The sequence below is a fragment of the Streptomyces sp. NPDC018610 genome (assembly GCF_044391765.1).
Lineage (GTDB): Bacteria > Actinomycetota > Actinomycetes > Streptomycetales > Streptomycetaceae > Streptomyces.
In genome coordinates this window covers 341,468-397,605 of sequence record NZ_JBISAL010000008.1, presented here as the reverse complement: position 1 = coordinate 397,605, position 56,138 = coordinate 341,468, and the positions used below count along the sequence as shown (strand labels likewise).

Here is a 56,138-nt window from a genome sequence, read left to right as displayed (position 1 = left end):
CGGCGACGGGCAGGTTGTCCAGGCTGAGGCCGGGGCCGGGCCTGAAGGAGTACCAGGCCTCGGCGAACTTGCGGGGGTCGTTGGAGACCTGGCGCCCGCGCCACTCGCTGACCTTGCCCACGACCACGCACTCGCCGGTCCGCACGTGTTGCCACTCCAGCGCCACGTGCCCGCAGTCGTCGGCGAGCAGGAACTTGCGCAGCACGCCGGAGCTGGCGCCGCCGAGGGTGTTGCGGTGGCCGGGCAGCATCACGGAGAAGATCAGCTTGAGCAGCACCGACTTGCCGCCGCCGTTCTCCAGGAAGAGCACTCCGGCGGGCGCGGGACGGCGCGGCGGGCCGACCGGCTCCTCCTCGAAGAACTCCGCCTGGGCGGGCGCGGGGTCGGGCACCGGTTCGCCCACGCCCCGCAGGTCAAGCACGGTGTCGGCGTAGCGTGCGCCGGCGGGCCCGATGGAGTAGAGGCGGACCCGGGACAGCTCGTACATGGCGGACTCTCGTCAGTCTTCGTGCAGTTCGGCAGGGTTCAGGACTGGGTGGGCGCGTGGAACGGCAGCCCGGCGTCGGCGACCAGTTCCAGGTCGTCGGTGTGGTCGGCGGGCAGCAGGCTCGGCGTGCCGTCGGTGACGGGGACGACGCCCAGTTCGAGGAGTTCGGCCAAGGCGGCGGAGCCCGCCATGTCGCGCACCTGGAGCTGGTAGCGGGCGGTGGTGCGGTAGGTGCCGCCGCTCTCGTCGCCGGTGCGCTGCAGGAATCCGGAGTCGGTGAGGAAGGCCAGGGCCTTGGCGACGATGCCGGTGGTGGAGGCGGCGGGCCGGCGCGCGTCCTTGGTGGCGCCGGTGGCGCTGCGTCTGGCCCAGATCCGCCAGGCGGCCTCCAGGCCGGGCGCGTCGGTGGCCGGGTCGGTGTTCTCGCCCTGTTCTTCGGCGCGTTCCTCCAGGCGGCGGCAGGCCTGGCGGACGAAGGCGTCGACGCCGTTGACGGTGACGCGGCCGATGTAGCCGTCGTCGGCGAGGTCCTCGGGGCGCGGGAAGGCCAGTGCCGCCACGGCGAGGTGGGCGAGGCCGTGCAGGAACCGGTCCCCGGAGTCGGTGGCGGCCCGGCGCGCGTAGTCGCCCATGCGGACGGCGAACACCGAGTCCTCGGCGGCGGTCACCGCCATGCCCGCGCGCGGGGACACCTCCAGGACGACCAGTCCGAGGCCGGCGGCCACGGCGTCGGCGAGCCGGGCGAACGCCGGGTCCTCGCGGTGGCGGCGCAGCAGTTCGGCGTACTCCTGGTCGCGGGCGGGCTGCAGTTTGGGCTGCAGGCCGAAGGCGACGAGCCGGGCCGCGTCGGCGGCGTCGGCGGGCGTGACGGCGGCCGACGTGGGCGCGCCGTCGGTGTCCGGCTCACTCCGGTCGACGTGCTCGGTCACGGACACACAACTCCTCGGTCTTCGGTACGGGGCTGGGGGCGGGTCTCGCGCAGGGGGCCGGGGACGGACGTCCCGGCGGGGGCATGGTGGCGGGGGCGGCCGGCCGCGGCGCGCCGTCCCGGGCCGGGCCGGGCGGCGCGCCGTGGCCGCCGGGTGGGGGCGGCGGTGCGTTCACGCGGCCTCCGTCCGGTCCGCGGCCATCCCGGCGGCGTCCAGCAGCGCAGTGCCGACGACGAGGTCGGCGCCGCCGAACTCGGGGTCGTCCAGCTCGGTGCCGTCGTCCACCGCGAACAGCAGCTTCTCCTCACCCTGCCGGTAGGCGGTGCCGACCGGCGGGCTGGCCGCGTGCACGGCGAGCAGGGCGACGAGGTAGGGAAGGTCTGCGTCCTTGCGGCGCGCCTCGGCGAGCAGGCCCGACAGCCGTCGCGGTGCGTCGGCGGGCAGGTCCAGCAGCTCCATGGCGGCGGCCAGCTGCTCCTCGCTGAACCGGCTGTCGTCCGGCGTGGCGATCAGGTCCGGCTCGGGCATCTCCGCGCCGAGGTGCTCGCGCTCCACGGGCGGGCTCAGCAGGATGTCCACGAGGTCGGCGACCCGGACGGACACCGGTGTGCGCAGGCCGGTCCCGTGGGCGAAGAAGGCGTCCGTGACGCGGGTCGCCCGTTCCAGCGGCAGCGGGAGGGTGGGGGCGAGCAGGTGGCCGTAGAGGTCGGTGCCCGATGTGGTCAGGGGCGTGGCGAAGGCCTGGCGGTCCTGTTCGGCGCGGAAGAGGGGGCCGGCCTCCAGCAGCCGGGACTGCAGCTGCGTGTGGCGGCGGATGCAGTCCTTGACGATGTCGACGAGTTCGGCGGCGCGCCGCTTGTGCTCGGGCTCCTCGGTCTCGTCGCGCGCCTTGCGGATGTTCGTCAGGATCGCGTTCTCGTGCCGGTAGCGGTCGGCGACGTGGTCCAGGGCCTCGGCGATCATGTCGGGCACGGCGCTCAGCCAGTCCACCGCGCGCACGTTGCGCCGGGTCGCCTCCAGGGCTCTGCGCAGGGTCTCGGAGTACTGCACGGTGCGGTAGCGGGCCTGCTCGGCGGCGAGCTGGGCGTCGGCGAGGCGGCCTCGGTTGATGAGCACCTCGAGCTTGACCTCGGCGGCGATCTGCGCGCTGGTGACATCGGTGTCGAGGGCGCCCACGAGGACGTTGACCGCCTCGTCGGTGGTGCGCAGGTAGACGCTGCCGCCGGGGCCGGGCACCTCCTCGATGAGCTTGAAGTCGTAGTCGCGGCGCACATAGGTGCCGTCCGGGGCGAACGTGCCGTACACGGCGCGGAAGCCGCGGTCCACGCTGCCGACGTTGATCAGGTTCTCCAGGACCCAGCGGGCCACCCGCTCGTGCTCGGCGGCCGGCCGGCCCGGGGCCTGGGCGGCGACGCGCGGGATCAGCCGGGCCACGATCTGGTCGTGGTCGGCGCCGGTGTCGAAGTCCATGTTGAGTGTGACGAGGTCGATACCGGCGAGCGCGATCTCGGCCATGCCGTACACCGAGTATTCGCCCGCGAGGTTCGCCTTGCGCGCGTCGAGGTCGTGCAGCGGCGCCGTGCAGGCGAGCGCGCGCAGCCGCCGCGCCAGCCCCTCGTCGGCGGCCGGGCCCGGGGCAGGGCGCGGCCCCGCGCTGAGCTGGGGCGGAGCGCTGTCCGTCGATGCAGGCGAAGTCACGGTGCACAGACTAGGTCCTCGGTCTGACAACGACCCAAACGGCGCAGACCCGCACCCGACGCCGCGGCGTCCCGCCCCGGATTTCGCGCCGCCCGCCTCGGCGGGCCCGGCCCGGATCACTTCGGCCGCCCCGCCCCGGCAGGCCTGACGCCGGGGCGCAGCGCACGGCGGCCGTCGATCGGCGCGGCAGTCGCCCCGCTCCCGTCCCGATCCGCGCGACGGCGGCCGCCGCGGATCCTAGGCCACCGCCGAGGGCCCGCGGAAGCACGACCGGCGCGGCGGGATCCACGGCAGCCGCCGCGCGCGGGCAAGGGGCGCCCCCTCCGGTACGGCAGGCAGGCGGGCGGGCCGACCGTCCGTCATGTGTCCTCGCTCACCCTGCGCCGGTACACCTCGACGATTCCCTCCAGGGAGTCGTCGAGGTAGACGGCGAGCAGTCGCTCCGCCTCGCGCGGCTTCCCCTCCGAGAGCGCCCTGAGGATCCGCTCGTTGCGCACGAGGTAGGGCTCGTGCAGCCGGCGCGGGTCGTCCACGACGTGGAAGGCAAGCCGGAGTTCGGCGAAGACGCTGCGCATCAGCTCGTCGGTGCGGTCGCTGCCCGCGAGCGCGACCAGTTCGCGGTGGAAGTGGATGTTGGCGGTGCCCAGCCCCTTCCAGTCGCCCTCGCGCACGGCCCGCCTGCCCTCGTCGACGGCCGCGGACAGCCCGTCCAGCGCGTACGGCGGCTCGCCCAGCCCCCGTACGACGGCGCACTCGACGAGGCGGCGGGTGCGGTAGATGTCCTCGACGTCCTCGACGGCCAGCACCCGCACGAAGACGCCGCGGTTCAACTCGTGGACGAGCAGCCGCTCGTGCGTGAGCAGCCGGAACGCCTCGCGCAGGGTGTTGCGGGAGACGCCGAGCGCGCCGCCGATGTTGTCCTCCGACAGCCGGACGCCGGGCGCGAAGTAGCCCTCGGCGATACGGCTCCTGAGGATGTCGGAGACACGCTCGGCGGTACTGGTGCGGCCCAGCAGGGCCCGGTCGTCGGCCAGTGGCGTCAGCTGCTCAGCCATGCCCGGAATTGAACCGCAGACAGAAGGATGGGACAACAGGGGTATTGAAGAATCGTTCAACGATCCTCTACGTTGCTGCCCATCGCACGGCTCGGTTCCAGCACTCTCCCTCCTCTCAGTCGCGAGGTGCCCATGAGCACGACGTCCCCTCAGAACGCGTTGCCGCCCGAGACCCGACCCACGCCCGCCGCCCGGGACGAACGCGTGTCCCCCGCGCGGGACGGCGTGTCCCCCGTCCATGACGGACCCGGCGTCCCCTCCCACGGGAGCCCCGGCACGCCCGTCCCCGAAACCCTGTTCCCCCTCCAGGACAGAGCCGTCTCCCCCGTCCGGGACCGTCCCGTGGTGCTCGTCGACGAGCACGCGGGCGCGTGGAGTCCGCGTGCGGCCCGCAGGCGCTTCCGGGACGGGCTGGCGGGTCCGACGGCCGGCGTGGCCGCGGGCCACACCCAGGTGAACATGATCTCGGTCCCGGCCGACTGGGCCTACGACATGCTGCTGTTCTGCCAGCGCAATCCGAAGCCCTGCCCGGTCCTGGACGTCACCGACGCCGGTTCCGCCACGACCGTCCTCGCCGAGGGCGCCGACCTGCGCACCGATCTGCCGCGCTACCGGGTGTGGCGGCACGGCGAACTGGTGGCGGAGCCGACCGACGTGCGCGGCCACTGGCGCGCCGACCTGGTCACGTTCCTGATCGGCTGCAGCTTCACCTTCGAGTGGGCGCTGGCGTCGGCGGGCGTCCCGATCCGCCACGTGGAGCAGGGCCGCAACGTGCCGATGTACGTGACGAGCCGTCAGTGCCGTCCGGCCGGGCGGCTGCACGGTCCCCTGGTGGTGTCCATGCGCCCGGTGCCGCCCGAACACCTGTCGGCGGCGATCCGGGAGAGCAGTCTGCTCCCGGCGGTGCACGGCGCCCCCGTGCACTGCGGCGTCCCGTCCGGGCTCGGCATCGAGGACCTCGGCCGGCCCGACTTCGGCGACCCGGTGGACGCCGGACCCGGCGACATACCGGTGTTCTGGGCCTGCGGTGTGACCCCGCAGGCGGCGGTGATGGCGTCCCGGCCGCCGTTCGCCATCACCCACGCGCCGGGGCAGATGTTCCTGACCGACGCCCGCGACGAGCAGTACCGCGTGGCCTGAGAGAAACGCGAGCGACACATGACCCCGATCGATCTGAACGCCGACCTCGGCGAGGGCTTCGGCCGCTGGCGGCTGACCGACGACGAGCAGCTGCTGTCCGTCGTCACCAGCGCCAACGTGGCCTGCGGCTTCCACGCCGGGGACGCGGTCACCATGCGCAGGGTGTGCGAGCTGGCGGCCGAACGCGGGGTGCGGATCGGCGCGCAGGTCTCCTACCGGGACCTCGCCGGGTTCGGGCGGCGCGCGATGGACGTGCCGCCCGCCGAGCTGGCGGCCGAGGTCGCCTACCAGATCGGCGCCCTGGAGGTCTTCGCGCGGGCGGCGGGCACGCGCGTGTCGTACGTCAAGCCGCACGGCGCCCTCTACAACCGGGTCGTGGCGGACGAGGAGCAGGCGGGCGCGGTCGTCGAGGGCGTGCGGCTGGCCGACGCCGCGCTGCCGGTGCTGGGGCTGCCGGGTTCGCGGCTGCTGGAGCTGGCGGACAAGGCCGGACTGCCCGCCGTCACCGAGGCGTTCGCGGACCGCGCCTACACCGAGGAGGGCACGCTGGTGCCGCGCGGCCTGGAGGGCGCGGTGATCACCGATCCCGTCGCGGTGCTGGAGCGTTCGGTGGGCCTGGCCCGCTCCGGGACGGTCGTCTCCCACCGGGGCGCGGTCATCGGCGTACGGGCGCGTTCGCTGTGCCTGCACGGCGACACGCCGGGCGCGGTGGAACTGGCCCGGCGGGTGCGCGGGCGGCTGGAGGCGGCGGGGCTGCGGGTGGAGGCCTTCGCATGAGGGTGCTGCCGGTCGGCTCGGACGCGCTGCTCGTCGAGGTCTCCTGCGGGCAGGAGGCCCAGGCCCTGCACTCCGAGCTGCTGCGCCGCCGCGCGGCGGGCCTGCTGCCGGTGGAGGAGATCGTCCCGGCGGCCCGTACGGTCCTGCTCGACGGCCTCGCCGATCCGGACCGGGTGGCCCGCGAACTGGTCGCCGCCGAGGTGCCCGTGACGTCCGGGGGCGAGAAGCGGATCGTGGAGCTGCCCGTGCGTTACGACGGCCCGGACCTGGCCGCCGTGGCCGCCCACTGGGGCGTCGCCGAGCGGGAGGTCGCCCGCGTCCACGCGGCCACCGAGTTCCGTGTCGCCTTCTGCGGGTTCGCGCCCGGCTTCGGCTACCTCACCGGCCTGCCCGAGCGCTTCGACGTGCCGCGCCGGGCCACCCCGCGTACGGCGGTCCCGGCCGGCGCGGTGGCCCTGGCGGGGCCGTACACGGGGGTCTATCCGCGCTCGTCGCCGGGTGGCTGGCAGCTGATCGGCACCACCGACGCGGTGCTGTGGGACCACGCGCGCGTGCCGGCCGCCCTGTTGTCCCCGGGCACCCGCGTGCGCTTCGTCCCCGAACAGGCGGGGCCGGGACAGCAGGCGGGGCCGGGGCCGGGGCCGGGCGGAACGGCGGGGGCGTCATGAGCGACCCCGCGCTCGCCGTCGTACGCGCCGGCGCCCTGACCACCGTCCAGGACGAGGGACGTCCCGGGCACGCGCACCTCGGGGTGCCCCGCTCCGGGGCGCTGGACGCGCCGGCCGCCGCGCTGGTCAACCGGCTGGTCGGTAATCCGCGCGGTGCGGCCGTCCTGGAGACCACGCTCGACGGCTGCGCCCTGCGGCCGCGTTCGGAGGTCACCGTCGCGGTCGCGGGCGCCCACTGCTCCGTCCGGCTGGACGGCCGTCCCGCCGCCTGGGGAGCGCCGGTACGGGTCCCCGCGGGGTCGCTGCTGGAGGTCGGGGCGGCCGTCCGCGGGGTACGCGGCTACGTCGGCGTCGCCGGGGGCGTGGCCGTCGAGCCGGTGCTGGGCAGCCGCTCGACCGACCTGCTGTCCGGGCTCGGTCCCTCGCCGCTCAGGGACGGCACGGTGCTCCCCCTGGGCCGGCCGGCCGCCGCCCCCGGGCGCGTGGACGTCGCCCCGCAGCCGCGGCCTCCGGCCGAGCTGGTCCTGCGGATCGCCCTCGGGCCGCGCGACGACTGGTTCACGGCGACGGCCCTGCGGGTGCTCGCCTCACGCCCGTACCGCGTGTCGTCGGCGAGCAACCGCATCGGCCTGCGTACCGAGGGGCCCGCCCTGGAGCGGGCCCGGCCCGGCGAGCTGCCCAGCGAGGGCATGGTCCTGGGCGCGGTCCAGGTCCCGCCCGACGGCCGGCCGGTGGTCTTCCTCGCCGACCACCCGACCACCGGGGGCTATCCGGTGATCGGAGTCGTCCACGTCGCCGACCTGGCCGCCGCCGCCCAGGCGGCACCCGGCGTCCCCGTCCGGTTCGTGCCCGTACGGCGGCGTCGCTGAGGGGGCCCGCCCCGCGCCCGCCGGCTCCTCCGCCACCGCGCGCCGGCTGTCGGCGGGCGGCCGCGGGAGGGGCGGGCGTCCTTCGCGTCTCACACGGCCGGCATGTCCGGTTCCGGTCCGATCCGGCTGCGTACGGCGGTCTGGACCTCGGCCTCCTCGGCCGGATCGGCGGCGAGCCGGCGCAGTTGCTCGACGACCCTGGTGTCGCCGGTCTCGGCGTACCGGGCGGCGAGTTCGCGGGTGGTCTCCTCGCAGTCCCACAGGCACTCGACGGCGAATCCCGCCGGGAAGGAGGGGTCGGTGGCCGCCAGCGCGCGGGCGGCGCGGCCGCGCAGATGGGAGGAGGCGGTCTCGCGGTAGACGTGGCGCAGCACGGGCGCGGCGCAGGCGATGCCGAGCCGTCCGGCGCCGTCGACCAGCGTCCACAGGGTGGCCGCGTCGGGACCCTCGCCCCGGACGGCCTCCCGGAGGGCGGCGAGCACGAGCTCGCGGTCCCGGGTCTCGCCGCGGCAGGCCAGCACGCGTCCAGCGGCCGCGCCCAGCGGGTCGGGGCGGTGGGCCCAGCCGCGTGCGCGATCCACGGCCGCCTCGCCGCGCATGCGTTCGAAGGCGTCGACGGCGGCCTCCACCACGACGGTCGAGCCGTCCGACACCGCGGCCTCGATCAGGTCGAGGATGTCGGGGTCGTCGCCGTCGGCGAGGTAGCGCAGGGCGGTGCAGCGGGCGCCGTCGCCGCCCTGCCGGGCGGCCCGGAGGATCTCCGGGCGGTCCTCGGGGCCCGCGACGGCGCTCAGGCAGCGCGCGGCCGGTACATGGAGGGCGGCGCCGCGCTCCAGGCCCTGCTGGGCCCAGTCGAACACGGCCTGCACGCTCCAGCCCGGGCGGGGCCCGGTGGGGCGCATCTGCCGCTGCCAGCGGTCGAAGGAGCCGGCCTCGTGGGCGGCGCGCACGCGCGTGGCGATCGATTCGCGCGGATCCTCGGCCCACAGCCGCCAGGGCCGTGGCTCGAAGGCGTCGCGCACGGCGGCGGCGAGTTCCGCCTCGCCCTCGGCGTCGGTGGCGAAGCGCGCGAGGACGGGGGCGGCCAGCGAGCGCAGTCCGGCGTCGTCGTCGCGCAGCGCCAGCTCGTCCAGCGCCCACGCCCAGTTGGCTCCGCCGGCGGCGTACCGGCGCAGCAGTGCGAGGGCGTCGAGCCTGCCGTAGGAGGCCAGGTGTCCGAGGACGGCGAGGGCGAGTCCGGTGCGGGCCTCGTCGGTGTCGAGGGCGTCCTCGGGGTCGAAGAGGTGCGCCTCGATCGCGTCCAGCTCGCCGTTCAGGTCGAGGTAGAGACGGGCGTAGTACAGGGAGCGGTTCTCCACCTGCCAGTCGTGCCGGGGGTCGTCCAGCACGCAGTGGTCGAGTGCCGCGAGCGCCTCGGCGCGGGGGGCGGTGAGCGCGTGCAGTGTGCCGTCGCCGCGGCCCCGCTGGAGCAGGCCGAGCAGCGTGCCGCTGGGCGCTATGACCGGATCGAACATGGGAAACAGCCTCACATCAAGCGTCGACGCAACCGGGGAACAGCACTACCTGGCCACGTGACAACACGTCGGGGCGCCCGCCGTCTCTTGCTTGCTGTAGACCATCTTCCTCTGCCTCTCGTCGGTGGCCCATGCGGACCGCGTCACGGTCCGCGCGGTGCGGCAACCTCTGCCCAGCCGTCGCGTCCGTGAATCACGACGTCATGATGGCCCGGTGTCCGCGCCGCCGCGACCGAAATTTCCGGCGGCCTGGTACCGCCTCCCCCGTTTTGTGTGTCATGCCTGGTCGGCGGGCCGTTTCAGCAGCTCACGGCATGCCGGCCACGGCCCTTGGGCTCACTGCTCGCCGAACAGCCGCAGCAGCTCCGTCCGGCCGAACATCCGGGCCGTGTCGAGGGCCGACGGGGTGCCCGCGGACGGGTCCGCGCCGGCCTCCAGCAGGGCCTCGATGACCTCTCGTTCACCCTTGAAGACCGCTCCGGCGAGGGGCGTCTGGCCCCGGTCGTTGACGCGGTCGGCGTCGGCGCCGCGGGCCAGCAGCGCGCGGACGGCGTCGGCGTGGCCGTGGTAGGCGGCCAGCATCACGAGGGAGTCGCCGCGGTCGTTGGTGAGGTCGGCCGGGACGCCGGCGTCGACGTAGGCGACGAGCGCGTCGGCCGGTCCCTGCCGGGCCAGATCGAAGATCTTGGTCGCCAGCTCCACGACCTCGGGGTCGGGGGCTTCACTCATCGGCCGGACCGCCTCTCACTGCGAGCGTTGGGGACTGCTTCGGGACTGCTGGGGACTGCGGGGAGCAAGCGTACGGCCGCGCGAGCGGTGCTCGGCCGTACGGGTGAATCGCCAGAGTACTGGCTCGTGCGGCACATCACCCGACGTGCCGGAGGCAAAGATCGGTACCGATCCGGCCGCGCGCGGCGGGGCCGCCCGGCCGCCACGCCCGGCAGCTGCGCCGCGCGGGGCAAATTCAGCGATTTTCACCCGCTTGCACCTTTTGTCATATGGATACATGCTGTGATCCTGGAAGGACTCAGGGTGACTGTCCCCCTTCGACACCAGGAGATTCACATGATCCTCTCCATCTCAGGCGTCGTCCTGTTCGGCGTCATCGGCTTCATCTTCTTCCGCAAGGACGGGCTCAAGCCCTCCCACGCGTGCGTGTCGACCCTGTTCGGCTTCTACCTCGCCAGCACGGCCATCGCGCCCAGCATCAGAGCCGGCGGCGAGAGCCTCGCGAGCCTGCTGGGCGGCATGAGGTTCTGACGCCGCCCTCCCCCGAGGACTTCGGCAGTCGCCGTCCGGGGGACACCCTCACCGACCGTCCGACCCCGCAGGAGGCAACAGTGGCCCGGCGCCCCCTCCCCCGCATTCTGAGCACAGGCGGCGCGCAGCTGACCCGTGGCCGGGAGCTGGCCCGGACGGCGGCCGACAGCGCCACGGACGTCCTCCACCCGCTGATCACGATCGCCCGGGGTCTGCGCCGGCTCGCCGCCGCCGGCCGGCGCAGATGGGCGGACACCCCCAAGGACCGGCGCGGGCCCCTGCTGTTCGTGGTGGCCTCACTGTTCCTGGTCGTGGCACTGGTGCCGTACGGTCCGCTGCTCGCCGCCGTCGTGGTGACGACGGCGGCGGCCTGGCAGGGCCGCGACCGCGCCCCGGCCGAACCGGCGGACCCCGCCGAACCGCGCACCGTGCGCCTGGCGTCGCTGTACGAGGCACTGGTCCCGTACTTCTCGGCCGCCGACGACCCGGATCCGCTGTACGCGCACGGCGGCGGGTGGGAGAAGGCCTTCCCCGCCTACGAGTTCGACGACTCGGGCCGCGTCTGCCATCTGCTGATCCGCTACCCGGCCTACTTCACCGACGGGGAGCCCGAGGCCCGCGCGCGGATCGAGCACCTGCTGACCGCCAAGGCCGGCCGCGGCCGCGAGTACCTCTTCACCTGGGACGAGGAGAGCAACGAGCTCACGGTCACCGCGCTGGCCCCGCTGCCGACCGGGGTCCCCGCCCAGCGCTTCGTCACCGCGCCGGGCGAGACCGTGCTCGGCTTCACCGACCCCAGCGAGGTCCAGCGCACCCTCCCCCTCACCTACGGCGCCGAGCAGCGCGACGTGCCGCCGGTCGTCTGGCGCACCGGCCCGCGCTCCACCGAGCCGCACCTGCTGGTCATCGGCCAGCCGGGCAGCGGCACCTCCACGCTGCTGCGCTCCGTCGCGCTGCAGGCGCTCCAGCACGGCGACGTGGTGATCGTCGACGGGGGCGGCACCGGGGAGTACGCCTGCCTGGTCGGACGCGACGGTGTCCTCGCGGTCGAGTGCGGGCCCGCCGGGGCGGCGGCGAGCCTGGAGTGGGCGGCCACCGAGACCGAGCGGCGGCTGATCGCGGTCAACCGCGCCCGGCAGGCCGGCCAGGCGCCGCCGGACGACACCAGGCGACCGCTGTGGCTGCTGCTGGACCGGCCCGCCTCCTTCACCCATCTGGCCGCCGCGGACGGCCGCAAGGATCCGCAGGCCCTGCTCCAGGTGCCCCTGCGGCACGGTCGCGCGGTCAACGTGACGGTCGTGGTGGCCGAGCAGTTCGACAGCGCGGACGTGCTCGGCGACGCGTTGCGCCAGCACACGCGCGCGCGGGTGGTGCTCGGGCCGGCGACGCCGGAGCAGCTCAAGGCGGTGCTGGGGGCGCCGCCGCACACCACGCCGCTGCCGGCCGTTCCGCCCGGGCGCGGCTACGCGCGACTGGGCACGGGGCCGGTGCACCGGCTCCAGGTGCCGGCGACGCCCGATCCGTACGACGACTCCACGAGTGCGGCGCTGCGGAGGGCGGTGGAGGAACTGCTGCCGCCGAAGACGACGCCGGCGGACGGGGAGACGGTGCCGGAGCCTTCGGCGGGCCGCGCGGCGCCGGGCACGAAGGCCGAGGTGGAGGCGGAGGCCGTGGCCGAGGCCGAGGAGGCCGTGGCCGAGGCGGCGAAGGCGGTGGGCGAGCCTTCGTGAGAACGGTGGGGTGCCGCCACGGTCGCGGGACAGAACGGTGAGGTGCCGTCACGGCTGCGGGACGCGGGGAGCGCCCTCCCCGCGCTCACTTCGAGCAGGGAGGACCCCCGGCCCACCCCTCGTACGGATCATGCCGGACGGGCCCTGGCACCGCCCCTGACCCGGCCTGACCCGAACGAAGGACCCTAGGCCACGAAGGTTCTCGGGGAGTCGCCGCCGCCCGGAGCGCCCGTCTCCACCAGACGGGCCGCCGCCGCTAGCCGGGCCGCCGCTTCCTCCGCCACCGCTCCGGTGACGGTGAACGGCAGCCGGACATATCCCTCGAAGGCGCCGTCGACGCCGAACCGGGGGCCGGAGGGGACCCGTACGCCCACGCGCTCGCCCGCCTCGGCGATGCGCGAGCCCGAGAGCCCGCCGGTGCGCACCCACAGGGTGAGACCGCCCTGCGGCACCTCGAACTCCCAGTCGGGCAGCTCGCGCCGGACGGCCGCGATCAGCGCGTCCCGGTTGTCCCGGGCCTGGCCGCGCCGAAGCTCCACCGCCTGCTCCCAGCCGCCGGTGCTGAACAGCCAGTTCACCGCGAGCTGCTCCAGCACGGGCGTGCCCAGGTCGGCGTAGGCGCGGGCGGCGACCAGGCTGCGGATCACATCGGGGGCGGCCCGGACCCAGCCGATGCGCATCCCGGCCCAGAAGGCCTTGCTGGCGGACCCGACGGTGATCACCGTGGAGCCCGCGGGGTCGAAGCCGCACACCCGCCGCGGCATCTCCAGGCCCGCGTCCAGGTACAGCTCGCTCATCGTCTCGTCGACGACGAGCACCGTCCCGGCCGAGCGCGCCGCCTCCACCAGACGGCGTCGCTGGTCCTCGTCGGCGAGCGCGCCGGTCGGGTTGTGGAAGTCGGCGACGACGTAGGCGATCCGGGGCGCGGCCTCCCGCAGCACCTGGCGCCAGCGGTCCAGGTCCCACCCGGTGAGTCCCTCGGCCATCGCCACGGGCACCAGCCGGGCGCCCGCCTCCCGCATCAGCTGGAGGATGTTGGCGTACGAGGGCGACTCGACGGCGATGCGCTCGCCCCGGCCGCCGAAGAGGTGGCAGATGGCGTCGATGGCGCCCATGGCACCGGTCGTCACCATGATCTGCTCGGGCATCGTGGGGATGCCGCGCGCGGTGTACCGCTCGGCGATCATCGACCGCAGCGCGGGCAGACCGGCCGGGTAGTCGCCGTGCGTGTGGGCGTAGGGCGGCAGCTCCTCCAGCGCGCCCCGCACCGCGCGGGTGAGCCACGGCTCGGGGGCGGGCAGCGCCGCGGTGCCCAGGTCGATCATGGAACCCAGCGCCTCCGGCGGCAGCGGTTCCAGCCCCTGCGCCGGCAGCGGGTTCCCGGCGGGCACGGCGGTCCAGCTGCCGGCCCCGCGCCGGGACTCCAGGAAGCCCTCGGTGCGCAGCGCCTCGTAGGCGGCGGCGACCGTGGTGCGGCTGACGGACAGGGCCAGGGCCAGTTCGCGTTCGGCGGGCAACCGGGCGGCCACCGGCACGCGGCCCTCCAGGACCAGCAGCCGGACGCCGTCGGCCAGCGCCCGGTAGGCGGGCGGGCGGCGGGCGCCGGGCGCCGCCGGGCGGTCCTGCTGCGAGTTGAGCAGCCGGGCGAGTTGCGCCGCACCCATCGCCGAGGTCCACTGCGCCATGATTACCAGTCCACCTTCCCCGAATTGGCCATGGATGGGATTCGTCCTCAAGCCACAGAGTGTCACGCACCGGGCCACTTCCACCAACCAGGGGGGCATCTTGTCCATGCGGGACCGTCTCGGCCGGCGGCTGATCCAGCTCTACGCCGGCCTCGTGCTGTACGGCGTCAGTTCCGGCCTGCTGGTCGAGGCGGGTCTGGGTCTGGAGCCGTGGAACGTGCTGCACCAGGGTCTGGCCGAGCTGACCGGCCTGACGATCGGGGTCGTGTCGATCATCGTGGGCGCCGCGGTGCTGCTGCTGTGGATACCGCTGCGCCAGCGGCCCGGCCTCGGGACGGTCTCCAACGTCTTCCTGGTCGGCGTCGCGATGGACGGCACCCTCGCGGCGCTGCCCGACGTCCGCTCCCTGGCCATCCGCGTCCCGTTGCTGCTGGCGGGCGTCCTGCTGAACGGGCTGGCCACCGGCCTCTACATCGCCGCCCGGCTGGGTCCCGGCCCGCGCGACGGGCTGATGACCGGGCTGCACCGGCGCACCGGGCGCTCGGTCCGCCTGATGCGGACGGTCGTCGAGGTGGCGGTCGTCGCCACCGGATTCGCCCTCGGCGGCACCATCGGCGTCGGCACCCTGCTGTACGCCGTGTCGATCGGTCCGCTGGCTCAGCTCTTCCTGCGCCTGTTCGCCGTTCCGGCGGCGGCCGGCGGCGGCGCGGCCGTTGCCGCCGCGTCACCCGAAGGGGTGATACTGCGTCCGTGACCACGCTCGTACGCCACCCGTACCTCGACCATCCGGGGCCCATCCCGTTCGCCCATCGCGGCGGGGCCGCCGACGGCCTGGAGAACACCGTGGCGCAGTTCCGGCGAGCGGTCGAGCACGGTTACCGGTACATCGAGACCGATGTGCACACCACGGCGGACGGCCGGCTCGTGGCCTTCCACGACGCGACGCTGGACCGGGTGACCGACGGCGCGGGCCGGATCGCCGACCTGCCGTGGGCGGAGGTGGCGCGGGCGCGCGTGGCGGGCCGGGAGCCGGTGCCGCTCTTCGAGGAGCTGCTGGAGACCTTCCCCGAGGTGCGCTGGAACGTCGACGTGAAGGCGGAACCGGCGCTGCGTCCGCTGCTGGAGACGATCGAGCGCATGGACGCCTGGTCGCGGGTGTGCGTCGGCTCCTTCTCCGAGGCGCGCGTGGTGCGGGCCCAGCGGCTGGCCGGGCCGCGCCTGGCGACGTCGTACGGCACCCGCGGGGTGCTGGGGCTGAGGCTGCGCTCCTGGGGAGTGCCGGCGGCGCTGCGGCGGTCGGCGGTCGCCGCACAGGTGCCGGTGGCGCAGTCGGGTGTCCCGGTGGTCGACCGCGCGTTCCTGCGCGCGGCGCACGCGCGGGGGCTCCAGGTGCACGTGTGGACCGTCAACGAGCCGGAGCGGATGCACCGGCTCCTGGATCTCGGTGTCGATGGCATCATGACCGATCACATCGACACGCTGCGCGAGGTCTTGCGGGAGCGGGGCGTCTGGTTCTGAGACGCCCCGGCCCGTGGGGGGCGCGGCATCCGAGGCGGGGAAGCGAGGGCACGGGTGGGCACCGACACCGTGCGGGCACAGGCGGGGGCGGGCGACGAGGACATCGCCGGCCGGCGGCGCGAGCAGCGCGGCTGGTACTTCTACGACTGGGCGTGCTCCGTCTACTCGACCAGTGTGCTCACCGTGTTCCTGGGCCCCTATCTGACCTCGGTGGCCCGGGCGGCGGCGGACCCGGACGGGTACGTGCACCCGCTCGGGGTCCCGGTGCGGGCGGGGTCGTTCTTCGCCTACTGCGTCTCGGCGTCCGTGGTCGTGGCGATCCTGGTGATGCCGGCGGCGGGCGCGGCGGCCGACCGCACCGGCCGCCGCAAGCCGCTGCTGGCGGCGGCCGCCTACACGGGGGCCGCCGCCACCGCGGGACTGTTCTTCCTGGACGGCCACCGCTATCTGTTGGGCGGTCTCCTGCTGATCGTCGCCAACGCGTCGGTGGCCGTCTCGATGGTCCTCTACAACTCCTACCTGCCGCAGATCGCGCCGCCCGAGGAACGCGACGCGGTCTCCTCCCGCGGCTGGGCCTTCGGCTACGCGGCCGGCTCGCTGGTGCTGGTGGCGAATCTGGTGCTGTTCACCGCCCACGACTCCTTCGGCGTGTCCGAGACGATGGCGGTGCGCGTCTGCCTGGCCTCGGCGGGCCTGTGGTGGGGCGTGTTCACCCTGGTGCCGCTCCGGCGGCTGCGCGACCGCCGGGTGCCGGCCGCCGCCGCGCCGCCGGTACGGGGCTGGCGCCAGCTGGCGGCCACCGTGCGGGACATGCGCGACCGGCCGCTCACCCTGGCCTTCCTGCTGGCGTACCTGATCTACAACGACGGCATCCAGACGGTGATCTCCCAGGCCTCGGTGTACGGCTCGGAGGAACTGGGCCTGGGGCAGTCCACGCTGATCACGGCGGTGCTGATGGTGCAGGTGCTGGCCGTGGCGGGGGCGCTGGGCATGGGACGGCTGGCGCGGACGTACGGGGCGAAGCGGACGATCCTCGGGTCGCTGGTCGCGTGGACGGCGACCCTCGGGGCCGGGTTCTTCCTGCCGGCGGGCGCGCCGGTGTGGTTCTTCGTGCTGGCGGCGGGGATCGGGCTGGTCCTGGGCGGCAGCCAGGCGCTGTCCCGGTCGCTGTTCTCGCATCTCGTCCCGCCCGGCAAGGAGGCCGAGTACTTCTCCGCGTACGAGATGAGCGACCGCGGCATGAGCTGGCTGGGGCCGCTGCTGTTCGGGATGACCTACCAGCTGACCGGGAGCTACCGGGACGCGATCCTCTCGCTGGTGGCGTTCTTCGTGATCGGCTTCGTGCTGCTGGCGCGGGTGCCGGTGGGGCGGGCTATCCAGGACGCGGGCAATCCGGTTCCCGACCGGATTTAGCACTCGCGGCGAAAGGGCTGTAGTGTACGCGTTTGGCCTGCCAGGCGTACCGTTACTGCGCGTCAAAGATGCCGAAACGCTGGGTGACATCTCGTTGCAGATGTGACAAACCGGGCGCCGGTGGGTACTGCACTGGTTGACAAGGCTGCGGCTACGACGGCGACACATGACCCGGAACGGGACATCGGAACGGGAATCTTTACCGCCGACCGGACGTTGACCGGATGACGACGACAGCGACACCTGTCCTGTGGGCGACAAGCCCGGGAGGCACGATTCATGAGTGAGCGAGCTCTTCGCGGCACGCGCCTCGTGGTGACCAGCTACGAGACGGACCGCGGCATCGACTTGGCTCCGCGCCAGGCCGTGGAGTACGCATGCGAGAAGGGGCACCGCTTCGAGATGCCCTTCTCGGTCGAGGCGGAGATCCCGCCGGAGTGGGAGTGCAAGGTCTGCGGGGCCCCGGCACTCCTGGTGGACGGCGACGGCCCGGAGGAGAAGAAGGCGAAGCCGGCCCGTACGCACTGGGACATGCTGATGGAGCGGCGTACCCGTGAGGAACTCGAAGAGGTCCTCGAGGAGCGTCTGGCCGTACTGCGGTCGGGCGCGATGAACATCGCCGTTCATCCTCGGGACAGCCGCAAGAGCGCGTAGTCCCCGGCGGGCTTCGGTCCGGTCGCGGTGCACGTGGGAAACGAGGACGGGCGCCGTACGTGATGAGTCACGTACGGCGCCCGTCCTCGTTCCCTGGCGTCCGCTTCTTTCGCGTCCGCCGGGGCGGCTCGGTCGCGGCGCCGGGCGGGCCGGCCGCGCTCACCGGGTCAGCGGCGGGTGCTGCTCGCGGGTGGCGCCGCCCGGCTCGTCGTCCCTGATCACCTCACCCTGGACGACCTTGCCGTCGGGGCGGTGGATGCGGACCTGCCGGAAGGCGTCACCGAGGGTGCCGGGCGCGGCCGCGCGGAGCTTGCGCTCCACCGTCCGCTCCGTGAGGCGGCTCACGGCCCGCTGGACGGGCGGGAGCAGCAGGAGCAGCCCGGCGACGTCCGAGATCATGCCGGGGATGATCAGCAGCAGGCCGCCCAGCATCATCAGGCCGTTGCCGCCGCGGCGCGCCGACGGGGTGCCGCCGCGCTGCAGCGCCTCGTTGAGGTTCTGGAAGGCGCGGCGGCCCGCTCGCTTGATCACCACGGCGCCGAGCACGATCCCGGCGAGCAGCAGCAGGAAGACCGTGAAGCCGCCCGCCGCGCCCGCGACCACGGTCAGCAGCCAGATCTCCAGCACCAGCCACGCCGCGAGACCCAGCGGCAGGTACCTGCGCAGCCGGGAACGCTGCGGCCGGGCGGGGCGGGGAGAGGTCGGGGCGCCTGTCGTCATGCTTCCAGTGTGCCTGGGACCGTCTCAGTGCCGGATAAGGGCCGGCCCTCGGGGCACCGGCGGGGCCGGAACGGGTTTCGAAAGCAGCGTCGTCCGCCCGGAGGGCGGGGCTCGCGGCGTCCGGCGGTGGGGCCCCTCCCACGCCGTTCAGGCAGTGGGGGCGCGTCGCAAGACGGAGGGACGTCCGCGTACCGGGCGTACGCGGACGATCCCGGCAACGCGGCCTGGGGGCACCCCCGGCCGAAAGCTGGGGAGCGCCGTGCCAGGCGTCGCGAGCCAGACCGGACTTCCCTAGTCCTGGGGCTTGCCGCCACGGCCGGTGAGCTTGGTCACCCGCTCCCCCACGCCCCACGCGGTGACGCGCCACAGCGCTTCCACGAGGATGTCGCGGCTCATCTTGGAGTCGCCGAGCTCCCGCTCCACGAAGGTGATGGGCACCTCGACGACGTGGAAACCGGCCTTCACCGCGCGGCGCGCCAGGTCGACCTGGAAGCAGTAGCCCTGCGAGGCGACCTCGTCCAGGCCCAGGCCCTCCAGCGTCTCGCGACGGAAGGCGCGGTAGCCGCCGGTGATGTCCCGCAGGGGCAGGTCCAGCGCGAGGCGCGAGTACAGGCTGCCGCCCCGGGAGATGAACTCGCGGCCCTTCGGCCAGTTCACCACGCGGCCGCCCGGCACCCAGCGGGAGCCCAGCACCAGATCGGCGCCCTTGAGGGCGGTCAGCAGGCGGGGCAGCTCCTCGGGCCGGTGGGAGCCGTCGGCGTCCATCTCGACCAGCACGCCGTAGTCGCGCGCCAGGCCCCAGCGGAAGCCCGCGAGGTAGGCGGCGCCGAGGCCCTCCTTGCCCTCGCGGTGCAGCACGTGGACCTGCTCGTCCTCGGCGGCCAGCTCGTCGGCGAGCTTGCCCGTGCCGTCGGGGCTGTTGTCGTCGGCCACGAGGACATGCGCCTCGGGGACGGCCTCGCGCACCCGGCCCACGATCGCCTTGATGTTCTCCGACTCGTTGTAGGTCGGGATGATCACGAGCGCCGTGCCGAGCGGACCGAACCGCCTCTCCTGGGCACCCGCCGCGGGGGTGCCGTCGCCGTGGTTCACTACTGCCCCTTCATGTCCATACGCACAGGACCACCATAGTGGCCACGGCCTGGGGTGACGCGACACGACGTGCCTGCCGCCGCACCGGACCGGCCGGGCCGCCGTTCTGCGGAGGGGACCCGGCGCCCTTCGGGCCGACCTGGGACCCGCTGGCTGCGGATCGGCCTGAAGCCGTTGTCTACTGAGCGACCGGGCCCCACCCGGGTCACACCCTGCCGACCGTCCGGGACGTTCCCCCGCCGACGCGGTCGCTGAGCCTGGCTCCCAGTGACGGTGACCCGGTGCGGCACACCGTCCCTGACCCAGCGGCACTGCGACGCGGGTACGGAAGTCCCCCGGTCGGGCGTCCGGTGGTGGACCCGGCAGAACCTACCGGCCCCGCGCCGTCGCCTGTCAAACAGCCCGCCGGGCCGCCGCGGCGAGCGCCGCCACCCGACCGCCGCCGAGGATGCCCAGGTCGCACTGCGCGGCGGCGGACGGCGACGGTGATCGCGCCGCGCCCGGAGATCACTCGCCCGGCCGTACGAAGACCGTCCGGCCGCCCACCACGGTCCGCAGGCAGACGGGCAGGTCACGGCCCGGGGCGAGGTCGGGCAGGCCGGGGGTGCCGGAACGCGGGTCGGTCGACCAGCGCGCGACCCGGTCGTCGGGGGCCTGGACGACGAGATCACCGGTGTGCCACACCGCGTAGTCGGCGGGCGCGCCGGGCACGAGGACGCCCGCGTCGTCCCGTCCGATCGCCCGCCAGCCGCCGCGCGTGTGCGCGGTGAAGGCGGCGCGGACGGAGATCCGGTGCCCGGGAGTGCGGTGGAAGGCGGCGGCCCGGACCGTGCCCCACGGGTCGAGCGGCGTGACGGGGCTGTCGGAGCCGAAGGCGAGCGGGACGCCGCCGCGCAGCAGCGCCGCGAACGGGTTCAGCGTGCGGGCCCGCTCCACGCCCAGGCGCTCGGCGTACATCCCCTCCTCGCCGCCCCACAGCGCGTCGAACGCGGGCTGCACGGAGGCGGTGAGCCCCAGCTCGGCGAAGGCGGCGATCGTCGCCGGGGTGAGCATCTCGGCGTGCTCGACCCGGTGCCGGGCCGCGCGGACGCGGGCGAGGCCGATCTTCTCGGCGGCGGCGCGCACACCCTCGACGACGGCGGTGACGGCGGCGTCGCCGATGGCGTGGAAGCCGGCCTGCAGGCCCGCCTCGGTGCAGGCGACGACATGGGCGGCGACGGCGGCGGCGTCCATGTAGGCGGTACCCGTGTGGCCGGCGTCGGAGTACGGCGCGTGCAGGCAGGCGGTGTGCGAGCCGATGGAGCCGTCGACGAAGAGGTCGCCGGCGGCGCCGGCCGCGCCCAGCTCCCGTGCCTCGTCCACGTCCTGTTCCGCCCAGTAGCCGACGACCCGCGGGCCCGGTTCCGCGGCGGCGAGCCGCAGCAGACCGGTGAAGTCGTCCTTGGAGGAGATGTCCGGCCCGCCGCACTCGTGCACGGACCCGATGCCCAGGGAGGCGGCGTGGGCGAGCGCGGCGCGCTGCGCCTCCGTGCGCTGGGCGGCGGTGACAGCGCCGAACGCGGCGGCGCGCACGGCGTGGTGGGCGTCGGCGGTCAGCGGACCGTCGACGGGGCCGGGACGGCCGGGCACCAGGTCGAGCAGGGCGGTGCTGACGACCGCGGAGTGGACGTCGATCCGGCTGAGGTAGAGGGGACGGCCGCCGGTGACCTCGTCGAGTTCCGCGCGCGTCGGAGGACGGCCGCCGGGCCAGCGGGCCGCGTCCCAGCCGTGGCCGAGCAGCACCCTGTCGCCCGGGCGGGCGGCGGCGAACTCCCGGACCCGCGCGAGGGCCGCCTCCAGGGAGGGGGCGTCCGACAGGTCGAGGCCGGTGAGCGCGAGGCCGGTGGCGGTGGTGTGCACGTGGGCGTCGGTGAACGCCGGGGTGACGAGGGCGCCGTCCAGGTCGACCACCTCGTCGACGCCGTCGGCGAACGCGTCCGCCGCGCCCTCCGAGCCGACCCAGGCGACTTGCCCGGCCTCGACGACCATGGCGGTCGCGAACGGGTCGGCGGGGCTGTGGACCTCGCCGCGGCGGAGAAGGACGGTCTGCGGTTCGGCGGTGCGCTCACTCATGGGGACCAGTCTCCCGCCTGCGCCCGCGGGCCCGGCACGCAGGTCGCCCCGGCGGGCGGCCGGCGGCGGACGGGACCCGTCGCGGCCGGACCACGCGTCCGGCCCCGCGGCTGGAGCAGCGCCCGGACGGCGCGGCTCGGCGGTACGCACGGACGACCGGACGGGACGGCTCAGTCTGGCGGTACGGCCGGGGAGCCGGTCGGCCGCGGGCCGGTCAGACGCGTGCGGGGCCGCCGGTCAGATGCGGGGCCGCCGGTCAGATGCGGGGCGGGCGGGCCTCGTACGGGGTGGACAGGACCACCGTCGTCCGGGTGGAGACGCCCGCCAGGGTCCGCACCCGGGCGAGCAGCTCCTCCAGCTCGTGCGGGGTGGCCACACGCACCTTGAGGATGTAGTTCTCGTCACCGGCCACGCTGTGGCACGCCTCGATCTCCGGGACGCCCGCCAGGCGGTCCGCGATGTCGTCGGGGGCGCTGGGGTCGAAGGGTTTGACCGAGATGAAGGCGGTCATGGGCAGCCCCACGGCCTCGGGGTCGACGACCGCGGCGTACCCGCGGATGACGCCACGCTGCTCCAGCCGCCGCACCCGCTGGTGCACGGCCGACGTGGACAGGCCCGTGGCCTTGCCCAGGTCGGTGTAGCTCATCCGCCCGTCCTTGACGAGCAGCTGCACGATCTGTCGGTCCAGCTCCTCCATGGCGCAAGAACCTACAGTGCGGTCGATCTCCTCGGATACCTCGGCGGCCCGGGCCGGGCCCGTGGGCGCCGACGGGGACGGTGGCCGGCCGGCGCCGCGGGGGACAAATCAGTCGCGACGGGCACGCGCGCGCGGCATGTGACGAACGCCACAGCCCCGGAACGCGCTCCGTGATGTTCTCGTGATTACCCGCGAGAGCGGACGGGAAGTGCTTGCTGTGGTCGAGGCCGCAGTGCCTTCACGGCCCAGCCTTAGGGGGAGAATCCCATGCAGAGTCTCAAGCGCCCTGGTCGATCCGCGCCCAGGCGACAGCAGCCGAACGTCGAGCCCGAGCCGGAGGGCGTCGAACCCGACGACTTCGACGACGAACTCGACGCCTACGACACGTTCGAGATGTACCGGGTGATCTGCCCGGACTGCGCCCAGCCCATCGCGCTCCTGGCGGACGAGGAAGTCCTGCCGGAGCACGCGCTGTGCGCCTCGCCGTGGAACCCGTTCGGGCTCACGGTCTGCCCCGGCACGGGCCGCGGCGCCCGCGATGCCAGGCCCGCCGACGAGTCGGCCGAGCCGCAGGAGCAGGACACCGCCCTGCTGTTGACGCTCCCGCAGGGGCTCGACTGGCGCACGCAGCCCTTCTCGCACGTCGGCGGCCCGGGCTCCCGCCCGATGCGCGTCCCGGCGATGCGCCGCGACGCCGCCTGACCGGCACCCCCGCACACGCATCCGCCCGCACCACGGCGCGCAGACCGTCACCGTGGTGCGGTGGGACCGGCATGCCTCGGAGCCGGCGGCCGGCCCGGCGCGCGGTGCCGCCCGGGACACCGCTGGACTCACGCTCGATTTCGGGGCCGGGTGACCTGTCCGCACGGCCGCGCGTTGCCCAGGCATGACCTCCATCGAGCCGGCGGCCGGGCGCCGGCGTCGCGTCCTCGTGCCGCCACCGGCGGTGTCGCTTCCGTCCGCGCCGCCGCCCCCGGACCCGCCGATCTACCGTGATCTGATGCGCGCCTGGGCCGACCGGGGCCGGACCCTGCCGGGGCGCCACGACCCGGAGTGGGTCCGGCTGGCGGCGCCCTTCCTCGGCCTCGCCCAGTTCAGCGGGACTCGGGACCCGCGACGTGACGGGCGATGACCATCCGCTGGATCTGGTTGGTGCCCTCGACGATCTGCAGCACCTTGGCCTCGCGCATGTAGCGCTCGGCCGGGAAGTCGGCGGTGTAGCCGTAGCCGCCGAGGATCTGGACGGCGTCGGTGGTCACTTTCATCGCCGTGTCCGTGCAGAACAGCTTGGCCATGGCGGCCTGCCGCGCGAAGGGCCGGCCCGCGTCGCGCAGCCGCGCCGCCGCCAGGTACAGGGCGCGGCCCGCCTCGATCTGGGTGGCCATGTCGGCGAGCATGAAGCGCAGGCCCTGGAAGTCGGCGATCGGCCGCCCGAACTGCCGGCGGTCGGTGGCGTAGCCGACCGCCTCGTCGAGCGCGCCCTGGGCGACGCCGATCGCGCAGGCCGCGATGCCGAGCCGCCCGGAGTCGAGCGCGGACAGGGCGATGGCGAAGCCCTGGCCCTCCTCACCGAGCCGCCTCTCGTCGCCGACGCGCACGCCGTCGAGGTGGATCTGGGCGGTCGGCGAGCCCTTCAGGCCCATCTTCTTCTCCGGCGCCGCCGCGCTCAGTCCCTCGGCGTCACCGGGGACCAGGAAGGCGGTGATCCCGCGCGGACCCTCCCCGCCGGTACGCGCCATGACCGTGTAGAAGTCGGCGATGCCGCCGTGGGTGATCCAGGACTTGGTGCCGGTGATCACCCAGTCGTCGCCGTCCCGCACCGCCTTGGTGCGCAGCGAGGCGGCGTCGGAGCCGGAGGAGGGCTCGGAGAGGGCGTAGGCGCCGAGCAGGCCGCCGCCGAGCATCGCGGGCAGGTGCTCGACCTGCTGCGCCTTGGTGCCGTAGGCGGCGAGGCCGTAGGCGGCCAGCGTGTGCACGCTGAGGCCGAGACCGACGGTGAGGCGGGCCGCGGCCAGCTCCTCCAGCACCTGGAGGTAGACCTCGTAGGGCTGGTCGCCGCCGCCGTACTCGGAGTCGTAGGGCAGGCCGAGCAGGCCGGAGCGGGACAGGAGGGTGAAGACCTCGCGCGGGAACCGTCCGGCGTCCTCCTCCTCGGCCGCCTTCGGGGCGATCTCGTGCTGTGCGATGTCGCGGACGAGCGAGATCAGGTCCCGGGCCTCCTCCGTGGGCAGTTGCCGGTCCACCGGCTGCGGGGCGCGGTCGGGCATGGCGACGCTCTCCTCCCTGTCGGGCACTGGCGGACAGCACCTTCGTGGGGCGGCTCCGCCGGTCTTCCTCGGGCCGGTCGATGCTCGCACTCCCGGGTCGCGGAAGCGGCTGACCAGCGGCTGTGCGCTGTGAGTATGCCCGATCGGAGGCACGGAGTCACCGGTTAACGACCGCTTACTTCGAGAAATGGCCGACGTCCTTTCCGGAGCCGGCCCACGACCGCTGCGGGTGTCCGGTTCGGGTGGGTTCGACCGTCCGCCGCCGCGGGCCGGTCCGGCCGGCTGCCGGGGGGCGTCGCGGAGGGACGCCGGGGGCGTCGCGGAGGGACGCCGGACCGGCGGAGTGCTCGCGGGGCCGGGCCGGCCGGGCCCGGCTCCGGCGGGGCAGGTCAGACGTCCCGGCGGGCGGGCGGCGGGGCCGGGTGGGACGGGTCGAGTTCCTCGATGGCGCGCAGCGCGCCGCCGAGGGTCCTGACGAGCAGATCGCGCATGGCGTCGCGGGAGAGCCCGGGGCGGGCGATCCAGTCGAGGGTGGCGCCCTCGACGCCGCACACCCAGGCGAGCAGGCCCATGCGGGCGAGCGGGGCGACGGCGGTGCGCCCGTAGGCGCCCTCGGCGATGGTCGCGACGATGGCCTCGCGCACGCCGTCGCGGAGGGCCTGCACCTCGGTGTCGAAGCCGACGCCGCCGCTGACGATGGTGCGGTAGGCGGCCTGGTTGTGCTCGGCGTAGCGCAGGTAGCCGTCGACGGTGCGGTGCACCCGGTCCACGGCCGGCAGTTCCCGGCCGCTCGCCGCGAAGGAGACGAGGTCGGCGACCGAGTCCTCGACGATCGCGAGGTAGTAGCCGCGCTTGGAGCGGAAGTAGTAGTAGATCAGCCCCTTGGCGACCTGCGCCTGCCGGGCGATGTCGTCCATGGAGAGGGCGTCGTAGGAGGTGTCGGCGAACAACCGCCGTCCGGTGGCTATGAGTTCGGCACGGCGGGCCGCGGATCGTTCGGTGCCGCGCGCCCGGTCGGGCGTCCCCGGCGGCCGGGGGGAGCCGAGCGTGCGGTGAAGGACGGTCTCGCGCTGCTGACTCGTATTCAATTCGGCCCCGGTCTCCAACTGCGGTCGGACAGCCGCAGTATGGCAGCTCCGGAGGAGGTCGGATCACAGCAGCCCGAGCTGGGTGACGAGCATCGCGATCACGACGACGAGGGTCCAGCCGAGCACGTGCTCCAGGATCTTCGGGCCGTCGCCGTCGTCCTGGGGGCCGCCGGTGCGGGCGCGGACGGGAGCGGCGGTGGCCGAGTGAGCGGTCATGACTTCTCGCAGGGGTCGGACGTGCGGGTGGGCTCCCCCGCTCCGGGACTTCTCCCCTCGTCCCGCTGTCCACCTTGCCACTTGCGCGCACTCTCGCGGCGGAGAGCTTGGTCACAGGCGGCCCCCGGGGCCCTGCGGCGCGGGCAGGCCCCGGGGCCGGTCACGCCGGTCACCGACGGCTCCCGGGTCCCGACGGCTCCTGCCGTCTTCCGGGAGCCCACCCGGCGCCCGGGAGCCTCCGCCGAGTCTCCGCCCGGTGCGGTCGGCCCGGTCAGCGCACGCCCACCGCCGCCAGCGCACGGCACTGCTGGGGGGCGGGGTGCGCCGGGAAGTACAGGTAACAGACGCCGCCGCTGCCGGAGGCGACCTGGCCGGCGGCGTTGTACCGCTTGGTCCGCAGCCAGATGTTCTCGAACTCACGGCGGGCGTACACGCGCCGTACCGCGTCGTCGCCCGGTGAGGCCGGGTCGTTGGCGATCACGTCGCCGCCCGCGGTGAAGCCGATGACCGTCATCAGGTGGCCGGAGGTGCCGTAACCGGCGCCGGTCAGCTCCGTCTTGAGGAACGACTGCGACGTTATGGCCGGGATGCCGGCCTCGATCAGCGTCTCCAGGTCGGTGAGCGAGGTGAGCCGGGTGACCACGCCCCGCAGGTCCTCGAAGGTCGCCGCGTAGGCCGCGTTGAACGGCCAGTTGCCGCAGCCCGCGTACTGGTAGTCGTAGGTGGAGCGGGCCGCGTGGCAGACCTGTGGATCGGCGTAGGACGGGTCGACCCAGGAGAGCTGCTCGGGGGTGAGCCGGCCGCCCCAGTACTCGATGATCATCTGCGAGGAGGTGGGGCTGCACCAGGCCTCGCCGCCGTTGTCGTACTGGGGGTACTGGCCGGCGTGGATCTCCTGCGAGTACCGGGGCACGGCCAGTTCCCGGGCCACGCCGCCGGGTGCGGAGGCGGGGACGGTGAAGCGGTCGGGGATGTCGGAGCCCATGACGCCGGCCCGCCAGACGGCGGGGCTGAGCGCGGTGCCGGGCCTGCGGTAGAGGGTGAGGCGCAGCCGGTACGAGGCGAGGCGCAGCCCGGAGGCCGGGTCGTCGACGGCGAAGGTGTCCGTCCACACCGTGCTGCGGCCGTCGCTCTGGTCGTCGACGGAGGTCCGCCTGATGTCCTGGTCCCCCGCCGCCCAGCGGCCCATCACGTACCAGGGGGTGTCGGAGCCGTCGGAGTACGTGCCCCGCAGCTCCACCTGGAGCCAGGTGCCGGCCGGGGTGTTCGCGTTCCAGGAGGCGATGGCCTCGGTGGCCGGGACGGCGAGGCGGTGCACCGGGCCGGTCCAGGTGGCGTACTCCCAACGGGCGGTGGTGCCGGTATGCGGGTCGGTGTAATCGGTGGTGCCGGCCGGGGCGGCGATCTCCAGGGCGGGGCGCGCGCCCGCGACCGCGCGGGTGCCCCGGAAGGCGCCGCCGCGCCAGTCGGTGTACGTGGTCCAGGCGCGGTAGTCGACCGGGCGGGCGGCGTCGGCTTGGCCGTGGTGGGCGCCGCCGTGGCCGCGGTGGGCGTCGGCGGCGACCGCCGGCGCCGTGCTGCCGGCCACGACGGTGGCGGCGGCCATCGCGGCGGTCAGCACGGTTCTGCGGGACGGTTGTTCGGATCTGCTCATGGGTGGAAGACCCCCGGGTGTCCGAGTCGGGGCGGGTGGCGGGTCCGTGCACGGCGCTGCGCCCACTATGGCCGCGGCGACCGGCTCCTGCCAGCACTACGGCACACGCCACGCCCACCAATATTGGTCTCGACCACTGGCATGACCAGCGGTTGCGTACCCGTCCGGCTCGTCTGCCCGACCCGCGGGGCCGCCCGGGGCGCGTCCCGCCGCGGTCGGCCCCCCGAGCCCGTGCGGGTCAGATCAGGTCCATCGCGGCCACCTCGTCCGGGCGGCCGTAGCTCACCGGTCCCCGGAAGCGGCGGCGGGCGGTGGCGAACCACCACACGGTCGCGATCAGGAGCACGGCGGCGAGGGCGACGGGGGCGTAGTTGAAGGAGGCGACGGTGAACGGCGCGGCCTGCGGCAGCATGAACAGCACGCTGCTGAGCGCGATCCAGGTGACCGCGACCACGCCGACCGGCCGGCCCCAGCGGCCCAGGTGCCAGGGGCCGGGCCGGAACTCGTCGCCGAGCCGCAGCCGGAGCAGGATCGGGACGGCGTAGGCGAGGAAGAGCCCGACGACATTGACGCTGACGATGGCGGTGAACGCCGTGTGCGACCACCAGCCGGGCAGGACGAGGGCGAGCGAGCAGCCGACCGCCAGCCAGACCGCCTTGACGGGGGTGCGGGTGCGCGGGGAGACCGAGTGCCACCAGCGGGAGCCGGGCATGGCGCCGTCCCGGGAGAAGGCGAAGATCTGCCGGGTGTTGCTGGTCAGGTTGGCGAGGCCGCAGAAGAGCATCGCCCCGATGACGATCAGGAGCAGCGCCTTCGCGGTGCCCTGGCCGAGGGCGTCGATGAGGATCTGGACGGGCGGTGCGTCCGCGCTCGCCTGGCGGCCGTAGTCGCCGATGGCGGCGACGAGGGCGAGCATGAGGACCAGCCCGGTCAGCGCGGACCAGCCGATGGCACGGGTGATGCCCCTGGGGGCGTTGAGGGTCGCGCGGACGGTCTCCTCGGACATGTGGAAGCTGCCGTCGAAGCCGGTGAAGGTCCAGCTGGTGACGAGCAGGCCGAGCATGCCGCCGTAGAGGCCGTTCGTGAAGCCGGTGTTGTTGGCGAAATGCGTCACGAAGGAGACCGGCCGGTGCTGGTCGGGCACGGCGACGAGGGCGGTCACGATCACCACCAGCCCGATCAGCAGCCACCACACGGAGATCCGGTTGAGGACGGCGACCAGCTGGACGGCGCGGGTGTTGGCCAGGCCCTGGAGCACGATGATCAACGCGGTGATCAGGACCGTCTGGTGGGTGGTGGGCCGGTACGAGGTCCACTGGAGCGCCAGGAAGGCCTGGACGAAGGTGGCGGCCGCGTAGCCGGTGGCGGCGGTGCCGCCGATCTGGCCGACGAAGTTCAGCCAGCCGGTGAACCAGGACCAGGCGCCCTTGTGCCGTTTGGCGAGTTTGCCCGCCGAGAAATACAGCGCCCCGCTCGTCGGATAGGCGGAGGCGACTTCCGCCATCGCCGCGCCGACGAACAGCACCATCACGGAGACGCCCAACCAGCCGAAGACGAGAACGCGCGGACCGCCCGCGTTCATTCCGAAACCGAAGGACGAGAAAATGCCCGACAGGACGTTGATGATGGTGAAGGAGATCGCGAAATTGTCGAACGCCTTGAAACGCCGGGTGAGTTTTCTCGGATATCCCATGGCGTGCAGGGTCGCGTCGTCGTCGAGCGTGTTCACCTCCGTCCGGGCGCGGGCCCGGTGGGCTCCGGCGGTCCTGACGCGCGGGGCCGGTCTGCTGTACGGCACGGTTCGGCCTTTCTCTCGGTGGGCGACGGTTCAGGGCGGCACCGGCAGGCCGCAGGCTCGCCGGGCCCGGGAGAGCTGTTCGACGGGATCGCCGAAGGCGCACCACGGCATCCGTGAGGCGTAGGGCCCCATGGCGGTGAGGGCCGCGCGGGCCTCCGGCTCGCGCCCGGCCAGAACCAGCGCGTGGGCGAGATAGGCCAGGTCGAGCACCGGTGTGAAGCGGTGCGCGGCCACCGTCGGGAGCCAGTCGCGGTGGATGGCGAGCGCGGTGGCGCGCCACTGCGGCTGCTCCCAGAGCCGGTCGGCGAGCAGTCGCGCCGGGTCGTAGCTCTCCACGAGGGCTACCAGCGGCAGCAGCCGCAGCGCGGAGTCGACCGGGGCCCGCTGCGCCAGGAAGGCGGCGACGTCCCAGGCGGCGTTGACGGAGCCGCCGTGCCGGGTGAAGAAGAAGGCCAGGAAGCGATGGTGGGCCTCACGGTGCCAGGGGTCGAGCGACAGGACGTGCGCGAACAGCCGCCAGGGCCCCGGCGGTGCGGTGAGCAGGCCCCGCGGCGCCGGGTCGCGCAGCCGGTGCAGCCGGGCCATGGCCAGTTTGGCGACCCAGGGCGTGGGATCGCCAGGACCGGCCGCCGAGGCCCGTTCGCAGGCGGAGAGCGCTATGCGCTCCAGCGGCTCGGCCCGCCCGTCGTGGTCGTCGGCCGCGCGCAGCGCCCGCAGCACCGCCACCCTCGCCCACAGCAGCGCGGCCTCGGGCGACGGCTCCTCGGCCAGCCAGCGTTCGGCGAGGTCGGAGTCGGCCGCCTCCGAGGCGAGCACCAGGGAGCGGTGGGCCCGCAGCGCGAAGTCGCCGCGGGTCTCGGCGAGGGCCGCCCGGGCGCTGGCCCAGCGGCCGGCCCGCACGTCGACGCAGACACTCGCGAGCGTCCGGTCGTCCGCCGCCGGATGCCAGACGTACTGCCCCTCGAACAACCCGGCTGCCATCGTCCCCCGTCCGTCCCCGTACGGCACCTCATGGTTGCGCCGGAGAAACTTTACTCACCACCGGGCACAACCGGAACGCGGTTTTCGACATGTTCACCGGTCACGGGCAGGGGTTTCGGCGAACGCCGACGGCCTCTCACTCGATGGTTCAATGCGGCACTAATTCGGCCGCCCTACATCACCCGTCCCACACGCCACTAGAATGTTCCCGCGAGATATGCCATCCGCTCAGCACCCGTCCTTGGGGGAACCGACATCCGCGCCCTCGCCGCCCAGCTCCGCCGCCTTCCGCCGTCCTGCGGCCCGGTCCGCCTGATCGGCGTGGACGGACACGCGGGGTCGGGCAAGTCCACGTTCGCCGGGCGTCTGGCCGCGGCGCTGGACGGCGCCCCGGTGCTGCACCTGGACGACATCGCGAGCCACGAGGAACTGTTCGCCTGGGACGGCCGGCTGCTGGCCGAGGTGATCGAGCCGCTCAGCCGCGGCGCGACCGCGCGCTACGCCCCCTATGACTGGCACACCCGGCGCTTCGGCCGCGCCCGCGCGCTGCCGCCCGCGCCCGTGATCCTGGTCGAGGGCGTGGGGGCCGGTCGCCGGGCGCTGCGCCCGCACCTGGCCCGGCTGCTGTGGATGGAGCTGCCCCGCCAGGAGTCCTGGGCGCGGGGGCGGGCCCGGGACGGGGCCGAGCAGCGGGAGTTCTGGACCGGGTGGGTGGCGGCGGAGCGCCGTCACTTCGCCGCCGACCCCTCCCGGCCGTTCGCCGAGGCGCTGGTCCGGCAGACGCCGGCCGGGTACGAGCTGCTTCCGGGCCCGGCCGCGCCCCCTGGGGCAGCCCGGAAGATCACTCAGCGTGACGGGCCGTCGGCAATGTGTTGAACCTGTGAAGATCCCCGCCGGGGATCTCGGCACAGTGCCCCAACTCCGCTTGACCGGGGGACCGTACAGGTCTTACGTTCTCAAGGAGCGGTCATCGAGGACCGCCCACTGACACGAAGCCCCCGGTTGTTCCCCCGTGACCGGGGGCTTCGTTCTGCCCGGATTCCGATTTCCGGACGCCACGCGACGCCATTCGATCACCCAGGGTCACCGGCTGGGGGCGCGCGTCGTGCTCCCACCTCGCCGAACGCCCCCTGCGGCACCCTTCGGCGGGCGGTGGCCCCACGGGTACGATGCCCTCGGTGCGACCTTCGAACGGCTGCTTCGCGCACCTGCAACTCCCTTCCGCGGAACAGCGGTTCGACCAGAGGCAGCCGCCGGACGACGGTCCGGCGGCGAACCTACGGGGGCACGGTTTGTGGGGGACGTGATGGACTTCGGCACGCAGGGCCCGAAGGCCCCGGCCGACCTCGCCTGGCTGCGCGGCGTGGACGCCTACACCCTGGGCGCCTATCCGCAGGCGGAGGAGGAGTTCCGGGCCGCGGTGGGGATGGATCCCTCGATGGCCGACGCCTGGCTCGGCCTGCACGCGCTGCGCGTCGACACGACGACCGCGCTGCTGCGCATGTTCCGGCACCGTGACCGCTTCGGCGAGCAGCGCTCCCGGCACCGCCGGTCCCTCAACTCCTGGTACTGGCTGGGCTGGTGGGTGCAGCCCGTGCTGGAGAGCCCCCGGGACCTGCTGCTGGCGCACGCCTCGCACTGGCTGGACGGGCGCCATGTGCCCGAGCTGGACCGGGCCCTGGCCGGTCTGCCGCCCGTGGACGCCGACCCCCAGGTACGTTTCCTGCACGCCTGCCGCGCCTACCTGGTCAAGGACTGGGAGCAGCTCGTACGCCACACCGATCCGCTGGTCGACGACCCGATGCTGGGCATCGAGGCCGGGCTGTTCGGCGGCATGGCCCGGGTGCGGCTGGAGATGTTCGGGCAGGCCGAGCCGCTGCTGTCGGCTGCGCTGATGCGGTGCCGCAGCGAGCAGCCGCAGCGCAAGGAGCTGCGGTACTGGCTGGCCCGGGCGCACGAGGGCACCGGCCGCAGCGCCGCGGCGCTCCCGCTGTACCGGGCGGTGCACCGGATCGACCCGGCCTTCATGGACACCTCGGCGCGGCTGGCGGCGATAGCCGAGGGCGACGGGTTCGACGACGCGGCCGGTCTCGCGGCGATCACGCTCTCCGGCGCCGGCCAGGACACCGTGGACGGGCCGGACTACTTGGACCCGGTCTTCGGCGGCGAGGGCCGCGACCTCAAGCTCGGCGGCGAGCCCGATCCCCCGCCCTCCGCCGTGTTCCCCCCGGTGGCCGATCCGGCGGTGCGCGAGCGGGCCTCGGTCGCCGCCGGGCCGCTGCCCAGCGGTCCTACCGATCCGGCGTTGTTGGAGCAGGCGCTCGCCGAACTGGAGCGCATGGTGGGTCTGGAGCCGGTGAAGCGCCAGGTCAAGGCGTTGTCCGCACAGCTCAACATGGCCCGGCTGCGGGCCGGGCAGGGGCTGCCGGTGCAGCCGCCGAAACGGCATTTCGTCTTCTCTGGCCCCTCGGGCACCGGCAAGACCACGGTCGCCCGCATCCTGGGCCGGGTCTTCTACGCGCTCGGGCTGCTCGGCGGCGACCATCTGGTGGAGGCGCAGCGGGCCGACCTGGTCGGGGAGTACCTGGGCCAGACGGCGGTCAAGGCCAACGAGCTCATCGACTCCGCGATCGGCGGGGTCCTCTTCGTCGACGAGGCCTACTCCCTGTCCAACTCCGGGTACGGCAAGGGCGACGCCTACGGCGACGAGGCGCTCCAGGTGCTGCTCAAGCGGGCCGAGGACAACCGCGACCACCTCGTGGTGATCCTGGCCGGCTATCCGGAGGGGATGGACCGGCTGCTGGCCGCCAACCCCGGGCTGTCGTCCCGCTTCACCACGCGGGTGGACTTCCCGTCGTACCGACCGCTGGAACTCACCGAGATCGGCAAGGTCCTGGCCGCGGAGAACGGCGACGTGTGGGACGAGGAGGCGCTGGACGAGCTGCGCTCGATCGCCGGGCACGTGGTCGACCAGGACTGGATCGACGAGCTCGGCAACGGGCGCTTCCTGCGGACGCTGTACGAGAAGAGCTGCGCCTACCGGGACCTGCGGCTGTCGGCGTATCCCGGCGCGCTGTCGCGGGACGACCTGGCGACGCTGCGGCTGCCGGACCTGATGCAGGCGTACGGGGAGGTGCTGTCGGGGCGGGGGCCGCAGGATCCGTCGGCACTGTGACGGATCCCGCGGTCCCACGCCTGCCTCGGCGCGGCCGGGCCGGAAGCGGTCGACCCGCTCCCTGACCCGGCCTGATCCGAACGAGGGGCCCGGCTAGGTCGCCAGGACTTCTTCCGGCTCGCCGCTTCCCCGCGGTTCGGTGAGGCGGATCTCGGTGGCGATCCGGTGGGCGGGGTCGCGGACCTCGCCGACGAGGAGTTCCAGTACGTCCTCCAGCGCCACCACGCCCAGCACCCGTCCGGACGCGTCCGCGACCTGCGCCAGATGGGTGGCGGCCCGCCGCATGACCGTCAGCGCGTCGTCCAGCGGGAGCTCCGAGCGGAGCGTCGGCATCGGGCGCCATATCCGCTGCGGCACGGCCCGGTCCGAGTCCTCCGCGTCCAGGACGTCCTTGACGTGCAGGAAGCCCATGAACGCGCCGTTCTCGGCGGCGACCGGAAAGCGGGAGTAGCCGGTGCGGGCGGTGAGCGCGACGATCTCGCCGGGGGTGACCGACGGCCTGACGGTCACCAGCCTCTCGCGCGGCAGCAGCACGTCGAGCACCGGGCGGGAGCCCAGCTCCAGCGCGTCCTCCAGCCGCTCCTGCTCCTCGGGGTCCAGCAGACCCGCCTGGCCGGCGTCCTCCACCAGCCGGCCCAGCTGCACGCTGGTGAAGACGGCCTCGACCTCGTCCTTGGGCTCGACGCGGAACAGCCGCAGGATGCCCTGGGCGCAGGCGCCGAGCGCCACCGTGACGGGCCTGCACACGCGGGCGAAGGCCACCAGCCCGGGGCCGAGCCAGAGCGCGGCCTTCTCCGGCGCGGCCATCGCCAGGTTCTTCGGCACCATCTCGCCGATGACCAGGTGGAAGAAGACCACCCCGGCGAGCGCGATGGCGTAGCCGAGGGGGTGGACCATGCCCTCGGGCAGCCGCATCCAGGTGAACACCGGTTCGAGCAGGTGCGCCACCGTGGGTTCGGCGACGGCGCCGAGCGTCAGCGAGCAGACGGTGATGCCGAACTGCGCGGCGGCCATCATCTGCGGCAGCCGTTCGAGGCCGTGCAGGACCTGCCGGGCACGGGCGGTGCCGAGCGGTTCGATCTGGCTGCGGCGGACGGAGACGAGCGCGAACTCGGCGCCGACGAAGAATCCGTTGACGAGCACGAGCAGCGCGGCGAAGAACAGTTGGAGCACGCTCATCGGACCGCCTCCGCCTCGGCCACGACGAGGTCGCCCGTACGGGCCGTCCGCACCAGGCGGACCCGCTCCGCGCGGTAGTGCCCGACCTCGCGCACGGACAGCCGCCAGCCGGGCAGCTCCGCGCGGTCGCCGGGGGCCGGGATCCGGCCGAGCAGGTCGGCGACCAGGCCGGCGACGGTCTCGTAGGGGCCTTCGGGGGCCTCGAGGCCGATGCGCCGGAGCAGGTCGACGCGGCAGCCGCCGTCGACGTCCCAGGCGGGCCGGCCGTCCTCGGGCGGGGCGGGCGCGAGCTCGGGCACGTCCTTGGCGTCGTGCTCGTCGCGGACCTCGCCGACGAGTTCCTCGACGATGTCCTCCAGGGTCACGACGCCGGCCGTGCCGCCGTACTCGTCGACGACGACCGCGATGGGCTGCTCGCTGCGCAGCTGGGCCAGCAGCGGCTGTACGGGCAGGGTCTCGGGGACCAGCAGCGCCGGGCGGGCGATCCGGCCGACGGGGGTGCGCAGCCGCTGCTGCGCGGGGACGGCGAGGGCGTCCTTGAGGTGGGCCATGCCGACGATCTCGTCGATCTTCTCCTGGTAGACGGGGAAGCGGGACAGGCCGGTGGCGCGGGTCAGGTTGACCACGTCCTCGGCGGTCGCCGAGACCTGAAGGGCGCTGACCTTCACGCGCGGCGTCATCACGTGCTGCGCGGTCAGGTCGCCCAGGGACAGGGTGCGGACGAAGAGGTCGGCCGTGTCCTGTTCGAGGGCGCCGGCCCGGGCCGAGTGGCGGGCCAGGGAGACCAGCTCGCCGGGGGTGCGGGCGGAGGCCAGCTCCTCGGCGGGCTCGACCCCGAGCGCGCGCACCAGCCGGTTGGCCACCGTGTTCAGCGCGGCGATCACCGGGCGGAACAGGCGGGAGAAGGCGTGCTGCGGGCCGGCGACGAAACGCGCGACCTGCAGCGGCCGGGAGACCGCCCAGTTCTTGGGCACCAGCTCGCCGACCACCATCTGGACGGCGGAGGCGAGCAGCATGCCGACGAGCACGGCGGCCCCGGGGACGACGCCCCCGGGCAGTCCGACGGCGGTGAAGGGGCCGCGCAGCAGCTCGGCGAGCGCGGGCTCGGCGAGCATGCCGACGACGAGCGAGGTGATGGTGATGCCGAGCTGGGTGCCTGAGAGCTGGAAGGACAGCTCGCCGAGCGAGTCGACGACCGTACGGGCCCGTCGGTCGCCGTCGGCGGCGGCCTTCTCGGCGTCCGGGCGTTCGACGGTCACCAGTCCGAACTCGGCGGCGACGAAGAAGCCGTTGGCGAGGATGAGCAGGAAGGCCGCTGCGAGGAGCAGCAGGGGGATGGTCATGATGCCGCCGCCTCCGCGCGCGCGGGGGCCGCGATGTCGCGGTGCGCGCTATGTCGGCAGGGGGCGGCGCAGGTACTGCAGGACGATCCGTCCATCGCCGGAGGGAGTCACTCCTCGGGTAGCAGGAGCCCCTGGCACCGATCGGGGCCCAGGGGCGGAGACGCAGCGAAAAACGTCTCCGCCACCAGATTAGTCAAGACCGGGCCCGGTGCGTCAGGGCGGACGTCCCGAGTCAGCCCTGAGGCCCACCCTGAGAGTGCTCCGGGTCGTGGAGGGAGCGGGCCTCGACGAGGGCGCGCAGGGCACGGGCGTCGGCGATGGCGCGCCGCTTGGCGATACCGGGCTGGATGCCGAGCGCGGGCAGGCTGGTGCCGTCGCTCAGGTTGAGGAAGACCCACGGGTCGCCGGGACGCAGGTTCACCTGGAGGATCTCCGCCCATTCCAGGCGGCGTCGGCCGGCGATGTTGACGACGGTGACGCCCGAGTCGTCGGCGACGACCTTGGGCCGGGAGAGCATCAGCAGCACCCCGAACAGCAGTGCGCCGGTGAAGACGAAGCTGACGCGCTCGCCCGGGGTGAGCGGTTCCAGCAGGACCGCCACGGCCGTGATCACCGCGAAGATCGCGACGCCGGCCGTGAGCAACACCACACGGGTGATCGCGGGGCGGAAGGTGACGGGAAGCTCGGGCAGGTCGGACATCTCTCGGCCCCCTTACAGACGGCAGGCGTGGATGGCCGTGGTCAGGATGGCGCGGGCGCCGATGGAGTACAGGTCGTCCATGATCCGCTGCGCCTCCTTGGCCGGGACCATGGCGCGCACGGCGACCCAGCCCTCGTTGTGCAGGGGGGAGACGGTCGGGGATTCCAGGCCCGGGGTCAGCGCGACGGCCTTCTCCAGCTGCTCGACCCGGCAGTCGTAGTCCATCATGACGTACGTCCGGGCGACCAGGACGCCTTGCAGGCGGCGCAGGAACTGCTGCACCTTGGGGTCCTCGGCGTCCGCGCCGGTGCGGCGGATGACGATCGCCTCGGACTTCATGATCGGCTCGCCGAAGACCTCCAGGCCGGCGTTGCGCAGGCTGGTGCCGGTCTCCACGACGTCGGCGATGACCTCGGCGACGCCCAGCTCGATCGCGGTCTCCACGGCGCCGTCCAGGTGGACGACGGAGGCGTCGACGCCGCTGTCGGCGAGGTGCCCCGCGACGATGCCCTCGTAGGAGGTGGCGACGGTCTTGCCCTTGAGGTCCTCGATGCCGCTCGCGGTGCCGGGCTTGGCGGCGAAGCGGAAGGTGGAGCGGGCGAAGCCGAGCGGGAGGATCTCCTCGGCGCCGGCGCCGGAGTCGACGAGCAGGTCGCGGCCGGTGATGCCGATGTCGAGGCGGCCGGAGGAGACGTAGATCGCGATGTCGCGGGGGCGGAGGTAGAAGAACTCGACCTCGTTGTTCGGGTCGACGATCCGCAGTTCCTTGGACTCGCGGCGCTGCTGGTAGCCGGCCTCATGCAGCATGTCCGCCGCAGGGCCGGAGAGTGAACCCTTGTTGGGGACGGCGATGCGCAGCATGAGGTCGGCTTCCTTTGTTCGTGCGTGCGGTGACGGGGGGGGTGCTGGTTCTCAGAGGTGGGCGTAGACGTCGTCCAGGGAGATGCCCCGGGCGACCATCATCACCTGGACGTGGTACAGCAGCTGCGAGATCTCCTCGGCGGCCGCCTCCTTGCCCTCGTACTCGGCGGCCATCCAGACCTCGGCGGCCTCTTCGACGACCTTCTTGCCGATGGCATGGACTCCCTTGCCGACCAGCTCGGCGGTGCGGGAGGTGGCGGGGTCGCCTGCTGCGGCCTTGTGCTGGAGCTCGGTGAAGAGCTCCTCGAACGTCTTCTTGGACATGGTGTCCCCCACCCTAGCCGTTGTCGGGGGCGACTCACCGCCAGGGTTCGGATACTGAACGGAGCGTGGCCGCGGTCGAGACGGCCGCGGTGACCGCCTCGTGGCCCTTGTCCTCGGTGGAGCCCTCCAGGCCGGCCCGGTCCAGGGCCTGTTCCTCGGTGTCGCAGGTGAGCACGCCGAAACCGACGGGGACGCCGGTGTCGACCGACACCTGGGTCAGGCCCTGGGTGACGCCCTGGCAGACGTAGTCGAAGTGCGGCGTGCCGCCGCGGATGACGACGCCGAGGGCGACGATCGCGTCGTAGCCGCGGCCGGCCAGCACCTTGGCCACCACCGGAAGCTCGAAGCTGCCGGGGACCCTGAGGAGGGTCGGCTCGTCGATGCCGAGTTCGTGCAGGGCGCGCAGCGCGCCGTCCACCAGTCCGTCCATCACCTTCTCGTGCCACTGTGCCGCGATGACGGCGACCCTGAGGTCCCCGACGTTGCGGACGGACAGTTCCGGTGCACCCTTGCCGCTCACGTGTCTCCTCGGTTCCTGGTACTTACTGGTTGGCGCAGCCGGACACGGCGGGCGTGTCCAGCCAGGGCAGGTCGTGGCCCATCCGGTCCCGCTTGGTGCGCAGGTAGCGGAGGTTGTGCTCGCCGGCCTGGACGGGCATCGGCTCGCGGCCGGTGACCTTGATGCCGTGGCGCAGCAACGCGTCGCTCTTGTCGGGGTTGTTGGTCATCAGACGGACGCCGCGCACCCCGAGGTCGGCGAGGATCTGCGCGCCGGCGCCGTAGTCGCGGGCGTCGGCGGGCAGGCCGAGTTCGAGGTTGGCGTCGAGCGTGTCGCGGCCCCGCTCCTGGAGTTCGTACGCCCGCAGCTTGGACATCAGTCCGATGCCGCGTCCCTCGTGGCCGCGCAGGTAGACCACCACGCCCCGGCCTTCCTCCTGGATGCGTGCGAGGGAGGCGTCCAGCTGGGGGCCGCAGTCGCAGCGCAGGGAGCCGAAGACGTCTCCGGTCAGGCATTCGGAGTGGACGCGGACCAGGACGTCCTCGCCGTCGCCGATCTCGCCGTGGACGAGGGCGACGTGCTCGACGCCGTCGACGGTGGAGCGGTAGCCGTAGGCGGTGAAGGCGCCGTGCGCGGTGGGCAGGCGGACCTCGGCCTCGCGGCGGACGGTGGGCTCGCTGCTCCGGCGGTAGGCGATCAGGTCCTCGATGGAGATGATCGTCAGGCCGTGCTTGCGGGCGAAGAGGAGCAGTTCGGGCAGGCGGAGCATCCGGCCGTCCTCGCCGGCGATCTCCACGATGGCGCCGGCCGGGCGCAGCCCCGCGAGCCGGGCGAGGTCGACGGCGGCCTCGGTGTGGCCGTCGCGGGCGAGCACGCCGCCGGGACGGGCGCGCAGCGGGAAGACGTGGCCGGGGCGGACCAGCTCGGTTGGCTCGGCGGCGCCGCCGGCCAGGAGCCGGAGGGTGGTGGCGCGGTCGACGGCGGAGATGCCGGTGGTGACGCCGTGGGCGGCGGAGGCGTCGACGGAGACCGTGAAGGCGGTCTTCATCGACTCGGTGTTCTGCTCCACCATCTGCGGCAGTTCGAGCCGGTCCAGTTCCTCGCCCTCCATGGGGGCGCAGATCAGGCCGCGGCACTCGCTCATCATGAAGGCGACGATCTCGGGGGTCGCCTTCTCGGCGGCGATGACGAGGTCGCCCTCGTTCTCCCGGTCCTCGTCGTCGACGACCACGACCGGGCGGCCGGCGGCGATGTCCGCGACGGCCTGCTCGATCGGGTCGAGGGTGAAGTCCTCGACGTCGTCGGAGCCGTAGAGGACGGGCGGGATCGAAGGGACGGCGCGAAGCGCCTCCGTCGGGGCGGTGGCGGGGGACGGGTGGGCGCTCATGCGGGCGCTCCTTCCGGGACGGGCCGCGCGGTCCTGCGGGAGCGCAGCCACCAGTCGCGCATGCCCCACAGGACGAGCGCGCCGTAGATGACGTAGACGAAGCCGGAGAAGGCGAAGCCGTTGGCGAAGTTGAGCGGGACGCCGACGGCGTCGACGAGCAGCCAGGCGAACCAGAACTCCACCATGCCGCGCGCCTGGGCGTACATGGCGACGATGGTGCCGACGAAGATGTAGGCGTCCGGCCAGGGGTCCCAGGAGAGGGACGGGTAGGCCTCGAAGAGTGCGGCGACGGCGAGGGTGCCGAGGGCCGCGGCGCCGAGCAGGGCGGCGCGCTCGCGCCAGGTGGCGAAGCGTACGGCGATGTGGCCGTCCCCGCCCTGGCCCTTGCCGCGGTTCCACTGCCACCAGCCGTAGACCGCGACGACCATGACGACGATCTGCTTGCCGGCGCTGCCGGAGAGGTGGGCGGTGGAGAAGGCGGCGAAGAGGATCAGTCCGGACAGGAACTGGGTGGGCCAGCTCCATATGGAGCGCCGCCAGCCGAACGCCAGGCCGATCAGGCCGATGACGTTGCCGATCATGTCGGACCACTTGATCTGCTGGCCGAGGAGGGTGAAGGCCTCGGAGTTGAGCCAGTTCACTCGCCGGCCCCCCGCGTGTCGTCGCCGGTCCGCCGCGCGCGGTCGCCGAGCAGGCGCTCGACGTACTTGGCGACGACGTCCACCTCGAGGTTGACCGGGTCGCCGGGCTTCTTGAGGCCGAGGGTGGTCAGGGCGAGGGTGGTGGGGATGAGGCTGACCGTGAAGTGGTCGGCGCCGGCCTCGACCACGGTGAGGCTGATGCCGTCGACCGTGATGGAGCCCTTCTCCACGACGTAGCGCGCGAGGTCCGCCGGCAGCGAGACCTTCACGATCTCCCAGTGCTCGGAGGGGGTGCGCGCGAGGATCGTGCCGGTGCCGTCGACGTGGCCCTGGACGATGTGGCCGCCGAGGCGGGCGCCCACGGCGGTGGGGCGTTCGAGGTTGACGCGGGAGCCGGTGGTGAGGACGCCGAGGCTGGAGCGTTTGAGGGTCTCCGCCATCACGTCGGCGGTGAACTCGTCGCCCTCGTGCTCGACGACGGTGAGACAGACCCCGTTCACGGCGATGGAGTCGCCGTGCTGCGCGCCCTGGGTCACGACGGGGCCGCGGAGCCGGAAGCGAGCCGCGTCGCCGAGGTTCTCGACGGCGGTGACCTCACCCAGCTCTTCGACGATTCCGGTGAACACTTCCCGGGTCCTCCTGCCTCTTCGGGCACGGACTCCGGGGCTGTCGCGATGACGACAGAAGACACGGACGAAGAGCACTCGGGGCGACGCCGGACGGGGCCACGCCTGTGAGGGCGAGCCCGAGGACGGCGGCGCGCACGCGTGCATGCTCGCCCGCCGCGCACTGCCTCCCATCCGGACTTTAACCGTCGGTCCAGGAATTTCACCTGGTCAACCGGCCGCTGGAAGCGACCGGGTCGCGGACTGTAACCGCCGGTTCGGACTTTCACCGACCCCGGAGTGCGCTGCTACTGGTACAGGCCCAGTGTGCCACGCCCGATCGACGTCCATACGGACGATCGGTGTGGGCTCGCTCACAGAGCGCAGCACCGGCGGGGGCCGACGCCATCCGGCCACGTCGCCGCGCACGGGGACGCGCACGAGGGCCTGAAAGGTCCGGCGGCGGGCAAGGGCCGTCGTCACCGCCGCCGGACCGGCCTGTGCAGGAGTCAGACCCTAAAAGGACTAGACCACAGCGGTCAACAGGCGTGCGGCCGCCGAGAGTTCGACGCCGCGCCGCAGACGGGGGCGGCCGGCTCGCGGTGGCCGGGAGTGCGGACACGGGGGCCGACGGGGCGGTGGCGGCGGCCGCGCGGGCGGGCGGCCCGCCGGCGCGGCGGGCGCCACCGAGCCGCGCCCGCCGCGCCGGCGGAGCAGGTGCGGACACCGGCGAACACGGACAAGCTGGACCTCGTACGGCGTCGGCACGCTCGTCGGCGACGGCCCGACGTCACCTCGCGCGGCGCCGCGCCGTCCTGGTCCGTGAGAGGCGTTCCACCGGGGAGCGCCGATGTCCGGAGGGCTGAACGACATGACCACGATCCTGGTGACCGGCGGCACCGGAACACTCGGCCGGCTCGTCGCGGAGCGGCTGCGCGCGGACGGGCACGAGGCACGGGTGCTCAGCCGGCACAGTCGGCCCCACGCCGTCGACCTCCGCGAGGGCGGGCCCGCGCTGGAGGAGGCCGTCACGGGCGTGGACACGGTCGTGCACTGCGCGAGTTCGACCCGCGGCGGCGACGAGGAGGCCGCCGCCCACCTGATCGCCGCGGCGCGCCGGGCGCGGGTGCCCCATCTGCTCTACATCTCCATCGTGGGCGTCGACCGGGTGCCGTACGGCTACTACCAGACCAAGCACGCCGTGGAGCGGCTGGTCGAGGAGTCGGGCCTGGGCTGGACCGTGCTGCGCGCCACCCAGTTCCACGACCTGCTGGTGAGCGTCTTCGAACCGCTCGCCAAGCCGCCGGTGATGCTGCTCCCGGCCGGCGTGGGCGATCAGCCGGTCGAGGTGGCGGAGGTCGCCGGCCGGCTCGCCGAACTGGCGCAGGCCGGACCGGCGGGCCGGGTCCCGGACATGGGCGGTCCCGAGGTGCGCTCCCTGGAGTCCCTCGCCCGCGCCTATCTCCGGGCCGTGGGCCGCCACCGCCCGATCCTGAACCTGCCGCTCCCGGGGAGGACGTACCGGGCGTTCCGGGAGGGCGGTCACCTCGCCCCGGGCCACGCGGCGGGGAAGCGGACGTTCGAGGAGTACCTGACGGCGCGGTTCGGCACGGCACTGCACGACTGAGGCGACGCCCCTCCCGCGCCCCCCTGACAGGGGCTGGGCAGGGCACGGCGGGCTCGGCGGGGGCGGGACGGGCGGCCGGTCCGACGCGGGCCGCCGCAGGGCGTCGACCGGTCAGGCGAGCGCATGAGCGGGGGCGTCGAGCGGTCAGGCGAGCGCGTGGGCGGGGGGCGTGAACAAGGAGTCCTGGGCACGGTCCCGGGCCGTGATGAGCGCTCCGCGCAGCACCGCGCCGCCGCCGAGTTCCCCCGGTCGTACCTCCAGGGGCAGCGGCGACATCCGCCGCACGCGGTCGGCCACGCGCCCGGCGAGCGCCGCGCCGCCGGCCCGGCCGACCTCGCCGCCCAGGACCACGCACCCGGGATCCAGGACGGCCGCCACCGAGGCGGCGCCGAGGGCGACGCGGTCGGCGAGGGCGTCCAGGAAGGACGCGGCCCCGGCGGTGTCGGCGGCCGCCCGCCGTACCAGTTCCGCCGCCGGGGCCCCCACGAGCCCGTGCTCCGAGGCCAGTTCGGTCACGGCCGCCGCGCCGGCCAGGGAGTGGAAGCCGCCCGCGCAGTCCGTCGCCGAGGGCAGGCCCCGGGTGCCCGGCACGGGCAGGAATCCGATCTCGCCGGTGCCGCCGGACGCCCCGCGGCGCAGCACGCCGTCCAGGACCACGGCCGCGCCCGTGCCGTTGCCGAGCCAGAGCAGGACGAAGGTGTCCCGCCCCCGGGCGGCGCCTTCGCGCTGCTCGGCCAGCGCGGCGAGGTTGGTCTCGTTCTCGACGATGACGGCGGCGTGCGGCAGCCGTTCCTGGAGGGCGGCGACCAGCCGGCGGTGCCACTCGGGCAGGCCCGTGGAGTCGCGCAGCTCGCCGGTGACCGGGTCGATGAGGCCGGGCGCGCCGATGGCGACCGTGTGCAGCCGCTCGGCGCCCGCCTCCTTCGCGGCCCGCTCCACCAGGGCGACCGCCTGCTCCACGGCCGGTCCGGTCCCGGTGTCCCCGCCGATCGGCACGGCCGCCTCGGCCAGCTCCCGCCCGAGCAGGTCGGTCACCGTCACGGAGACGCTCTCGGTGCGCACGTCGAGGGCGGCGAGGTGGGCGCGGTCGGCGACGATGCCGTACAGCCGTGCGTTCGGGCCGCGCCGCTGCTCGCCGGACTCCCCCACCACGGTGATCAGGCCGGAGACCGCCAGGCGGTCCACCAGATCGGCGACCGTCGGCCGGGACAGGCCGGTGAGCTGCTTCAACTGTCCTGCCGTCAACGGCCCTTCCTGCTGCAGCAGCCGCAGGGCGAGCCGGTCGTTGATGGCCCGGGCGGTGCTCGGGGATGCGGGCATGCCGGGAATCCTCCCAGATCGACTGGGCCGCCCCGGGGGCGGCCGCGCTTCCCCTATCCATCAGGAAGGGTCCCTGATAGTTTACGTCGCGTTCAGCACACCCGCCGTTCCTCCGGGGAACGGCTCAGCGCCCAGAAGGGGCCGGAGAATGACAGCAGTGGTCTACGAACAGCGCGAGGTGCGGCGCGCCCGGTACGCCGTGGCGGCCGTCTTCGCCGCGCACGGCGCCGTCACCGGCTCGTTCGCGACCCGGGTGCCGTGGATCCAGGAGCACGCCTCGGTCAGCGCCGGGCAGTTGGGCCTCGCACTCGCGTTCCCGGCGCTCGGCGCGTCCCTCGCGATGCCGCTGGCGGGCCGCGTCAGTCACCGCTTCGGCGCCCGCGCCGCCCTGCGCGGACTGCTCGCCCTGTGGACGCTGTCGCTGGCCCTGCCCGCCCTCTCCCCCGACCTCCCCACCCTGTGCCTGGCGCTGTTCGTCTACGGCGCCTCGGCGGGCATGTCGGACGTCGCGATGAACGCCCTGGGCGTGGAGGTGGAGAACCGGCTCGGCCGCTCGATCATGTCCGGGCTGCACGGCATGTGGAGCGCCGGCGCCCTGATCGGCTCGGCGGCCGGGACGCTCGCCGCGCACCTGGGCGCGGACGCCCGCCTGCACCACGTCCTCGCGGCCGGGGTCCTCACCGTGCTGGGCCAGGTGGCCTGCACCTGGGTCCTGGACCTCCAGCCGGCCGAGGACGAGGAGCCGCCGCCGCGGTTCGCGCTGCCGCCGAAGTCGGCGCTGCTGATCGGCGCGATCGGATTCTGCGCGGTGTTCGCGGAGGGCGCGAGCCTGGACTGGTCGGCGGTCTACCTGCGCCACCAGCTGGACACCTCGGCGGGGCTCGCCGCGGCCTGCACCACGGGTTTCACCCTGACCATGGCCGTCGCCCGGATCGCCGGCGACCGGGTGGTGGACCGGTTCGGCTCGGTGCGCACGGTGCGGGCGAGCGGCGTCCTGGCCGTCCTCGGCGGTCTGCTGGTCGTCCTGGCGGGCCATCCGGCGGTGGCGATGACCGGGTTCGCGCTGATGGGTCTCGGCATCGCGGTCGTCGTGCCGCTGTGCTTCGCGGCGGCCGGGCGCAGCGGGCCGAACCCGAGCCAGGCCATCGCCGGTGTCGCGACCATCACCTACACCTCCGGGCTGGTCGCGCCGAGCGCGATCGGCGGGCTCGCCCAGGCGACGAGCCTGGTGGTGTCGTTCGGCCTGGTGACGGTGCTGGCGTGCGGGCTCGCCGCCTTCGCCGGGGTGCTGCGGGCGGGCGACCGGGACCGCCCGAGGGTCAGTCCGCCGGCCGCAGCAGTTCCCGGCCCGCGGCCCTGAACCGCTCGCTCCACGGGGCGGGGCACAGGGTCGCCGAGTCCAGCCGGACCAGGACGCGGGTGCCGTGGGCGTACGTCACCGCGCCGTCGGCCGAGCAGAACCGGAAGCCGTACGTCAGGCCGGTGGTGCCGAGCCGTTCCAGCCACAGGTGGACGGCGTACCCGCCGGGCCGCGTCACCGGCGCCTCGTAGGTGATCCGCAGTTCCTTGACCGCGTTGCAGGCGTCCCCGGCGGCGGCCCAGTCGCCCTCGAAGCGGAAACCGTGCCCGCTCCACAGCTCCGACCAGGCGCGCTCCACCAGCACCGGACAGCGCGCGTTGTGCAGCAGGCCGAGCGCGTCCAGGTCGTCGAAGTGCACCTCGACGGGGATCAGCCGACCATGCGACAGGGCGGGGGCGGCGGGTGCTTCGACGGTCACGGCGGTACTCCTGGGGTGCGGTGGTGCGGTGGTACACGGCCATCCTAAGCGGTCGCTCAGCACGGTCCCCGGGCGGAGCGCCGGACGGAGCATCGCCGGGCACCCCCGACAATGGTTTTCGGACAACCTCACGCACAGAGAAAGCGAAACCCCACCATGGACCTCGGCGTGCGCTGGAAACTGCACGGTGACGGGCGCACGCCCGCACCCGGAGCGGTGGTCCGGCCCGACGAACGGCTCTCCTGGCCCCGCACGATCGGGCTCGGCGCCCAGCACGTCGTGGCCATGTTCGGCGCCTCCTTCGTGGCCCCCGTGCTCATGGGTCTCGACCCCAACCTCGCGATCATGATGTCGGGCGTCGCGACCGTGATCTTCCTGCTCGCCACCCGCGGCCGGGTGCCCAGCTACCTGGGCTGCTCACTGTCGTTCGTGGGCGTCGCGGCGGTGATCCGGGCCCAGGGCGGCACGAGCGCGACCGTGACCGGCGCCGTGCTCGTCGTCGGAGCCGTGCTGTTCCTGGTCGGTCTCGCCGTCCAGCGATTCGGGGCGCGGATCATCCACGCCGCGATGCCGCCGATCGTCACCGGTGCGGTGGTGATGCTGATCGGCTTCAACCTCGCCCCGGTGACCGCCTCCACCTACTGGCCGCAGGACCAGTGGACGGCGCTGCTGGTGATGCTGTTCACCGGACTGGCCGTCGTCTGCCTGCGCGGCTTCTGGTCCCGCATCGCGATCTTCCTCGGCCTGGTCTTCGGGTACGCCCTGTCCTGGGCCCTGGACCGGATCTTCGGCAGGATCCACTCCGTGGACGGGGCGGGCAAGGTCACCGACCACTGGCGCCTGGACCTCTCCGGCGTCGGCAAGGCCGACTGGATCGGGCTGCCGACCTTCCACGGACCGGCCTTCCACTGGTCGGCGATCCTGGTGGCGCTGCCCGTCGTCATCGCGCTGGTCGCGGAGAACGCCGGGCACGTGAAGGCGGTCGGCGAGATGACCGGCGACCCGCTCGACGACAAGCTCGGCACGGCCATCTCGGCGGACGGCGTCGCCTCGGTGCTGTCGACGGCGGTCGGCGGACCGCCCAACACCACGTACTCCGAGAACATCGGCGTGATGGCCGCCACCCGCGTCTACTCCACCGCCGCCTACTGGGCCGCCGCCGGCTTCGCGCTGCTGTTCGGCATCTGCCCGAAGTTCGGCGCCGTCGTCGCCGCGATCCCCGGCGGCGTCCTCGGCGGCATCACCGTCATCCTGTACGGCATGATCGGCCTGCTCGGCGCGCAGATCTGGATCAACGCCAAGGTCGACCTGCGCAATCCGCTGAACCTGGTGCCGGCCGCGGCGGGCATCATCATCGGCGTCGGCAACGTCAGCATGAAGTTCACCGACACCTTCTCCCTTAGCGGCATCGCGCTCGGCACGATCGTCGTCATCACCGGCTACCACGCGCTGCGCGCCTTCGCGCCCGCGCACCTGAAGAAGCAGGAACCGCTCCTGGACGAGGGCACGTCCACGTACGACGCGCCGGGGAAGGCGGCCCCGCCGCGGACCGAGCCGTAGCCGGAGAGGAGACCGGCCGCACAGACCGCCCCCGGGCGGCTCGCGGCAGGCTCGCCGGCGGCTCCCGCACGCGCCACGGCGCCCGTCCCCGGATCCAGGGGACGGGCGCCGTGGCGCGTGCGGCGACGGTCGGAGCCGGTCCCGGGCGCCCCGGGGCGGTGTGCCGGTTCCCCCGTTCCGGGGAAGCGCCGGGCCCGTCGGCGCCCCGGCCGGGGCGGGCCTGGGACGCTGCCCCCATGGGGCAATCGGCACGACTCACCCGCCACCCGGACACCGTGGACGCGGCCCTCGCCCGGATGCGCGGCCTGGCCGCCGCGCTGCCGGAGCGGGACGGGATCGCGGTCTTCAACCGGGTCTACCTCGCCGTCACCGAGGCGGTCGGCCACCGCCTGACGGCGGGCCGCTTCGCGGACCCGCGGGCCGCCGCCACGCTCGACGTCCGGTTCGCCGAGCGGTACCTCGCCGCCGTGGACGCGGCGGCCGAGGGGCGGCGCCCGCCCGCCTGCTGGCGGCCGCTGTTCCAGTTCCGCCGGCATCCCGGGGTACGCCCGCTGCAGTTCGCGCTGGCCGGCGTCAACGCGCACATCGGGCACGACCTGGCCCTGGCCGTCGTGGACGCCTGCCACGTCCTGGAGTGCGAACCGGCCGACCTGGAGGCCGACTTCGACCGCGTGGGCGACCTCCTGGCAGCGCTGGAGGAACAGGTCCGCGAGGATCTGATGCCGGGCCCCGACCTGCTGCAGATCGCCGACCCGCTCACCCATCTGCTGGGCGCCTGGAGCCTGGAGCGGGCCCGGGAGGCCGCCTGGTCGGCCGCGCGGGCCCTGTGGGCGCTGCGCCGGCTGCCCGAGGTGGCCGAGGAGTTCACCCAGCGGCTGGACGCGGCGGTCGGCTTCGCCGGACGCATGATGCTCACCCCGCTGCCGGACCGGCCCGCCCGCGCCGTCGACTGACGCGCCGGGCCCTTCCTGACCTGACCTGCCGGGAACTCCCGCGCGATCACTGTACGTTGACCGGTGGGCACCGTCGATCACGAAGGAGCACACCGGCATGGCGACACGGCTGGGGCTGGGCCTCCCGCAGAACCGCCAGTACGACCTCGGCAGGGACGTGCCCGACGTGGCATGCGCCGCCGAGCGCATCGGCTACGACAGCGTGTGGGTGTACGAGCGGGCCCTGTTCCCCGAGCCCGCCACCCAGGGGCTGTACGGCGTCGAGGGCCTGCCATGGCCCGACTCGTACCGGCATGTGGCCGACCCGCTCGTCACGCTCACCCTGGCCGCGGCGGCCACCGAACGCGTCGAGCTGGGCAGCAGCGTCCTCGTCGCCCCGCTGCACGCGCCCTTCCAGCTCGCCAAGGCCCTCGCCTCGCTCGACGCGGCCAGCGGCGGCCGGGTGATCGCCGGCTTCGGCACCGGCTGGTCCCTCGACGAGTACGCGGCCTCGGGGATCCGGCCGATCAAGGAGCGCGGGCGGGTGCTGGACGAGGTGATCGACGTCTGCCGCGCGGTGTGGGGCCCGGACCCGGTGCGGCACAACGGCCGGCTCACCACGATCGACTCGGCCGTGGTCGGCCCCAAGCCCGCCCGGCCCGTCCCGATCCTGCTGGCCGCCGGCACCGGCAGGGCGCGCGAGCGGCTGGTCGAGCACGCCGACGGCTGGCTGCCCACCGCCACCGGCCTGGAGCAGGTCGCCGACCAGTGGCACGCGCTCCAGGACCTGGCCGCCGAGCGCGGCCGGCAGCAGCCGTTGCGCACGGTGCTCAGGACGAACGCCCGCCACTCGGCCAAGGCCCTCGAAGGCGCCGGCCGGCGTCCCTTCCACGGCGACGCGGAGCAGATCGTCGAGGATCTCCTCCCCTACGCGGAACTGGGCCTCCAGGAGATCCTGGTCGACCTGCAGAGCACCCCGCGCGACGCGGAGGAACTGAAGGACGTCGCCGCTCAGGTGTACGAGACGGCGCGGGCGGCCGGACTGTGACCGCCCGCGACGGGCGTCAGTCCTCGGGTAGTTCGACGGGCGCGATCTCGTCGTAGACGTCGCCCGGGCCGGGGTTGGTGGCGTCGGTGTTCCCGCCGAGGTGGTGCATGACGCCCCACACCGCGTTCAGCGCGGTCTGCACGGCCCCCTCGGCCCAGCCAGCCGTCCAGGAGATGTCGTCGCCGGCCAGGAAGATACCCCGCTTGTCCTCGGGCAGCCGGTCCTGCATGAAGTGCGTGAACAGGCGCCGCTGGTAGCGGTAGTGGCCGGGCAGGTTGGCCTTGAACGCGCCCATGAAGTAGGGCTCGTTCTCCCAGGAGACCGTCACCGGGTTGCCGATGATGTGCCCCCGGATGTCGACGTCCGGGTAGATCTCGCCGAGCGACTTCAGCATGACCTCCATCCGCTCCTTCGCGGACAGCGGCAGCCACTTGAGGCTGTCGTCGCACCAGGTGTAGGAGAGGCAGATGACGGCGGGCTTGTCCGGGCCGTCGTCGAGCAGGTACGTGCCGCGGGTCATCCGGTCGGTGAGCGTCATCGACATGACGTCCCGGCCGGTCGGGTTCCCGCGGTCGTCGACGGCCTTGTCCAGCCAGAACGGCCGGTCCACGGGCACGAAGAGCTTGCTGGACTCCATGTAGTGGGTGCGCTCGATCGCCGTCCAGTGGTCGATCGGGAACAGCTCGTCGTCGCACTGGATCTTCGACAGCAGCATCCAGGACTGCGCGGTGAAGATCGCCGCCCGGTAGGTGCGGATGTCGCCGTCGGCGTCCGTCACGGTGATCCGGTTGCCCGCGGTCCGGTTCAGCCGGGTCACGGCCGGGCGCGGCTCGCCGGCCACGTGCAGCGACTTCAGCGAGGTGCCGTACGGCCAGTGGACGATCTTCTCCGGCTCGCGCTCCCACAGGCGCAGCGGCAGCTGCTGGGAGCCGCCGACGATGCCGCGGTGGTGGTCGTCGGCCTCGGTGTAGACGACGCGCAGGATCTCCAGGATGGAGTTGGGGAAGTCGGTGTCCCAGCCGCCGGTGCCGAAGCCGACCTGGCCGAAGATCTCGCGGTGCCGGAAGGACTTGAACGCGTCCGAGTCGCAGAGGAAGCCGTAGAAGGTCTGGTTGTCCAGCTTCTCGACCAGCTTCGCCCAGATCTCGCGGATGCGCGGGACGTCCCGCTCGCGCATGGCGCGGTTCATGTCGGAGAAGTCCGCGCCCTCTTCGAGGCACTTGTTCCAGGCGTCGGCGACGTCCCGGTAGACCTGCGGCAGGTCGTCGATCGTCTCGGCGTAGTGCGACTCGCCCTTGAGGTCGACGACGGTCGACGGGGTCGCCTCCGCGAGCGGGTTGGGGAAGGGGCGGGTGGTCAGGCCGACCAGGTCGATGTAGTGCTGAAGGGCGGTGGAGGAGGGCGGGAAGCGCATGGCGCCCATCTCGGCGGTCAGCGACTCGTCGCAGCCCTCGAAGCCGACGGTGCGCAGCCGGCCGCCGATCCGGTCGGCCTCGTAGACGACGGGCTTCAGGCCCATCTTCATCAGCTCGTAGGCGGCGACGATGCCGGAGAGGCCGCCGCCGACGACCGCTACCTCGGTGCCGAGTTCGGTGGCGGGTATCTGGCCGAGGCCGGCCGGGTGGGCGAGGAAGTCGTCGTAGGCGTAGGGGAAGTCCGGGCCGAACATGGTGATCGGCGGCTGCTGCTCGTCGGCGTGCTCGACGGCGTTGGGCACCGTGGACGTCATGGGGTACGGACTCCTTGCGCGGGAAGAACTGGGGGGAGGCTGAGGGGGGTTCAGACGAGGGACCCGTACAGGCCGGGGCGGCGGTCCTTCAGGTACGGGTTGGTCTCGCGGGAGGCGGCGAGGAAGGCCGGGTCCACGTCGGCGAGGACCAGCTCCTCGCCGCGTCCGGCGCGGGCGCGGGCGATGCCGTCGGGCCCGGCGAGCGCGGACAGTCCGGCGAACTCGAACTCGCCCTCCTGGCCGGTGCGGTTGGCGTACGCGACGTACATCTGGTTCTCGAAGGCGCGCACCGGCACGAGGGACTCGGCGACGAACTGGAAGGGGTGCATCAGCGCCGTCGGGACGAGCAGGAGGTCGGTGCCGGCCAGGGCGTGGCCGCGCACGTTCTCCGGGAACTCCACGTCGTAGCAGATCAGGATGCCCACGGTCAGGCCGTTCAACTCGGCCTGGACGACCGGCTGCTCGCCGGGGGTGAAGTGGCCCTGCTCGAAGTCGCCGAAGAGGTGGGTCTTGCGGTGGTTGGCGAGGCGGACGCCGTCGGCGGAGATCAGCTGGGCGGAGTTGAAGACGGACGCGCCGGCGCGCTCCGGGTAGCCGTAGGCGACCGCGAGGCCGTGCCGCGTCGCCAGCTCGGCGATCGCGTCGGCGGCCTCGCCGTCGGCGGGCTCGGCGAGGCGGGCGACCTCGTCGCCGATGGCGTAGCCGGTCAGGAACATCTCGGGGGCGAGGAGGAGCGCGGCGCCCGCGGCTGCGGCACGGGCGGCCGCCGCGTCGAGGACCTCGAGGTTCTCGGCGATGGAGCCGGGGCGGCCGGAGCTCTGGAGCAGGGCGGTGCGCATGCGTTCCTCGCGGTGAGGGGGTTCTTCGGGGGGCGGTTAGACGGTACGGGCAGGTGGATGGGGGGTACAAGCGGTCGCCGTTGCGCGGGAGTGCGGGGTTCGTTGCGTACGGGAGCGGGCGTACGGCGATTCGTTGCGCGGCGGGTCGTGCCCGCGGTTTTCGCCGCCCGACCGCTCGGCCTCGGTCGCGTGAAGGGTCACCGGCCCTTAAGGCTCCGCCCCGGATCCGGCGGGGTTCGCGCCCCCGACCCCCACGGGTGCGGGGACCTGCTCGCCGTTGTGACCCGGCGCGGCGCCTGCCCCTGCTGCCCCGTCGGCGGGCCGTCTGCCTGCCGGAGCCGGCCGCGGGCGCCGCCCGGGCATGCCTCCGCCCCCGTGCCTGTCATCGGCGGGCCGGGGGCGGTGCGGGTGGGCGGGACGGCCCGGGTCTTTCGTTCGGATCAGCCGGAGCAGCCGGATCAGGCCGGATCAGGCCGGATCGGGTGCCAGGACACGCGAGCCCGGCATGATCCGAACCAGAGGCCCTGGCGGCCGTGCCGAGGGGTCATGTCGGGGAGCCCGACGAGTAGCGGCGCAGGAGCGGGGAGAGGACCAGGACCGACTTGGTGCGTTCCACGAACGGCTCGCCCGCGATGCGTTCGAGGACTCGTTCGAAGTGGCGCATGTCGGCGGCGAAGACCTGGGCGATGGCGTCCGCGTCACCGGTGACGGTGGACGCGGACACGACCTCCTGGTAGCGCTCCAGGCCCCGCTGGATGGTCTCCGGGGAGGTGTTGCGCCGGCAGTGGATCTCGACGTAGCCCTCGGTCTCCCAGCCCAGTGCGGCGGGGTCGACGCGGACGGTGAAGCCGGTGATGGCCCCGGTGGCCCGCAGCCTGTCCACGCGCCGCTTCACGGCGGGCGCCGACAGGCCGACGAGCTGCCCGATGTCCGCGTAGGAGCGGCGGGCGTCCTCGGCGAGGGCGTGCACGATGCGTTCGTCGAGATCGTTCAGCACAGTCGGTGGTTCACTTCTCGGATGATGGGGCGAGTCGGGAGCGGCGGTAGCCGTACCCGAAGTAGAACACGAGCCCGACCGCCATCCAGATTCCGAAGACCACCCAGGTGACGGCGGACAGGCTGCCCATCATCCACACGCACAGGACGAAGCCCACGGCCGGCAGCAGCGGGGACAGCGGCACGCGGAAGGTGCGGCGCATACCGGGACGGGTCCGGCGCAGCACCACGACGGCCACGTTGACGAGCGCGAAGGCGAAGAGCGTGCCGATGCTGGTGGCGTCGGCGAGCTGGCCCAGCGGTACGGCGGCGGCCAGCACGCCGCAGAACAGGGACACGATCACGGTGTTGACGCGCGGCGCGCCCGTCTTCGGGTGGACGCGGGAGAAGACCTTGGGCACCAGGCCGTCGCGGGACATCGCGAACAGGATGCGGGTCTGGCCGTAGAGCACGGTGAGGACGACGCTGGCGATGGCGACGACCGCGCAGGCGGCCAGCAGGGTGCCCCAGAAGGTCTGGCCGGTGACCTCGCGCATGATCTGGGCGAGGGCCGCCTCCGAGTCGCCGAACTGGCGCCAGGGCTTCGCGCCCACGGCGACGGCGGCGACGAGGACGTACAGGGCGGTGACGATGACCAGCGAGAGCATGATCGCGCGGGGCAGGTCGCGCTGGGCGTTCTTGGCCTCCTCGCCGGCGGTGGAGGCGGCGTCGAAGCCGATGTAGGAGAAGAACAGCGTCGCGCCCGCCGCGCTGACGCCGCCCATGCCGAGCGGCATGAAGTGGGAGTAGTTGCCCGAGCGGAAGCCCTGGACGCCGATGGCGCAGAACAGCACCAGCGAGGCGATCTTCACGCACACCATGATGGTGTTGGCGCGCGCGGACTCCTTGGCGCCGCCCATCAGGAAGGCCATCGCCAGCAGGACGACGATCAGCGCCGGCAGGTTGAAGACGCCGCCGTCGCCGGGCGGCGCGGACAGCGCGGCCGGAATGGTGACGCCGATGGTGCCCTTGAGCAGTTCGTTGAGGTACTCGCCCCAGCCGACGGCCACGGCGGCCACCGACACGCCGTACTCCAGCAGCAGGCACCAGCCGCACACCCAGGCGATCAGCTCGCCCATGGTTGCGTATGCGTACGAGTAGGAGGAGCCGGAGACCGGGATGGTGCCGGCCAGTTCGGCGTACGACAGGGCCGAGAACAGCGCGGTGAGGCCGGCGATCACGAAGGAGAGCGTGACGGCGGGGCCCGCCTTGGGCACGGCCTCGCCGAGGACCACGAAGATACCGGTGCCGAGGGTGGCGCCGATGCTGATCATGGTGAGCTGCCACAGGCCCAGGGACCGCCTGAGGGTTCCTCCCTCGCCCTGGCCACCCTCGGCGACCAGGCGTTCCACGGGCTTGCGACGCATCAGGCGCGCACCGACGGACGGGGGGACGGTGGTGGTGCGGTCGTGCGGCGGTGCGCTTTGGTCCAGCACGCGCGGCTCCTTGTCGCTGCGGGTCTTCAGCGGCGGGGACCGGTGGCGCCCGTCCCGCGGGGACCCACCGAGCGGGGTCCCTGCCGCGCCACGTACAGCAGCAGACCCTATGAGTCAGAGCATCGCACTTGTAATGCAGCAACCTTGCGCATCTCCGCATGATCGTTGCGTTCCTCGGCGCGGGGCGGGTGTTCGTTGCGCGGGCGCTTTCGACCGTTGCGCACGGGACATGGGGGACCGTCCCTTTCGCCTCGGCGGCCAGGAACGCGGCACGGCCCCCGCTCACCCGTCACCGGAACGCGGCACGGCCCCCGCTCACCCGTCACCGGGACAGCGGGGGCCGTGCTGGGGAAAGCGTCCGGCTCAGTTCCAGCTGGCGTGCAGCGGCTTGCCCTCGGCGTAACCGGCCGCGCTCTGGATGCCGACGATGGCCTTGTCGGCGAACTCCTCCAGGGAGGCGGCGCCGGCGTAGGTGCAGGAGGAGCGGACGCCCGCGATGATCGCGTCGATCAGGTCCTCGACGCCCGGGCGGGCCGGGTCGAGGAACATCCGCGAGGTGGAGATGCCCTCCTCGAACAGCGCCTTGCGGGCGCGGTCGTACGCCGACTCCTCCGAGGTGCGGTTGGCGACCGCGCGCGCGGAGGCCATGCCGAACGACTCCTTGTAGAGGCGGCCGCTCGCGTCCTGCTGGAGGTCGCCCGGCGACTCGTAGGTGCCCGCGAACCAGGAGCCGATCATCACGTTGGACGCGCCTGCCGCGAGCGCCATGGCCACGTCGCGCGGGTGGCGGACGCCGCCGTCGGCCCACACGTGCTTGCCGTACTTCCTCGCCTCGGCGGCGCACTCCAGGACGGCGGAGAACTGCGGCCGGCCCACGCCGGTCATCATCCGCGTGGTGCACATCGCGCCGGGGCCGACGCCGACCTTGATGATGTCGGCGCCCGCGTCGATCAGGTCCTTGACGCCCTCGGCGGAGACGATGTTGCCGGCGACGATCGGGACCTGCGGGTCGAGGGCGCGGACCAGCTTGACCGCGCTGATCATCGACTCCTGGTGGCCGTGCGCGGTGTCGATGACGAGGGTGTCCACGCCGGCGTCGAGGAGCTGCTTGGCCTTGCCCGCCACGTCGCCGTTGATGCCCACGGCGGCGGCGATGCGGAGCCCGCCCCGGTCGTCGGTGGCGGGGGTGTAGAGCGTGGCGCGCAGGGCGCCGTTGCGGGTGAGGATGCCGGCCAGGCGGCCGTTCTCGTCGACGGCGGGCGCGTAGCGCCGGTTGTGGTGGTCGAGGGTGTTGAAGGCCTCGCGCGGGTCGATGTCCGCGTCCAGGAGCAGCAGGTCCTTGCTCATGACCACTTCGAGCTGGGTGAAGCGGTCGACGCCGGTGAGGTCCCGGTCGGTGACCACGCCGACGGGCCGGTGGTCCTCGTCGACGACCACGCCGGCGTTGTGCGCGCGCTTGGGCAGCAGGGCGAGGGCGTCGGCGACCGTCTGGTGCGGTGCGAGCACGATGGGGGTGTCGAGGACGTGGTGGCGGCCCTTGACCCAGGTGACCACGTCGGTGACGACGTCGATCGGGATGTCCTGCGGAATGACCACCATTCCGCCGCGGCGGGCCACGGTCTCGGCCATGCGGCGGCCGGCGATCGCGGTCATGTTGGCGACGACCAGCGGGATGGTGGTGCCCGTGCCGTCCGGGGAGCTGAGGTCCACGCCCTGACGCGAGCCGACCGCGCTGCGGCTCGGCACCATGAAGACGTCGTCGTACGTCAGGTCGTACGCGGGCTGGATGTCGTTGAGGAAACGCACGTGCTGCACATCCCAGTCGATCAGAGGTGACCCCCTGGCAGGACCGCCAGGGGGAAAGAGCACGTACTTCATTGTCCCATGCCCCGGGCGCGGTCGGCTCCCGACAGAACATCCAGGCTGGTCAGCGGTCTCCTGGGAGGATCCTCCAAGCGCGTCTGCGACGGCCGCGGCACGACGGGCGGGGGGAATGCGCGGGGGCGGGGGGGGGCCCCCCCGGGGCCCCCCCCCCGGGGGGGGGGGGGGGGGGGTGGCGGCCCGGCCCCCGGAGGCGGGGGCGGCGGGGGGCGGGGCC

General features: G+C 73.7%; 51 protein-coding genes and 1 riboswitch (1 of these 52 cut by a window edge). Of the genes, 18 read left to right on the top strand and 33 right to left on the bottom strand.

From position 1 onward, the window contains the following. From ACH5A8_RS22605 to ACH5A8_RS22590, 4 genes are all read right to left on the bottom strand, one after another. Positions 1-487, bottom strand: the beginning of a protein-coding gene (locus tag ACH5A8_RS22605) for a hypothetical protein (RefSeq protein ID WP_399004584.1). Its footprint begins 4,244 nt before the window's first position; the window shows 487 of its 4,731 coding nt (coding positions 1-487); the start codon lies at positions 485-487; its stop codon lies off the left edge, out of view. 38 nt (positions 488-525) lie between these two features. Next, positions 526-1,416, bottom strand: a complete 891-nt coding sequence (locus tag ACH5A8_RS22600; protein WP_399004582.1) for a hypothetical protein — start codon at positions 1,414-1,416, stop codon at positions 526-528. A gap of 171 nt (positions 1,417-1,587) precedes the next feature. Next, entirely contained in the window at positions 1,588-3,114 is a 1,527-nt protein-coding gene (locus tag ACH5A8_RS22595; RefSeq protein WP_399004580.1) for a hypothetical protein, read from the bottom strand. Positions 3,115-3,473: 359 nt separating this feature from the next. After that, positions 3,474-4,169 carry a GntR family transcriptional regulator gene (locus ACH5A8_RS22590; protein ID WP_399004578.1) on the bottom strand — a complete coding sequence of 232 codons (696 nt, stop codon included), beginning with the start codon at positions 4,167-4,169 and terminating at the stop codon, positions 3,474-3,476. Between the two features lie 132 nt (positions 4,170-4,301). Here ACH5A8_RS22590 and ACH5A8_RS22585 point away from each other — a divergent pair, with 132 nt between their 5' ends. The 4 genes from ACH5A8_RS22585 to ACH5A8_RS22570 are packed head-to-tail and all read left to right on the top strand — an operon-like array spanning position 4,302 to position 7,623. Then, on the top strand, positions 4,302-5,309 hold the full coding sequence (locus ACH5A8_RS22585) for a putative hydro-lyase (protein ID WP_399004576.1): 1,008 nt from the start codon (positions 4,302-4,304) through the stop codon (positions 5,307-5,309). A gap of 18 nt (positions 5,310-5,327) precedes the next feature. Next, positions 5,328-6,086 (top strand): LamB/YcsF family protein, encoded by a 759-nt coding sequence (locus tag ACH5A8_RS22580; RefSeq protein WP_399004574.1) that lies wholly within the window; start codon positions 5,328-5,330, stop codon positions 6,084-6,086. Further along, the gene (pxpB, locus tag ACH5A8_RS22575; RefSeq protein ID WP_399004572.1) at positions 6,083-6,754 is read left to right on the top strand and encodes a 5-oxoprolinase subunit PxpB; all 672 of its coding nucleotides are present in this window, start codon (positions 6,083-6,085) and stop codon (positions 6,752-6,754) included. The genes ACH5A8_RS22580 and pxpB overlap by 4 nt, the downstream gene beginning before the upstream one ends. Then, on the top strand, positions 6,751-7,623 hold the full coding sequence (locus ACH5A8_RS22570) for a biotin-dependent carboxyltransferase family protein (RefSeq protein ID WP_399004570.1): 873 nt from the start codon (positions 6,751-6,753) through the stop codon (positions 7,621-7,623). Before pxpB ends, ACH5A8_RS22570 begins: the two co-directional genes overlap by 4 nt. An 89-nt stretch (positions 7,624-7,712) precedes the next feature. Here ACH5A8_RS22570 and ACH5A8_RS22565 read toward each other — a convergent pair whose 3' ends face one another. Continuing rightward, the gene (locus ACH5A8_RS22565) at positions 7,713-9,137 is read right to left on the bottom strand and encodes a HEAT repeat domain-containing protein (RefSeq protein WP_399004568.1); all 1,425 of its coding nucleotides are present in this window, start codon (positions 9,135-9,137) and stop codon (positions 7,713-7,715) included. Between the two features lie 336 nt (positions 9,138-9,473). Then, entirely contained in the window at positions 9,474-9,866 is a 393-nt protein-coding gene (locus ACH5A8_RS22560; RefSeq protein ID WP_399004566.1) for an ankyrin repeat domain-containing protein, read from the bottom strand. A gap of 336 nt (positions 9,867-10,202) precedes the next feature. On the opposite strand from ACH5A8_RS22560, the gene ACH5A8_RS22555 reads away from it, so the two are divergent. Continuing rightward, a complete protein-coding gene (locus ACH5A8_RS22555; protein WP_019983932.1) occupies positions 10,203-10,397 on the top strand; it encodes a hypothetical protein in 195 nt (64 codons plus the stop codon). 80 nt (positions 10,398-10,477) lie between these two features. After that, a complete protein-coding gene (locus ACH5A8_RS22550; RefSeq protein ID WP_399004564.1) occupies positions 10,478-12,127 on the top strand; it encodes an ATP-binding protein in 1,650 nt (549 codons plus the stop codon). 185 nt (positions 12,128-12,312) lie between these two features. Here ACH5A8_RS22550 and ACH5A8_RS22545 read toward each other — a convergent pair whose 3' ends face one another. Further along, positions 12,313-13,812, bottom strand: a complete 1,500-nt coding sequence (locus tag ACH5A8_RS22545) for a PLP-dependent aminotransferase family protein (RefSeq protein WP_399004562.1) — start codon at positions 13,810-13,812, stop codon at positions 12,313-12,315. 106 nt (positions 13,813-13,918) lie between these two features. Between ACH5A8_RS22545 and ACH5A8_RS22540 the strand changes: the two genes are divergently transcribed. The 4 genes from ACH5A8_RS22540 (at position 13,919) to ACH5A8_RS22525 (ending at position 17,397) form a co-directional block, all read left to right on the top strand. Next, on the top strand, positions 13,919-14,566 hold the full coding sequence (locus ACH5A8_RS22540) for a YitT family protein (protein WP_399004560.1): 648 nt from the start codon (positions 13,919-13,921) through the stop codon (positions 14,564-14,566). Then, positions 14,563-15,330 carry a glycerophosphodiester phosphodiesterase gene (locus tag ACH5A8_RS22535; RefSeq protein ID WP_399004558.1) on the top strand — a complete coding sequence of 256 codons (768 nt, stop codon included), beginning with the start codon at positions 14,563-14,565 and terminating at the stop codon, positions 15,328-15,330. The genes ACH5A8_RS22540 and ACH5A8_RS22535 overlap by 4 nt, the downstream gene beginning before the upstream one ends. A gap of 54 nt (positions 15,331-15,384) precedes the next feature. After that, positions 15,385-16,743: an MFS transporter gene (locus tag ACH5A8_RS22530; RefSeq protein WP_399004556.1), complete on the top strand. Its 1,359-nt coding sequence runs from the start codon at positions 15,385-15,387 to the stop codon at positions 16,741-16,743. Between the two features lie 279 nt (positions 16,744-17,022). Beyond that, on the top strand, positions 17,023-17,397 hold the full coding sequence (locus tag ACH5A8_RS22525) for an RNA polymerase-binding protein RbpA (protein ID WP_009187548.1): 375 nt from the start codon (positions 17,023-17,025) through the stop codon (positions 17,395-17,397). 159 nt (positions 17,398-17,556) lie between these two features. Here the strand turns inward: ACH5A8_RS22525 and fxsA are convergent, their stop codons facing one another. The 4 genes from fxsA to ACH5A8_RS22505 form a co-directional block, all read right to left on the bottom strand. Then, positions 17,557-18,117, bottom strand: coding sequence for an FxsA family membrane protein (gene fxsA / locus ACH5A8_RS22520; protein ID WP_399004554.1), 561 nt, complete (start codon positions 18,115-18,117; stop codon positions 17,557-17,559). A gap of 291 nt (positions 18,118-18,408) precedes the next feature. Next, on the bottom strand, positions 18,409-19,209 hold the full coding sequence (locus tag ACH5A8_RS22515) for a polyprenol monophosphomannose synthase (protein WP_399004552.1): 801 nt from the start codon (positions 19,207-19,209) through the stop codon (positions 18,409-18,411). 507 nt (positions 19,210-19,716) lie between these two features. Further along, positions 19,717-21,321 (bottom strand): amidohydrolase, encoded by a 1,605-nt coding sequence (locus ACH5A8_RS22510; protein WP_399004551.1) that lies wholly within the window; start codon positions 21,319-21,321, stop codon positions 19,717-19,719. 256 nt (positions 21,322-21,577) lie between these two features. Beyond that, a complete protein-coding gene (locus ACH5A8_RS22505; RefSeq protein ID WP_093768230.1) occupies positions 21,578-22,018 on the bottom strand; it encodes an Lrp/AsnC family transcriptional regulator in 441 nt (146 codons plus the stop codon). A 267-nt stretch (positions 22,019-22,285) separates the two neighbouring features. On the opposite strand from ACH5A8_RS22505, the gene ACH5A8_RS22500 reads away from it, so the two are divergent. Further along, positions 22,286-22,720: a hypothetical protein gene (locus ACH5A8_RS22500; RefSeq protein ID WP_399004548.1), complete on the top strand. Its 435-nt coding sequence runs from the start codon at positions 22,286-22,288 to the stop codon at positions 22,718-22,720. A gap of 392 nt (positions 22,721-23,112) precedes the next feature. Here the strand turns inward: ACH5A8_RS22500 and ACH5A8_RS22495 are convergent, their stop codons facing one another. From ACH5A8_RS22495 to ACH5A8_RS22470, 6 genes are all read right to left on the bottom strand, one after another. After that, positions 23,113-24,285 carry an acyl-CoA dehydrogenase family protein gene (locus ACH5A8_RS22495; protein ID WP_399004645.1) on the bottom strand — a complete coding sequence of 391 codons (1,173 nt, stop codon included), beginning with the start codon at positions 24,283-24,285 and terminating at the stop codon, positions 23,113-23,115. A gap of 389 nt (positions 24,286-24,674) precedes the next feature. Next, a complete protein-coding gene (locus ACH5A8_RS22490; RefSeq protein WP_399004546.1) occupies positions 24,675-25,373 on the bottom strand; it encodes a TetR/AcrR family transcriptional regulator in 699 nt (232 codons plus the stop codon). A 63-nt stretch (positions 25,374-25,436) separates the two neighbouring features. Then, positions 25,437-25,589, bottom strand: a complete 153-nt coding sequence (locus tag ACH5A8_RS22485) for an SCO1431 family membrane protein (RefSeq protein WP_399004544.1) — start codon at positions 25,587-25,589, stop codon at positions 25,437-25,439. Between the two features lie 271 nt (positions 25,590-25,860). Then, entirely contained in the window at positions 25,861-27,243 is a 1,383-nt protein-coding gene (locus tag ACH5A8_RS22480) for a peptidase C39 family protein (RefSeq protein ID WP_399004542.1), read from the bottom strand. Between the two features lie 238 nt (positions 27,244-27,481). Beyond that, the gene (locus ACH5A8_RS22475) at positions 27,482-28,936 is read right to left on the bottom strand and encodes an amino acid permease (protein ID WP_399004643.1); all 1,455 of its coding nucleotides are present in this window, start codon (positions 28,934-28,936) and stop codon (positions 27,482-27,484) included. A gap of 135 nt (positions 28,937-29,071) precedes the next feature. Beyond that, positions 29,072-30,022, bottom strand: a complete 951-nt coding sequence (locus ACH5A8_RS22470) for a hypothetical protein (RefSeq protein WP_399004540.1) — start codon at positions 30,020-30,022, stop codon at positions 29,072-29,074. A 255-nt stretch (positions 30,023-30,277) separates the two neighbouring features. Here ACH5A8_RS22470 and ACH5A8_RS22465 point away from each other — a divergent pair, with 255 nt between their 5' ends. Together ACH5A8_RS22465 and ACH5A8_RS22460 are read left to right on the top strand one after the other, a co-directional pair. Beyond that, on the top strand, positions 30,278-30,898 hold the full coding sequence (locus ACH5A8_RS22465; RefSeq protein WP_399004641.1) for a uridine kinase: 621 nt from the start codon (positions 30,278-30,280) through the stop codon (positions 30,896-30,898). A gap of 430 nt (positions 30,899-31,328) precedes the next feature. Further along, on the top strand, positions 31,329-33,197 hold the full coding sequence (locus ACH5A8_RS22460) for an AAA family ATPase (RefSeq protein WP_399004538.1): 1,869 nt from the start codon (positions 31,329-31,331) through the stop codon (positions 33,195-33,197). A 93-nt stretch (positions 33,198-33,290) separates the two neighbouring features. Here the strand turns inward: ACH5A8_RS22460 and ACH5A8_RS22455 are convergent, their stop codons facing one another. The 9 genes from ACH5A8_RS22455 to ACH5A8_RS22415 form a co-directional block, all read right to left on the bottom strand. Further along, a complete protein-coding gene (locus ACH5A8_RS22455) occupies positions 33,291-34,376 on the bottom strand; it encodes a hemolysin family protein (RefSeq protein ID WP_399004536.1) in 1,086 nt (361 codons plus the stop codon). Next, a complete protein-coding gene (locus ACH5A8_RS22450) occupies positions 34,373-35,719 on the bottom strand; it encodes a hemolysin family protein (RefSeq protein ID WP_399004534.1) in 1,347 nt (448 codons plus the stop codon). Before ACH5A8_RS22450 ends, ACH5A8_RS22455 begins: the two co-directional genes overlap by 4 nt. Positions 35,720-35,951: 232 nt before the next feature. Beyond that, positions 35,952-36,419, bottom strand: a complete 468-nt coding sequence (locus tag ACH5A8_RS22445; protein WP_399004532.1) for a PH domain-containing protein — start codon at positions 36,417-36,419, stop codon at positions 35,952-35,954. A gap of 12 nt (positions 36,420-36,431) precedes the next feature. Next, positions 36,432-37,280 (bottom strand): ATP phosphoribosyltransferase, encoded by an 849-nt coding sequence (hisG, locus tag ACH5A8_RS22440; protein WP_399004530.1) that lies wholly within the window; start codon positions 37,278-37,280, stop codon positions 36,432-36,434. 51 nt (positions 37,281-37,331) lie between these two features. Beyond that, entirely contained in the window at positions 37,332-37,604 is a 273-nt protein-coding gene (locus ACH5A8_RS22435; protein WP_361696308.1) for a phosphoribosyl-ATP diphosphatase, read from the bottom strand. Between the two features lie 34 nt (positions 37,605-37,638). Continuing rightward, positions 37,639-38,124, bottom strand: a complete 486-nt coding sequence (gene ribH / locus ACH5A8_RS22430; RefSeq protein WP_399004528.1) for a 6,7-dimethyl-8-ribityllumazine synthase — start codon at positions 38,122-38,124, stop codon at positions 37,639-37,641. Positions 38,125-38,146: 22 nt separating this feature from the next. Then, on the bottom strand, positions 38,147-39,490 hold the full coding sequence (locus ACH5A8_RS22425) for a bifunctional 3,4-dihydroxy-2-butanone-4-phosphate synthase/GTP cyclohydrolase II (RefSeq protein WP_399004526.1): 1,344 nt from the start codon (positions 39,488-39,490) through the stop codon (positions 38,147-38,149). Continuing rightward, positions 39,487-40,131 (bottom strand): nicotinamide riboside transporter PnuC, encoded by a 645-nt coding sequence (locus ACH5A8_RS22420; protein ID WP_399004524.1) that lies wholly within the window; start codon positions 40,129-40,131, stop codon positions 39,487-39,489. Before ACH5A8_RS22420 ends, ACH5A8_RS22425 begins: the two co-directional genes overlap by 4 nt. After that, positions 40,128-40,757, bottom strand: coding sequence for a riboflavin synthase (locus tag ACH5A8_RS22415; RefSeq protein ID WP_399004522.1), 630 nt, complete (start codon positions 40,755-40,757; stop codon positions 40,128-40,130). Before ACH5A8_RS22415 ends, ACH5A8_RS22420 begins: the two co-directional genes overlap by 4 nt. A 156-nt stretch (positions 40,758-40,913) precedes the next feature. After that, positions 40,914-41,044: riboswitch (FMN riboswitch) on the bottom strand. A 563-nt stretch (positions 41,045-41,607) separates the two neighbouring features. Between ACH5A8_RS22415 and ACH5A8_RS22410 the strand changes: the two genes are divergently transcribed. Further along, positions 41,608-42,363 (top strand): SDR family oxidoreductase, encoded by a 756-nt coding sequence (locus tag ACH5A8_RS22410; protein WP_399004640.1) that lies wholly within the window; start codon positions 41,608-41,610, stop codon positions 42,361-42,363. Positions 42,364-42,507: 144 nt separating this feature from the next. Here the strand turns inward: ACH5A8_RS22410 and ACH5A8_RS22405 are convergent, their stop codons facing one another. Further along, on the bottom strand, positions 42,508-43,683 hold the full coding sequence (locus ACH5A8_RS22405) for an ROK family transcriptional regulator (protein ID WP_399004520.1): 1,176 nt from the start codon (positions 43,681-43,683) through the stop codon (positions 42,508-42,510). A gap of 148 nt (positions 43,684-43,831) precedes the next feature. Here ACH5A8_RS22405 and ACH5A8_RS22400 point away from each other — a divergent pair, with 148 nt between their 5' ends. Continuing rightward, positions 43,832-45,043, top strand: coding sequence for an MFS transporter (locus ACH5A8_RS22400; protein WP_399004518.1), 1,212 nt, complete (start codon positions 43,832-43,834; stop codon positions 45,041-45,043). Here ACH5A8_RS22400 and ACH5A8_RS22395 read toward each other — a convergent pair. Beyond that, positions 45,003-45,461: an acyl-CoA thioesterase gene (locus tag ACH5A8_RS22395; protein ID WP_399004516.1), complete on the bottom strand. Its 459-nt coding sequence runs from the start codon at positions 45,459-45,461 to the stop codon at positions 45,003-45,005. The genes ACH5A8_RS22400 and ACH5A8_RS22395 overlap by 41 nt on opposite strands. A gap of 156 nt (positions 45,462-45,617) precedes the next feature. On the opposite strand from ACH5A8_RS22395, the gene ACH5A8_RS22390 reads away from it, so the two are divergent. The 3 genes from ACH5A8_RS22390 (at position 45,618) to ACH5A8_RS22380 (ending at position 49,001) form a co-directional block, all read left to right on the top strand. Beyond that, complete coding sequence (locus ACH5A8_RS22390; protein ID WP_399004514.1) at positions 45,618-47,021, top strand: uracil-xanthine permease family protein; 1,404 nt, start codon at positions 45,618-45,620, stop codon at positions 47,019-47,021. 236 nt (positions 47,022-47,257) lie between these two features. Then, positions 47,258-47,974, top strand: coding sequence for a DUF5995 family protein (locus ACH5A8_RS22385; protein WP_399004512.1), 717 nt, complete (start codon positions 47,258-47,260; stop codon positions 47,972-47,974). Between the two features lie 97 nt (positions 47,975-48,071). Continuing rightward, positions 48,072-49,001: an LLM class F420-dependent oxidoreductase gene (locus ACH5A8_RS22380; protein WP_399004510.1), complete on the top strand. Its 930-nt coding sequence runs from the start codon at positions 48,072-48,074 to the stop codon at positions 48,999-49,001. A 16-nt stretch (positions 49,002-49,017) separates the two neighbouring features. On the opposite strand, the gene ACH5A8_RS22375 is transcribed toward ACH5A8_RS22380, so the two are convergent. The 5 genes from ACH5A8_RS22375 to ACH5A8_RS22355 all read right to left on the bottom strand — a co-directional run bounded on the left by ACH5A8_RS22375 (position 49,018) and on the right by ACH5A8_RS22355 (position 55,855). Beyond that, positions 49,018-50,730, bottom strand: coding sequence for a flavin monoamine oxidase family protein (locus ACH5A8_RS22375; protein WP_399004508.1), 1,713 nt, complete (start codon positions 50,728-50,730; stop codon positions 49,018-49,020). 50 nt (positions 50,731-50,780) lie between these two features. Beyond that, a complete protein-coding gene (locus tag ACH5A8_RS22370; RefSeq protein WP_399004506.1) occupies positions 50,781-51,569 on the bottom strand; it encodes a carbon-nitrogen hydrolase family protein in 789 nt (262 codons plus the stop codon). A 544-nt stretch (positions 51,570-52,113) separates the two neighbouring features. Next, the gene (locus tag ACH5A8_RS22365) at positions 52,114-52,566 is read right to left on the bottom strand and encodes an Lrp/AsnC family transcriptional regulator (protein ID WP_019983898.1); all 453 of its coding nucleotides are present in this window, start codon (positions 52,564-52,566) and stop codon (positions 52,114-52,116) included. A 10-nt stretch (positions 52,567-52,576) separates the two neighbouring features. Next, positions 52,577-54,040, bottom strand: a complete 1,464-nt coding sequence (locus ACH5A8_RS22360; RefSeq protein ID WP_399004504.1) for an amino acid permease — start codon at positions 54,038-54,040, stop codon at positions 52,577-52,579. Between the two features lie 363 nt (positions 54,041-54,403). Further along, positions 54,404-55,855, bottom strand: coding sequence for a GuaB1 family IMP dehydrogenase-related protein (locus ACH5A8_RS22355; protein WP_399004502.1), 1,452 nt, complete (start codon positions 55,853-55,855; stop codon positions 54,404-54,406). Positions 55,856-56,138 lie beyond the last annotated feature (283 nt).

Excerpts from the sequence above, each read along its gene's own strand:
- ACH5A8_RS22590 (WP_399004578.1), bottom strand. The coding sequence starts at position 4,169 with ATGGCTGAGCAGCTGACGCCACTGGCCGACGACCGGGCCCTGCTGGGC.
- ACH5A8_RS22585 (WP_399004576.1), top strand. The coding sequence starts at position 4,302 with ATGAGCACGACGTCCCCTCAGAACGCGTTGCCGCCCGAGACCCGACCC.
- ACH5A8_RS22580 (WP_399004574.1), top strand. The coding sequence starts at position 5,328 with ATGACCCCGATCGATCTGAACGCCGACCTCGGCGAGGGCTTCGGCCGC.
- pxpB (WP_399004572.1), top strand. The coding sequence starts at position 6,083 with ATGAGGGTGCTGCCGGTCGGCTCGGACGCGCTGCTCGTCGAGGTCTCC.
- ACH5A8_RS22570 (WP_399004570.1), top strand. The coding sequence starts at position 6,751 with ATGAGCGACCCCGCGCTCGCCGTCGTACGCGCCGGCGCCCTGACCACC.
- ACH5A8_RS22565 (WP_399004568.1), bottom strand. The coding sequence starts at position 9,137 with ATGTTCGATCCGGTCATAGCGCCCAGCGGCACGCTGCTCGGCCTGCTC.
- ACH5A8_RS22560 (WP_399004566.1), bottom strand. The coding sequence starts at position 9,866 with ATGAGTGAAGCCCCCGACCCCGAGGTCGTGGAGCTGGCGACCAAGATC.
- ACH5A8_RS22555 (WP_019983932.1), top strand. The coding sequence starts at position 10,203 with ATGATCCTCTCCATCTCAGGCGTCGTCCTGTTCGGCGTCATCGGCTTC.
- ACH5A8_RS22545 (WP_399004562.1), bottom strand. The coding sequence starts at position 13,812 with ATGGCGCAGTGGACCTCGGCGATGGGTGCGGCGCAACTCGCCCGGCTG.
- ACH5A8_RS22540 (WP_399004560.1), top strand. The coding sequence starts at position 13,919 with ATGCGGGACCGTCTCGGCCGGCGGCTGATCCAGCTCTACGCCGGCCTC.
- ACH5A8_RS22525 (WP_009187548.1), top strand. The coding sequence starts at position 17,023 with ATGAGTGAGCGAGCTCTTCGCGGCACGCGCCTCGTGGTGACCAGCTAC.
- fxsA (WP_399004554.1), bottom strand. The coding sequence starts at position 18,117 with ATGACGACAGGCGCCCCGACCTCTCCCCGCCCCGCCCGGCCGCAGCGT.
- ACH5A8_RS22510 (WP_399004551.1), bottom strand. The coding sequence starts at position 21,321 with ATGAGTGAGCGCACCGCCGAACCGCAGACCGTCCTTCTCCGCCGCGGC.
- ACH5A8_RS22505 (WP_093768230.1), bottom strand. The coding sequence starts at position 22,018 with ATGGAGGAGCTGGACCGACAGATCGTGCAGCTGCTCGTCAAGGACGGG.
- ACH5A8_RS22500 (WP_399004548.1), top strand. The coding sequence starts at position 22,286 with ATGCAGAGTCTCAAGCGCCCTGGTCGATCCGCGCCCAGGCGACAGCAG.
- ACH5A8_RS22495 (WP_399004645.1), bottom strand. The coding sequence starts at position 24,285 with ATGCCCGACCGCGCCCCGCAGCCGGTGGACCGGCAACTGCCCACGGAG.
- ACH5A8_RS22485 (WP_399004544.1), bottom strand. The coding sequence starts at position 25,589 with ATGACCGCTCACTCGGCCACCGCCGCTCCCGTCCGCGCCCGCACCGGC.
- ACH5A8_RS22480 (WP_399004542.1), bottom strand. The coding sequence starts at position 27,243 with ATGAGCAGATCCGAACAACCGTCCCGCAGAACCGTGCTGACCGCCGCG.
- ACH5A8_RS22475 (WP_399004643.1), bottom strand. The coding sequence starts at position 28,936 with ATGGGATATCCGAGAAAACTCACCCGGCGTTTCAAGGCGTTCGACAAT.
- ACH5A8_RS22470 (WP_399004540.1), bottom strand. The coding sequence starts at position 30,022 with ATGGCAGCCGGGTTGTTCGAGGGGCAGTACGTCTGGCATCCGGCGGCG.
- ACH5A8_RS22460 (WP_399004538.1), top strand. The coding sequence starts at position 31,329 with ATGGACTTCGGCACGCAGGGCCCGAAGGCCCCGGCCGACCTCGCCTGG.
- ACH5A8_RS22455 (WP_399004536.1), bottom strand. The coding sequence starts at position 34,376 with ATGAGCGTGCTCCAACTGTTCTTCGCCGCGCTGCTCGTGCTCGTCAAC.
- ACH5A8_RS22450 (WP_399004534.1), bottom strand. The coding sequence starts at position 35,719 with ATGACCATCCCCCTGCTGCTCCTCGCAGCGGCCTTCCTGCTCATCCTC.
- ACH5A8_RS22445 (WP_399004532.1), bottom strand. The coding sequence starts at position 36,419 with ATGTCCGACCTGCCCGAGCTTCCCGTCACCTTCCGCCCCGCGATCACC.
- hisG (WP_399004530.1), bottom strand. The coding sequence starts at position 37,280 with ATGCTGCGCATCGCCGTCCCCAACAAGGGTTCACTCTCCGGCCCTGCG.
- ACH5A8_RS22435 (WP_361696308.1), bottom strand. The coding sequence starts at position 37,604 with ATGTCCAAGAAGACGTTCGAGGAGCTCTTCACCGAGCTCCAGCACAAG.
- ACH5A8_RS22425 (WP_399004526.1), bottom strand. The coding sequence starts at position 39,490 with ATGAGCGCCCACCCGTCCCCCGCCACCGCCCCGACGGAGGCGCTTCGC.
- ACH5A8_RS22410 (WP_399004640.1), top strand. The coding sequence starts at position 41,608 with ATGACCACGATCCTGGTGACCGGCGGCACCGGAACACTCGGCCGGCTC.
- ACH5A8_RS22405 (WP_399004520.1), bottom strand. The coding sequence starts at position 43,683 with ATGCCCGCATCCCCGAGCACCGCCCGGGCCATCAACGACCGGCTCGCC.
- ACH5A8_RS22400 (WP_399004518.1), top strand. The coding sequence starts at position 43,832 with ATGACAGCAGTGGTCTACGAACAGCGCGAGGTGCGGCGCGCCCGGTAC.
- ACH5A8_RS22390 (WP_399004514.1), top strand. The coding sequence starts at position 45,618 with ATGGACCTCGGCGTGCGCTGGAAACTGCACGGTGACGGGCGCACGCCC.
- ACH5A8_RS22385 (WP_399004512.1), top strand. The coding sequence starts at position 47,258 with ATGGGGCAATCGGCACGACTCACCCGCCACCCGGACACCGTGGACGCG.
- ACH5A8_RS22380 (WP_399004510.1), top strand. The coding sequence starts at position 48,072 with ATGGCGACACGGCTGGGGCTGGGCCTCCCGCAGAACCGCCAGTACGAC.
- ACH5A8_RS22375 (WP_399004508.1), bottom strand. The coding sequence starts at position 50,730 with ATGACGTCCACGGTGCCCAACGCCGTCGAGCACGCCGACGAGCAGCAG.
- ACH5A8_RS22370 (WP_399004506.1), bottom strand. The coding sequence starts at position 51,569 with ATGCGCACCGCCCTGCTCCAGAGCTCCGGCCGCCCCGGCTCCATCGCC.